This window comes from Kitasatospora sp. NPDC058032 (assembly GCF_042885845.1).
Lineage (GTDB): Bacteria > Actinomycetota > Actinomycetes > Streptomycetales > Streptomycetaceae > Kitasatospora.
Map to the genome: position 1 here is coordinate 129,080 of NZ_JBHVRK010000014.1, position 57,671 is coordinate 186,750.

The 57,671-nt window shown below is 74.5% G+C and carries 42 protein-coding genes (1 of these 42 cut by a window edge); 18 read left to right on the top strand and 24 right to left on the bottom strand.

What is annotated here, in order from left to right; all coding sequences use genetic code 11:
• Positions 1–275: 275 nt before the first annotated feature.
• The gene (locus tag ACFVUH_RS22760; protein WP_355368846.1) at positions 276–1,586 is read right to left on the bottom strand and encodes an extracellular solute-binding protein; all 1,311 of its coding nucleotides are present in this window, start codon (positions 1,584–1,586) and stop codon (positions 276–278) included.
• Between the two features lie 341 nt (positions 1,587–1,927).
• Between ACFVUH_RS22760 and ACFVUH_RS22765 the strand changes: the two genes are divergently transcribed.
• Together ACFVUH_RS22765 and ACFVUH_RS22770 are read left to right on the top strand one after the other, a co-directional pair.
• Entirely contained in the window at positions 1,928–2,764 is an 837-nt protein-coding gene (locus ACFVUH_RS22765) for an IclR family transcriptional regulator (RefSeq protein ID WP_355368848.1), read from the top strand.
• A 290-nt stretch (positions 2,765–3,054) separates the two neighbouring features.
• On the top strand, positions 3,055–4,713 hold the full coding sequence (locus ACFVUH_RS22770; RefSeq protein WP_387915107.1) for an alpha/beta hydrolase: 1,659 nt from the start codon (positions 3,055–3,057) through the stop codon (positions 4,711–4,713).
• 181 nt (positions 4,714–4,894) lie between these two features.
• On the opposite strand, the gene ACFVUH_RS22775 is transcribed toward ACFVUH_RS22770, so the two are convergent.
• From ACFVUH_RS22775 to ACFVUH_RS22795, 5 genes are all read right to left on the bottom strand, one after another.
• Entirely contained in the window at positions 4,895–9,706 is a 4,812-nt protein-coding gene (locus ACFVUH_RS22775) for a caspase family protein (RefSeq protein WP_387915108.1), read from the bottom strand.
• Between the two features lie 23 nt (positions 9,707–9,729).
• Complete coding sequence (locus ACFVUH_RS22780) at positions 9,730–10,110, bottom strand: hypothetical protein (RefSeq protein WP_387915109.1); 381 nt, start codon at positions 10,108–10,110, stop codon at positions 9,730–9,732.
• Positions 10,111–10,150: 40 nt separating this feature from the next.
• Positions 10,151–10,558 (bottom strand): hypothetical protein, encoded by a 408-nt coding sequence (locus ACFVUH_RS22785; protein ID WP_387915110.1) that lies wholly within the window; start codon positions 10,556–10,558, stop codon positions 10,151–10,153.
• Complete coding sequence (locus ACFVUH_RS22790; protein ID WP_355368860.1) at positions 10,555–11,127, bottom strand: universal stress protein; 573 nt, start codon at positions 11,125–11,127, stop codon at positions 10,555–10,557. The genes ACFVUH_RS22785 and ACFVUH_RS22790 overlap by 4 nt, the downstream gene beginning before the upstream one ends.
• 124 nt (positions 11,128–11,251) lie before the next feature.
• On the bottom strand, positions 11,252–11,980 hold the full coding sequence (locus tag ACFVUH_RS22795) for a helix-turn-helix domain-containing protein (protein ID WP_355368862.1): 729 nt from the start codon (positions 11,978–11,980) through the stop codon (positions 11,252–11,254).
• A gap of 277 nt (positions 11,981–12,257) precedes the next feature.
• Between ACFVUH_RS22795 and ACFVUH_RS22800 the strand changes: the two genes are divergently transcribed.
• Entirely contained in the window at positions 12,258–13,304 is a 1,047-nt protein-coding gene (locus tag ACFVUH_RS22800; protein ID WP_387915111.1) for a substrate-binding domain-containing protein, read from the top strand.
• 57 nt (positions 13,305–13,361) lie between these two features.
• Here the strand turns inward: ACFVUH_RS22800 and ACFVUH_RS22805 are convergent, their stop codons facing one another.
• Genes ACFVUH_RS22805 through ACFVUH_RS22825 form a run of 5 tightly spaced genes read right to left on the bottom strand, consistent with a single transcriptional unit; the run spans position 13,362 to position 21,113 of the window.
• Positions 13,362–14,702: a nitrate/nitrite transporter gene (locus ACFVUH_RS22805; RefSeq protein WP_387915112.1), complete on the bottom strand. Its 1,341-nt coding sequence runs from the start codon at positions 14,700–14,702 to the stop codon at positions 13,362–13,364.
• Positions 14,699–15,064, bottom strand: a complete 366-nt coding sequence (gene nirD / locus ACFVUH_RS22810) for a nitrite reductase small subunit NirD (protein ID WP_387915113.1) — start codon at positions 15,062–15,064, stop codon at positions 14,699–14,701. Before nirD ends, ACFVUH_RS22805 begins: the two co-directional genes overlap by 4 nt.
• Complete coding sequence (gene nirB, locus ACFVUH_RS22815; protein WP_387915114.1) at positions 15,061–17,685, bottom strand: nitrite reductase large subunit NirB; 2,625 nt, start codon at positions 17,683–17,685, stop codon at positions 15,061–15,063. Before nirB ends, nirD begins: the two co-directional genes overlap by 4 nt.
• A 42-nt stretch (positions 17,686–17,727) precedes the next feature.
• On the bottom strand, positions 17,728–18,972 hold the full coding sequence (locus ACFVUH_RS22820) for an NAD(P)/FAD-dependent oxidoreductase (protein WP_387915115.1): 1,245 nt from the start codon (positions 18,970–18,972) through the stop codon (positions 17,728–17,730).
• Positions 18,972–21,113 (bottom strand): molybdopterin oxidoreductase family protein, encoded by a 2,142-nt coding sequence (locus tag ACFVUH_RS22825; protein ID WP_387915168.1) that lies wholly within the window; start codon positions 21,111–21,113, stop codon positions 18,972–18,974. The genes ACFVUH_RS22820 and ACFVUH_RS22825 overlap by 1 nt, the downstream gene beginning before the upstream one ends.
• 424 nt (positions 21,114–21,537) lie before the next feature.
• Between ACFVUH_RS22825 and ACFVUH_RS22830 the strand changes: the two genes are divergently transcribed.
• From ACFVUH_RS22830 to ACFVUH_RS22865, 8 genes are all read left to right on the top strand, one after another.
• Positions 21,538–22,683, top strand: a complete 1,146-nt coding sequence (locus ACFVUH_RS22830; RefSeq protein ID WP_387915116.1) for a uroporphyrinogen-III synthase — start codon at positions 21,538–21,540, stop codon at positions 22,681–22,683.
• Positions 22,683–23,426 (top strand): sirohydrochlorin chelatase, encoded by a 744-nt coding sequence (locus ACFVUH_RS22835; protein WP_387915117.1) that lies wholly within the window; start codon positions 22,683–22,685, stop codon positions 23,424–23,426. Before ACFVUH_RS22830 ends, ACFVUH_RS22835 begins: the two co-directional genes overlap by 1 nt.
• Before the next feature lie 181 nt (positions 23,427–23,607).
• A complete protein-coding gene (locus tag ACFVUH_RS22840; RefSeq protein ID WP_387915118.1) occupies positions 23,608–25,107 on the top strand; it encodes a carboxyl transferase domain-containing protein in 1,500 nt (499 codons plus the stop codon).
• Between the two features lie 709 nt (positions 25,108–25,816).
• The gene (locus tag ACFVUH_RS22845) at positions 25,817–30,271 is read left to right on the top strand and encodes a hypothetical protein (protein WP_387915119.1); all 4,455 of its coding nucleotides are present in this window, start codon (positions 25,817–25,819) and stop codon (positions 30,269–30,271) included.
• Between the two features lie 599 nt (positions 30,272–30,870).
• Positions 30,871–31,245, top strand: coding sequence for a transglycosylase SLT domain-containing protein (locus tag ACFVUH_RS22850; protein ID WP_387915120.1), 375 nt, complete (start codon positions 30,871–30,873; stop codon positions 31,243–31,245).
• A gap of 269 nt (positions 31,246–31,514) precedes the next feature.
• Positions 31,515–32,735, top strand: coding sequence for an ROK family transcriptional regulator (locus ACFVUH_RS22855; protein ID WP_387915121.1), 1,221 nt, complete (start codon positions 31,515–31,517; stop codon positions 32,733–32,735).
• Between the two features lie 97 nt (positions 32,736–32,832).
• Positions 32,833–33,831, top strand: a complete 999-nt coding sequence (locus ACFVUH_RS22860) for a hydroxyacid dehydrogenase (RefSeq protein ID WP_387915169.1) — start codon at positions 32,833–32,835, stop codon at positions 33,829–33,831.
• 3 nt (positions 33,832–33,834) lie between these two features.
• The gene (locus ACFVUH_RS22865; protein ID WP_387915122.1) at positions 33,835–35,127 is read left to right on the top strand and encodes a sulfatase; all 1,293 of its coding nucleotides are present in this window, start codon (positions 33,835–33,837) and stop codon (positions 35,125–35,127) included.
• Between the two features lie 7 nt (positions 35,128–35,134).
• Here the strand turns inward: ACFVUH_RS22865 and ACFVUH_RS22870 are convergent, their stop codons facing one another.
• Positions 35,135–35,590 carry an HD domain-containing protein gene (locus ACFVUH_RS22870; RefSeq protein WP_355368892.1) on the bottom strand — a complete coding sequence of 152 codons (456 nt, stop codon included), beginning with the start codon at positions 35,588–35,590 and terminating at the stop codon, positions 35,135–35,137.
• A 136-nt stretch (positions 35,591–35,726) separates the two neighbouring features.
• Here ACFVUH_RS22870 and ACFVUH_RS22875 point away from each other — a divergent pair, with 136 nt between their 5' ends.
• Complete coding sequence (locus ACFVUH_RS22875) at positions 35,727–36,653, top strand: AEC family transporter (RefSeq protein WP_387915123.1); 927 nt, start codon at positions 35,727–35,729, stop codon at positions 36,651–36,653.
• 133 nt (positions 36,654–36,786) lie between these two features.
• The gene (locus ACFVUH_RS22880) at positions 36,787–38,040 is read left to right on the top strand and encodes a GNAT family N-acetyltransferase (RefSeq protein WP_387915124.1); all 1,254 of its coding nucleotides are present in this window, start codon (positions 36,787–36,789) and stop codon (positions 38,038–38,040) included.
• A 49-nt stretch (positions 38,041–38,089) separates the two neighbouring features.
• Here ACFVUH_RS22880 and ACFVUH_RS22885 read toward each other — a convergent pair whose 3' ends face one another.
• The 7 genes from ACFVUH_RS22885 to ACFVUH_RS22915 form a co-directional block, all read right to left on the bottom strand.
• A complete protein-coding gene (locus tag ACFVUH_RS22885) occupies positions 38,090–40,111 on the bottom strand; it encodes a hypothetical protein (protein WP_387915125.1) in 2,022 nt (673 codons plus the stop codon).
• Positions 40,112–40,139: 28 nt separating this feature from the next.
• The gene (locus ACFVUH_RS22890; RefSeq protein ID WP_387915126.1) at positions 40,140–42,035 is read right to left on the bottom strand and encodes a dipeptide ABC transporter ATP-binding protein; all 1,896 of its coding nucleotides are present in this window, start codon (positions 42,033–42,035) and stop codon (positions 40,140–40,142) included.
• Entirely contained in the window at positions 42,032–42,886 is an 855-nt protein-coding gene (locus ACFVUH_RS22895; RefSeq protein ID WP_355368902.1) for an ABC transporter permease subunit, read from the bottom strand. The genes ACFVUH_RS22890 and ACFVUH_RS22895 overlap by 4 nt, the downstream gene beginning before the upstream one ends.
• Positions 42,883–43,842, bottom strand: coding sequence for an ABC transporter permease (locus tag ACFVUH_RS22900; protein WP_387915127.1), 960 nt, complete (start codon positions 43,840–43,842; stop codon positions 42,883–42,885). The genes ACFVUH_RS22895 and ACFVUH_RS22900 overlap by 4 nt, the downstream gene beginning before the upstream one ends.
• Before the next feature lie 114 nt (positions 43,843–43,956).
• Positions 43,957–45,522, bottom strand: coding sequence for an ABC transporter substrate-binding protein (locus tag ACFVUH_RS22905; RefSeq protein WP_355368906.1), 1,566 nt, complete (start codon positions 45,520–45,522; stop codon positions 43,957–43,959).
• A 57-nt stretch (positions 45,523–45,579) separates the two neighbouring features.
• Positions 45,580–46,383: a polysaccharide lyase gene (locus tag ACFVUH_RS22910; RefSeq protein ID WP_387915128.1), complete on the bottom strand. Its 804-nt coding sequence runs from the start codon at positions 46,381–46,383 to the stop codon at positions 45,580–45,582.
• A gap of 79 nt (positions 46,384–46,462) precedes the next feature.
• Positions 46,463–48,049 carry a DUF3604 domain-containing protein gene (locus tag ACFVUH_RS22915; protein ID WP_387915129.1) on the bottom strand — a complete coding sequence of 529 codons (1,587 nt, stop codon included), beginning with the start codon at positions 48,047–48,049 and terminating at the stop codon, positions 46,463–46,465.
• A 263-nt stretch (positions 48,050–48,312) separates the two neighbouring features.
• Here ACFVUH_RS22915 and ACFVUH_RS22920 point away from each other — a divergent pair, with 263 nt between their 5' ends.
• On the top strand, positions 48,313–49,341 hold the full coding sequence (locus ACFVUH_RS22920; RefSeq protein WP_387915130.1) for a hypothetical protein: 1,029 nt from the start codon (positions 48,313–48,315) through the stop codon (positions 49,339–49,341).
• Between the two features lie 19 nt (positions 49,342–49,360).
• Here the strand turns inward: ACFVUH_RS22920 and ACFVUH_RS22925 are convergent, their stop codons facing one another.
• Together ACFVUH_RS22925 and ACFVUH_RS22930 are read right to left on the bottom strand one after the other, a co-directional pair.
• Positions 49,361–50,194, bottom strand: coding sequence for an SDR family NAD(P)-dependent oxidoreductase (locus ACFVUH_RS22925; RefSeq protein ID WP_387915131.1), 834 nt, complete (start codon positions 50,192–50,194; stop codon positions 49,361–49,363).
• A 132-nt stretch (positions 50,195–50,326) separates the two neighbouring features.
• Positions 50,327–50,761, bottom strand: coding sequence for a MarR family transcriptional regulator (locus ACFVUH_RS22930; RefSeq protein ID WP_355369023.1), 435 nt, complete (start codon positions 50,759–50,761; stop codon positions 50,327–50,329).
• 132 nt (positions 50,762–50,893) lie between these two features.
• Between ACFVUH_RS22930 and ACFVUH_RS22935 the strand changes: the two genes are divergently transcribed.
• A complete protein-coding gene (locus ACFVUH_RS22935) occupies positions 50,894–51,805 on the top strand; it encodes an alpha/beta fold hydrolase (protein WP_387915132.1) in 912 nt (303 codons plus the stop codon).
• A 290-nt stretch (positions 51,806–52,095) separates the two neighbouring features.
• Here ACFVUH_RS22935 and ACFVUH_RS22940 read toward each other — a convergent pair whose 3' ends face one another.
• Positions 52,096–52,842 carry a TetR/AcrR family transcriptional regulator gene (locus ACFVUH_RS22940; RefSeq protein ID WP_387915133.1) on the bottom strand — a complete coding sequence of 249 codons (747 nt, stop codon included), beginning with the start codon at positions 52,840–52,842 and terminating at the stop codon, positions 52,096–52,098.
• 107 nt (positions 52,843–52,949) lie between these two features.
• On the opposite strand from ACFVUH_RS22940, the gene ACFVUH_RS22945 reads away from it, so the two are divergent.
• Positions 52,950–54,440 carry an MFS transporter gene (locus ACFVUH_RS22945; protein ID WP_387915134.1) on the top strand — a complete coding sequence of 497 codons (1,491 nt, stop codon included), beginning with the start codon at positions 52,950–52,952 and terminating at the stop codon, positions 54,438–54,440.
• On the opposite strand, the gene ACFVUH_RS22950 is transcribed toward ACFVUH_RS22945, so the two are convergent.
• On the bottom strand, positions 54,434–54,697 hold the full coding sequence (locus tag ACFVUH_RS22950) for a dsRBD fold-containing protein (protein WP_355368922.1): 264 nt from the start codon (positions 54,695–54,697) through the stop codon (positions 54,434–54,436). The genes ACFVUH_RS22945 and ACFVUH_RS22950 overlap by 7 nt on opposite strands.
• 384 nt (positions 54,698–55,081) lie before the next feature.
• Here ACFVUH_RS22950 and ACFVUH_RS22955 point away from each other — a divergent pair, with 384 nt between their 5' ends.
• Together ACFVUH_RS22955 and ACFVUH_RS22960 are read left to right on the top strand one after the other, a co-directional pair.
• Positions 55,082–56,059, top strand: a complete 978-nt coding sequence (locus tag ACFVUH_RS22955; RefSeq protein ID WP_387915135.1) for a DMT family transporter — start codon at positions 55,082–55,084, stop codon at positions 56,057–56,059.
• Positions 56,060–56,077: 18 nt separating this feature from the next.
• On the top strand, positions 56,078–56,782 hold the full coding sequence (locus ACFVUH_RS22960) for a DUF6629 family protein (protein ID WP_387915136.1): 705 nt from the start codon (positions 56,078–56,080) through the stop codon (positions 56,780–56,782).
• A 152-nt stretch (positions 56,783–56,934) separates the two neighbouring features.
• Here ACFVUH_RS22960 and ACFVUH_RS22965 read toward each other — a convergent pair whose 3' ends face one another.
• Positions 56,935–57,671, bottom strand: the 3' portion of a protein-coding gene (locus ACFVUH_RS22965) for an MFS transporter (protein WP_387915137.1). It continues 670 nt past the right edge of the window; only the last 737 of its 1,407 coding nucleotides appear in the window; its start codon lies off the right edge, out of view; its stop codon occupies positions 56,935–56,937.

Below are 57,671 nucleotides of genomic sequence, written 5' to 3' on the forward strand. Positions count from 1 at the left end.
TGGGGGTCCCCCCCCGGGGGTATATTGCGGCCGGCGGCGGCCCCCTGCCCCGGGGGGGGGGGGGGGGGGCCGCGGGGGGGGGGGCCCCCCCCCGCCCTGCCCCGGCGCCACCCGCTCGGGGAAGGCGGCGCCGCCGGGGCGGTCGTGGTGGATGCGGACACGTACGGGACCTGCTCTCTGGATGCCCGGCGGGCCCGGGTCCGGCGGCGGGGAGCCACCGCCGGACCCGGGTTCAGCCGGCCTGGGCTGTCGACCTGGACCTGCTGGGCCTTCGCTCAGTGGGCGGCGAAGGCCGAGGTGATCTGGGTGGCGGCGTCGCCCGAGGCCTTCGCGACGTCCGCCTTGCCCGTGACGACCTGCTGGAGCATCGTCGGGATCACGGCCTGCGCGTCGATCTGCGCCCAGGCCTGGTCCAGCGGCACGAACTTGGTGCCGGCCGCGATGGTGTCGGTGAAGGGCTTCAGGAACGCGTCCTTGGCGGCGACCTTGGTGTTGACCGACTTCAGCGTCGGCAGGTTGCCCATGGCGTCGTACATCTGCTCCTGGTACGCCGGGCTCGCCAGGAGCTCGGCGAACTCCACGGCCAGGGTGCGGTGCTTGGCCGCCTTCATCACGCCGAGGTTGTTGCCGCCGGCGAACGCCGGGGCGATCGAGCCGGCCTTCTCGCCGGGCAGCGGGACGACCGCGTACTTGTCCTTGGCCGCGCCCGCGTCCACCTTGCTGCGGCTGGAGTTCGGCAGGATCGCCATCGCCGCCTTGCCGGCCGCGAAGAGGTCGACGGTCTTGCCGCCGGTGAGGTCGGCGCACTGCTGGACCGGGCAGCCGTTCTCGTTGAACAGGTCCGTGTAGCGCTTGAGGCCGGCCTGCGAGGCGGGCGAGCTGATCGCCGCCTTGTACTTGTCGCCCTCCTTGACGGCGATGTCGCCGCCCGCGTCCCAGACGAAGGGCAGCGCGCCGAAGGTGTACTTGCCGCCGACGGCGATGCCGAAGGTGTCCGGGTGCGCGGAGTGGATCTTCTCGGTGGCGGCGACCAGGTCGGCGTAGGAGGTCGGCGCGGCCAGGCCCGCCTCGGTGAACATGTCGGTGCGGTAGTACAGCGCGCGCACGCCGACCCACCACGGCAGGCCGTAGGTCTTGCCGTCGAGCACGGCGGTCGCGGCGATCGCCGGGTCGAGGTCGCCCTTGTCCTTCCACTTGTCGAGGTCGGCGCCGATCTCGGCGAGACCGCCGGCCGCGACGTAGCCGGGCAGGTCGGTGTTGCCGAACTCGACCAGGTCCGGGGCGCTGTTCGGGTCGTTGAACGCGCCCTTCATCTTGGCCGCACGGGCCGAGGCGTCGGTGTCGATGTAGCTGACGTTGACGGTGACGCCCTGGTGGGAGGCCTGGAACTCGGTGACCGCCTTGCTGATCACCGCCTCCTTCGCGGCGTTGCCGGCCTCGTTGTACAGCCAGACCTGCAGCGTGCCGGTCTTGTCGTCGGCGGCCTTGTCGCCGGCCGGCACGGCGGTGCCGGGCGAGCAGGCGGCGGCAGCGAGGCAGGTGGCGGCGAGAACGGCGGCCGCGGTGGTCCGTCTGACGATGCGCATGGGTGTGGAGCCTCCCCTCCCGACAGCTGCCGCCGAGACGTGCGCCGCTGGGGACGGGCACGTCGAAGCAGGCCCTGACCGGGGCCGGTGATGGGTGCGTACGTGAACGCGTGGATGTGGGGGTGGTGCTACGCGGGTACGGCAGAGCGACCGCTCGGGTGGGCTGCGTCGCCTGCTCGATGCCAGGGACGTTAGGCGCGGGCGCTCGCGCCCAACAAGACCCGGTTCGCGAAGTTTTGCACTGCACAACGCTGTATCGAAAAAGCGGCGGCCACCCCCGAACGGGGTACGGTTCGACAACCGCTGCCGTCCGGCGGCGGAACGAGAGGGGAACCGGACCGATGACGGAGCAGGAGGCCAGCTCGGCCACCTCCACCACCGCGAAACCGAAGAAGGCGGCGGGCGAGCGCAACCAGTCCTCCTCGCTGCGCCGGGCGCTGTCCGTCCTCGGCTACGTCCGCGACCACGGCGACGGGCGCGGCGTCCCGCTCGCCCAGCTCGCCGAGGCGCTCGACCTCAACAAGTCGACCGTGCTGCGGCTGACCGGCCCGCTGCTGGACGAGCACCTGCTCGACCGCGACCGGGAGACCGGCTGGTTCCGGCTCGGCCACGGCTCGCTGCGGCTCGGCCAGGCCTACCTCACCACCCTCGACCTGCGCAGCGTCGCCGCCGAGCACCTGCGCCGCCTCCAGCGCGAGGCCGGCGAGACCGTCCACCTCACCGTCTGGCAGGCGCCGGGCATCGTCTACCTGGACAAGGTCGAGGACGAGACCAACGTCCGGATGGCCTCCCGGGTCGGCAGCCGGGCCCCGGCCTATTGCACCGCGACGGGGAAGGCGATCCTCGCCTGGCTCCCCGAGGAGGCGGTCACCGAGGTCGTCGCCGCCGGCCTGCGCCCGGTCACCGCGTGGACCATCTCCGACGAGACCCACCTGCGTGCCGACCTCGCCCGCATCCGCGCCCGCGGCTACTCCATCGACGACCGCGAGAACGAGCCCGAGGTCCGCTGCGTCGCCGCCCCGATCTTCGACCACACCGGCGAGGTGACCGCCGCGCTCTCGGTCTCCGGCCTCACCTCCCGGATGACCGCCGCCCGCGTCCGCGCCCTCGGCCCGATCGTCGCCCAGGTCGGCCTGCGCATCTCCCGCGAACTCGGCTCCGACCGCCCGGTCCCGTAATACGCGGAAGGGTCCGGCACCTGAACGAACAGGTACCGGACCCTTCCGACCTTGGAGCGCCAGGCCCGGGTCGCACGGACTCTCCCCACTGAAAGTGGGACGTGCTCTGGTAGCACCACTGACGCCTGACGAGGAATCATCTCCCTCGCGACAGGAGGAACACTACCAGGCCGGAGCGGGTGCGCCGGACCACGAACGGTCACCGCCGCCGAACCCCGCTGTCGTCACAGCTTCATAACGTCACGTCAGTTGAATGGCTGTGACATTGCACATATCACATCATGCTTCCCATGAGAAAAATCATCACCTTACTGTCCACCGCCACCGCCATCGCCGTGCTCGGCGGCGCCGTCGCCGTCGGGGCCGAGCCCGGGACCGGAGGGATCGACGCCGAGAGCGTGCTGGCCGACACCGGGCAGGGAACGCTGGCCTGGAGCTCCTGCGAGGATCCGGCCACACCCGCGCTCCAGTGCGCGATGCTCGACGTGCCGGTGGACTACTCCGACCCGCGCGGGCGCAAGATCAAGATCAAGCTGAACCGCCTCCCGGCCACCGCGCCGAAGGAGAAGCGCCAGGGGCCGATCCTGCTCAACCCCGGCGGCCCCGGGGGCTCCGGACTCTGGATGCCCGTCTCCATCGCCGGGCAGATCCCGGCCGACGTCGCCTCGACCTACGACTGGATCGGCTTCGACCCGCGCGGCACCAACGGCAGCGAGCCCCATGTCCTCTGCGACGCCCACTACTTCGAGGCCGAGCGCCCCGACTACCAGCTGAGCCAGGGCACCGCGAAGGCCTGGCTGAAGAAGGCCGCCGGCTACGCCTCCGACTGCGCCGCGGAGTGGTCCTGGCTGCTCCCGCACATGACCACCGTCGACAGCGCGCGCGACATGGACAGCATCCGGCGGGCACTCGGCGAGCCGAAGATCAACTTCTACGGCGCCTCCTGGGGCACCACGCTCGGCTCGACCTACGGGCAGCTGTTCCCCTCGCGGGTGCGCCGGATGGTCTACGACAGCATCGTCGGGCCCACCATCTCCTGGTACGAGCACAACAAGCTCCAGGACAAGGAGCACCAGCGCCGCTTCGACGCCTTCGCGGCCTGGACCGCCAAGGCCGACTCCGTCTACCACCTCGGCACCGACCCGGCCGATGTGAAGCGCGCCTACGACCAGGTCGAGGCCGCCCTGCGGACCGACCCGCTGGACGCCGCCCCGGCCCCCGGGAAGATCGGGCCGGCCGAGTTCGAGGACACCTTCTACGGCGGCGGCTACAACTTCCTGCGCTGGCCCCGGATGGCCACGGTGATCTCCGCGTACGTGACCCGGCAGGACACCCGGCCGCTCGCCATCGCCTACAACCGCTACGCGGCGCCCAGCGGGAACGACGGCTCCTTCCCCGCGTACAACGCCGTCCAGTGCAACGAGAACGCCTGGCCCCGCGACTGGGAGTACTGGAAGAAGGACCAGGCCGAGGTCAACGCCGTCGCGCCCTTCTACACGTACAACAACATGTGGTACAACGCCGCCTGCATGTTCTGGCCGCACGAGGGCAACCGGGCCGGCCGGCTGAAGATCACCGGGAAGGGCCTGCCGCCCGCCCTGCTCTTCCAGTCCACCGAGGACGGCGCCACCCCGTACGAGGGCGGGCTCGCCATGCGCGACGCACTGCCCAACGCCAAGCTCGTCGTCCAGGACGGCGGCAGCTTCCACGGGATCCTGTTCCGCGGCAACGCCTGTCTGGACGACACCTTCACCGCCTACCTCCGCGACGGCAGCCTGCCGAGCGGCAAGGGCCGGATCGCCAAGACCTGCGCCGCCGGCGCCGAACCCGACCCGGTCTACGTGACCCCGCCGCCGACCGCCAAGGCCGCCACCGGAGCCGCCGGCTCACCCGACGCCGCCCCGCTGTCGCCCACCGACCCGGAGGCCGTCCTCGGCGCGCTCCGCTGACGGAGGGAAGGAAAAGCGGAGGGGCCCGGCACCTGAACGAACAGGTGCCGGGCCCCTCCGGCTCGGAGCGCCAGGCCCGGGTCGCACGGACTCTCCCCACTGAAAGTGGGACGTGCTCTGGTAGCACCACTGACGCCTGACGAGGAATCATCTCCCTCGCGACAGGAAGAACACTACCAGGTCAGAGCACCTGCCCCGACCGCGCGGGCTCGTCGGGACGCCGGCCCTCCCGCGCACCGTCGGGCCTCGTGTAGCGGACCCCGGTGGCGAGGGTGAAACCGAGCGCCTCCAGCCGCGCGGCGACGACGGCCGGGCTCGTCTTCCCGCCGCTGGCCTGCAGGACGTGCGGCAGCCCGACCGGCACCCGGGGGTCCAGCCAATCGGCCTCCAGACGCCGGTCCCGTCGAATCATCTCGACGTCCTCGGCCGTGATCGTCTCGGGAAGCGCCCCGTCCACCTCCACGCTGAAACCGAAGTCCTCCAACCGCGCCTGAACCGCCGCCGGCGAACACTTCGCCCGGTGGGCCGCGAAGAGCACCTGCCCGTGCGACGCGACCCCGCCGGATTCCGGCCGGTCCGCCCGTTGGTCGATCTCCTCCGCGAGGACGGACAGGCTGAACGGATCGGCCGAGGCCGGCACCTTGACCACGGCGGGCAGTCGATGCCCGAGTCCTGCCAGGCGGGCCGCCACACTTCGAGGCTCCCTGCGCAGTCGCAGAGCGGCATCCATGACGTGTTTCAGCTGAAGCGGCTCCCCGGGGTTCAGCCAAGGCCCGTCGAAGTTGAGTCCGCGGCTGAGGAGGATCAGGTCCTCGGGCTCGACGGGATCCGGAACGACCGCGCCGTCCGGCAGGGTGAACCCGAGCTCCGTCAGACGTGCCGCGACCACCCGCGGCGACCAACCCAGCCGCGCGGCAGCCGCCAGAACATGGGCGACCGGCACCGGTTCCGAGTAGCTCAGCCATGGCCCGAGCCCGTCGGCGTCCCGGCTCACCAGCACCAGGTCGTCGGCTCTGACGGCCTCGGGAACCGTCGCACCGTCCGGCAGCGCCAACCCGAATCCGGCCAACCGGGCCACTACCGCACTCGGCGTCCACCCCAACCGGACGGCCGCCATCAGCGCCTGCCCCAGCCGCAGCAGGCCGCCGGGCGTGGGCGTGTGCCAGCCGTCCTCCTCGGTCCGGAGGATCACCCGGTCCTCGGGCTCCACGGCCTCCGGGAGAACCGCGCCCTCGGGCAAGGAGAATCCCAGCTCGGACAGGCGCGTCACCACCGCCGCCGGCGGCCGTCCGAGGTACTCGGCAGCCTTGAGGACATGGCCGGGGGCAACCACGGTGCCGTTGGTCAGCCACGGAGGCACCCCGTCGAGGTCCCGGCTCAGCAGCACCAGGTCCGAGCTCTCGACGGTCTCCGGAACCGCCACACCGTCCGGCAGTGCCAGGCCGAACCCCGCCAGCCGCGCCACCACCGCCGCCGGAGCCCATCCCAACCGTTCGGCGCACCGCAGCACATGCTGCACGGGCACCGGCCGAGCGTGTTTCAACCACGGCCAGGCGCGGTCGAGCCGCTCACTGAGGATCAGCAGGTCGTCGGGGCCCGCCTCCTCCGGCAGAGCAACCCCAGCGGCTCCCTGCAGGCCGAACTCCGCGAGCCTCGCCAGCACGGCCGAGGTCGGACACCCCAGCCAAGCCGCCACGTCGAGCACGTGCCCGGCCGGGACGGGGACGTCACGCTCCAGCCAGCGGTCCCGGCGCTCGGGGTCGTCCGCCGAACTCCCGGCGGTGCGATCCACACGGGCTGCCTGCTTGAGCAGGTAGAAGTCGGACGGACGGGAGACGATGACGAGTCCGTCGCCGGTCACCGCGACGTCACCGAACGTTCCGGCCGCGACCCAGGCCAGCGCCCGCCATTCGACGAGGTGGGCGGGTATGTCCCGAGGGGCTCGGAAGGCGGGCAGACCCGACTCGTCCGTCCGGAGGAGGTCCGTGTCCGGGGGGAAGCAGCCGACCACGGCGCTGTCCCCCGAAGGCCCGTTCGAGGACCGCAGGGCGAAGCTCCCGACCGCCGCCGCCGCGGCCACGGCATCGGCCAGCTGCGGCAGGTGGTGCACCAGTTCGGACAGCCACGCGTGGTCCAGCACCTCGGCGTCGGGCCGCAGCAGCGCCGGGATCTGCCGGCGCAGGAGCTCCGACACCCACCCGGTGTCGCAGGACAGCGTCTGCCGCCGGTCGACGGTGAGCCGGGGCGTCTTCTTCCCGCTGAGATCGACGACGGCTCCGTAGAGGGGCAGACCGACCCAGAGACCGTCCGCCAGCACGCCGCCGCCGCTTCCCACCCACCAGACGTCGGTCCGGTCCGTGGCATCGACCCGGACCTTCGCTTCGCGCTCCGCGTCCCGCCGGTAGGGATCCGGCGCGCCCAACGGCGCCGCAGGGGAGAGCTCGTCCGGCTTCCAGTGCAGGTCGGTCTCGCCGTCCTGCGCCGTCACGGTGTACTGGGAGCGCCAGAGCAGCCGCCGCAGCAGGTCGGTGCAGGACGGCGCGGTGCCGGGATTGCGGAGGTAGAGGCGCACGGTGGTTCCGGCGTCGTAGTCGCGCCCGAGGTCATGGATCCGGAACAGCGAACCCGGGCCCGCGATGTGCACCTCCAGCCGGTTCCCCGGATGGCCCTCGCGGTCGAGCCGGCAGGTGGTCACCCGGATGTCGTCGGCGATCATGAAGTAGCTCAGCACCCCGATGCCGAAGCGGCTGTTGGGGTGGAACTCGATGCCCGCCGCGCGCCACGCCGCCTGCTCGTCGATGAACTCGGGGAGCTCGGCGAAACGCACGCCGGCGTGCGAGAACACCTCGCGCAGCTCACGCGTGCCCATGCCGATGCCGTTGTCGCGGCATTCGATGTACGCGCGCCCGTCCTCGTCCACCCCCTGCACGAAGCCGATCCGCCCCGACCACTTCCGGAGGTTCGGGCGCTGCTTGCGCAGGTACTGGGTCCGGGCGTCCCGGTAGCGGCAGGCGTCGAGCGCGTTCTGGTACAGCTCCCGGATCGCCAGTGCCGGGTCCCCGTAGAGCTGCTCGCCCATGAGGAGCTCCTGGATCCGGTCGTCGGCGAGCCGGAACCGCAGGTCGGTCGCCTCGTAGACCGGCATGCCGCGTGCGTCGACGGCGGCGCGGACGCGGTCGGCGGTCGCGTGCGTCGGCAGGAGCTGGAGCGGGGCGAGCTGAGGGTCGTCGGCCGCCTGGGTGTCGATCGTCCGCAACAGGGCGTCCAGCGCGGCGGCCTGTTCCCGCAGGGCCAGCCCCACCGCCGGGTGGTGGCAGGCGGCGGAGAGCACCCGGGTCCGGCCGCGCTCCTCCCAGCCGGCCCCCTGGACGGTCAGGTGCAGCTCGGCCAGGTCGACCGCGTCGAGGCGGATGCCGAGGTGGTCCACCACCACGTCCGGCAGTCGCAGGGGGTCGATGGCGAGGTGGTGCGCCACCGCCAGCAGCGCGATCAGCAGTTGCTCGCGCAGCTGCTGTTCCGCCGTGGTGGATCCGACCAGTTGACGCACCGGCCGGACCGCGTTCGGGTCGTAGGCGGTCCGGAGCGCCCGCAACAGGGTCGTGAGGGTGTCGAGTCCGAACAGCTCGTGCACCAGGCGGCGGTCGACCTCGGCCTCGACCCCCTCGGTCAGCCGGTCGACCGGCCCGCACAGTTCGGCCAGGATCTCCTCGTAGTGCCCGCCCGGCTTGTGGGCCAGCCATTGGCGGAACACCCACCAGCCGATGCCGGCCGCCGCGGCGCGGTCACCGTCCCGGACGGCCTGGGCCGCCCGGCGGACCTGTCGCGACCGGCCGACGGCGAACTGCTCGTAGGCCGACCGCAGTTCGGAGGGATTCCCGGCCGGCGCGAGGTCGCCCGGCACGACCGGCAGGGCGCGGACCGCCGCCCGGTTCGCGCAGGCCACGTACAGGAAGGGCACGACCACCAGGAGCAGCGCCTCGGCCGGTGAGAGTGCCGGCTTGTCCCGGCCGAGCACCTTCGACAGCAGCCAGCCCAGCCGGACGGTCATCCGCTCCGCCAGGTCGGTGCGGAACCAGGGGTCCTCGCTCAGGGCCCGCCCGTCGCGATCCGCCTCCCGGGCCAGTCCCGCGACCAGCACGGCGGCCGTCCCGCTCATCGCCTCGGCTCCCTGGCCGCCGCCGGCCAGCGTCCAGGCGGGGTGCTCCCTGGCCAGCTTGACCCACGGGTGCACACCGTCCGGGCCGGTGCTCCCGCGGTCCGGGCGCTCGAACAGCACGAAGTCGTCGAGACCGGTCTCGGTCCTGATCCGGATCCGCTGCGGCGCGGCCGTGTGCGCGACGGTCAGCCGGTCCAGCTCGCGCTGGAGGGGGCCGGACAGCTCGGCCAGGGTGCGCGGGCCGTCCTCGTCCGCCACCACCGCGCTGAGGGCCCGCGAGAAGAAGCTGAACGCCGTGCCCTCGTCCGAGAAGAACTGCGCCGACTCCCCCTTCGAGCAGGCGTAGACGTAGCCGTAGTGCCGCTCGCCGATCCGCTTCACGTCCGTTTCGGACCAGCGGTGGGCGTTGGTGACGGACATCTCCTTGAGCGTGATGCCCTCCCGGCAGGCGTCGACGAAGACCACGACGTCGCCGGCGAGGCTCCGCTCGACGTAGGGGCCGAAGTCGAGGGACAGGCACTTGCCGGGGAAGTCGTGGGCGCTCGTGCGGGCTCCCTTGGGCACGAGGTAGTCCACGTCGCCGTGGTGGACTCCGTGTCCGCTCAGGCACAGCAGGAGGGTGTCCCCCTCCGCCGCGCTCTGGAAGAAGCCCTCGATCGCCGCGTCGATGCTCTCCCGGTCCGTCTCGCCGGGCTCGTGGACGGCCACGTCGTAGCCGGCCGAGGTCAGTACGCCCGCCAGTTCGGCCATGTCGTCGGTGACGAAGGGCAGATCGGGGATCGCCGCGTCGCGGTACTCGGGCACGCCGATCAGCAGGGCCCGGAAGGATCCGTTCATCGTGTGCGCAGCGGGCCGCCCGGTCAGGAACCGAAGGTCAGCGTGATGGCGCCCTTCGCCGCCACCTGGGCCGAGGTGCCGACCAGGGTGACGCCCCCGCTCGCGGTGACCTCGAACGCGATCTGGGCCTGCTTGAGCGGCATGCCGCCGTCCGGGACCCGGATCTCGCCGAGCACGGCCTGGAGACCGTCGACGGTGCGCTGGAGGTTGGCCCGGAGGACCTCGACCGGGATGCTGCGGACCGAGGCCTCGCCCGCCGTGCCGTCCCGACGGCCGAACAGGCCCTTCTCGCCGACCGTGGACGACTGCCCGGTGTCGTCGATCGAGATCAGGAAGTCGAGGGTGTGAACACCCTCCCCCGCCGCACCGACGGTCGTGTCCGCGTCCTTGCGCTGCTCGAACACCGAGTCCCCATCCTCATGTGAGCGTCGTCGAGTTGACACATCATAGGGGAACCCGCCCGGGCTTCGGATCGACCGTCACCCGCCCGTGGCGCCGGGGAACCGAGCGGTCGCGGCGAGGTCCGCGCCGGGCTGCGGCGCCCAGCGCGAGGGCGAGGGCGGCGGTGGTGAGGAGCAGGAGGTGGGCGGCTTCGGCGGCGGGTTCGGTGAGGGTGAGGGTGCCGTGGCGGTGTTCGACGAAGCCGTTGTGGAAGAGCCAGCCGGCGAGGCCGATCAGCGGGGCAGCCGACGGGTGGGAGTGGCGGCCGACGGCGGCGGCGAGGGCGGTGTAGGCGGTGAGGGCCACCCAGGTGGGGCGGAGTTCGCCGAGGACGGCGAGGACGGGGAGCAGCGCGGCGGAGGCGGTGAGGGCGACGGCGAGCGCCGCCGGAGGGGTGAGGCGGGCGGTCACGCCGTCACCGTCAGGCGGGTAGCGGGGTGGCGCCGCAGGGCCTCCAGTTCGCGCTGGAGCGGCGGTTTGGGGACGGCGAGGACCGGGCAGGTGGCGTGCCTCGTGCAGTAGGCGGTGATCGACGGGTGCAGGACGCGGGCGAGGGCGCCCCGCCCGCCCGCGCCGAGCACGAGCAGGTCGTCCGGCCGGTCGGCGCAGCGGACCAGGGCCTGCCCGGTCTCGCCGCGGACGGCGACGGCCCGCAGTCGGACGCCCGTCCCGGCGCCGGCGAAGGCCTGGTCGAGGGCGTCGTGCAGCCGGGTGGCGGCGGCGTCGCGGCAGGCGGTCAGCAGCGGCGGGCAGGGTGAGCGGCGGTAGCCGAACTCGCCGCCGACCGGGGTCCAGCAGTGCACGGCGAGGACCTCGGCGTCGAGGCGGCGGGCCTCGGCGACGGCGCGGTGCAGGGCGGCGAGGCTGCCGAGCGAGCCGCTGACGCCGACGACGACGCGGCCTCGGCCGTCGTCCTCGGGGCAACGGGGTGTGCCGGGGAGGTCTGTCGGCTCGTCCGCCATGGTGCTGTCCGTCCTCACGGGTGGTGGCTGGTGTCGTCGGGTCCAGCCAAGCCGTGGCGGAGGGGGGCGGGCGGTTCGTTGACGGAGCTCTGACGCGCACGGGCCCGGTCCGTACGGGTTCCTGACGCGCGGTGGACCCCGGTCAGGCGGTGCCCGGCCCGGTGCCCGGCCCGCCGGCCGGCCCGTCGGCCTCCCAGAGGTCGGCGAACATCCGGTCCAGGTGCTCCTCGCCGATCGGCGGGACGGGCAGCGGGTGGGTGGCGCGGGTGCGGAAGCCGTCGAGCAGCAGGGCGAGGTAGCGGCGCCACAGGTCGGGGCGCAGGTCGGCGGCGGCGGGCAGGGCGCGGCAGAGCGGGCCGAGCATGAACAGCAGGTCCATGGTGACGACGTCGGTGCGCATGGTGCCCTGCTCCTGCGCGCGGGCGACCAGCGCGCCGACCGTCACGGCGTTGCGGCGGCTGATCTCGATCATCCCGGGGACGGCCGGGATGGCCTGGGTGACCAAGTCGTTGATGCCGCGGTCGGCGGCGACCAGTTCGAAGATCCGCGCGAAGTAGCGTTCGACGGCGCTCCAGGCGTCCTCGGTGGCGAGCGCCTCGGCCCCGGCCTCGTCGAGCAGGTGGGCGGCGTCCGCGAAGACCTCGCCGATCAGTGCCTCGCGGGTCGGGAAGTGCCGGTAGAGCGTGGCGTTGCCGACGCCCGCCTCCTTGGCGATCTGGTCGAGCGGTACGTCCAGCCCGTGCGCGGCGAAGAGGTCGCGGGCGGTGGCGAGCAGCAGGTCGCGGTTGCGCTGCGCGTCGCGCCGCAACCGCGCCGGGGGGTTCGCCCCGGTGGGGCCGCCGCCGGTGCCGTTCGTCCTGCTCGCTGCCATGCCCCGACCCTAGCAACCTGGGCGTTCGCCGCCGGACGGGCTCGTCGGTGCTCCACCGGCCCGGCCCGGTCCGGTCCGGTCCGGGCGGGCGTGCCCGGCGGGACGGTGGCCGGGGGGCCACCGGTGGAAGAACAGGTGGCGGCGGGGTCCGGACGAGGCTGTGGTGACCTGCGAGGACGCCGGGGATCCCAGGTTGCTGGGGGTTTCACGGCCGGGTGGACGCGCCCGAGGATGCCGGTGCACCCCTCCGCCCGTCCCCTGACCGGGAGTTCGCCTCATGCGCCGCCTCGCCGCCCGGGCCGCCTCGGCCCTCGCCCTCGCCTCCGCGCTCGCTCTCACCACCACCCCCGCCCTCGCCGACCCGCCGCAGCCCGCCGCCACCGACATCGTCGGTGTGGGAGCGCCGGTCACGGAACAGCTGTTCAACCGGTTCTCCGCCGAGTACAACGCCTCGCTCGCCGCCGCCGGGGACACCACCTCGCCCCGCCTCTACAGCTGGGACTCCACCGGCACCTCCACGATCACGACCAAGACCGGGGCGACCCCGATCACCCGCCCGTACGGCACCAACAGCGGGATCACGACGCTGAACAACTTCTCCGCCGCGACCGTCGACTTCGCCCGCAGCAACCGCGGCCCGCAGACCGAGGACCCGACCACCACCCTGTTCGCCGGGATGGCGATCGACGCGGTGAGCTGGGCCGCGCCGGCCGGCGGCAACGCCCCCGCCAACCTCAGCCGCGTCCAGCTGAACGACATCTACGGCTGCTCCGTCACCAACTGGCGGCAGATCGACCCGGCGCTGCCGGACGCGACCATCCTGCCGGTCCTGCCGGCGCCCGGCTCGGACCTGCGGCGGACCTTCCTGCAGTTGCTGGGCCGCTGGGGCCTGCCCGACGCGGCCGGACCGTGCGTGACGAACGTGCAATCGGAGAACCAGGGCACGGACACGATCCTGCACAACCCCAACGCCCTCGTCCCCTACTCCGTCGGCCACTACATCGGCCAGGCCTACGGCGGCCACACCCGCCCGGGCGACGAACCCGGCGCACTGGTCCCCCGCGCGATCAACGGCGTGCGCTCGGTGGACGCGGCCAACCACACCATCGACGCCTCCTTCGCCGCGACGGAGTTCTCCTACGTGCTCTTCAACGCGGTGCGCCAGGCCGACTGGACGGCCGCGGACGCCCACGGCCAGGCGCTGCGCGGCATCTTCGGCCACAACGGGTGGATCTGCCGGAGCAACGGCGGTCAGCTCCTCATCCGCGACTACGGGTTCCTGCCGCTGAGCTCCTTCGCCTGTGGCAGCACGCTCCACTCCTGAACCGGCCTGCCGGCCCCGGACGCCTGCCGCGTCCGGGGCCGACGGTGTTCGGGACGGTCAGCGGCGGACGCCCGGGCGCAGCCAGACGGCCCAGGTGAGGACGGCGCAGCAGACGTAGGCGGCGAGGAAGACCAGGTAGGCGGTGTCGCCGTTGCCACCGGCGGCGAAGGACTCGCGGAAGGCCAGGTTGACCAGGACGCCGCCGAAGGCGCCGATGGTGCCGGCCAGGCCGATCAGGGCCGAGGTGCGGCGGCGGGCGGCGGCCGCGGCGGCGGCCGGGTCGGTGCCTGCGGCGACGGCGGCGCGGGCGCGTGCCTCGTAGTGGGCGGGGATCATCTTGTACGTCGATCCGTTGCCGAGGCCGCTGAGGACGAACAGGGCGATGAAGCCGGCCAGGAAGAGCGGCAGCGAGCCGGCCCGGGAGGCGGCCAGGACGGTGGCGGCGCCGGCGCCCATCGCGGCGAACGCGGCCAGGGTGACCCGGGGGCCGCCGAAGCGGTCGGCGAGCCGGCCGCCGACGGGGCGCAGCAGGGAGCCGAGCAGCGGGCCGAGGAAGGTGAGCGCGGCGGCCTTGACGGGGGTGTCGAAGCGGTCGTGGAACTGCGTCTGGAGGACCTGCCCGAAGGCGAAGCCGAAGCCGATGAACGAGCCGAAGGTGCCGATGTAGAGGGCGGAGACGGCCCAGCCGTACGGGTCGCGGGCGACTTCGCGCAGCGAGCTTCCGGCGACGGACCCCCGGGCGGCGGGCGGCAGGTCGTCCATCCGGCGCCGGGCAAGGGTCGCGGCGGCGAGCACGAGCGGCAGGTAGAGCAGCGGCAGCAGCCGGGGGTGCTCGGCGCCGGCGGTGGCGAGCACGAGCAGGCCGAGGAGTTGCACGCCGGGGACGCCGAGGTTGCCGCCGCCCGCGTTGACGCCGAGCGCCCAGCCCTTGAGGCGGTGCGGGTAGAAGGCGTTGATGTTGGCCATCGAGGAGGCGAAGCCGCCACCGCCGACGCCGGCGGCGCAGGCGACCGCGAGCAGGGTCCCGTAGGAGACACCGGGGGTCAGGACGAGGGCGGCGAGCGCGGTCGGGACCAGCAGGAGCAGCACGCTGACGACCGTCCAGGTGCGCCCGCCGAAGCGGGTGAGGGCGAAGGCGTACGGGAGGCGGAGCAGGGCGCCGAGGGCGGTGGGCAGGGCGGTGAGGGTGAACTTCCCGGCCGGGTCGACGTGGTAGCCGGGGCCGAGGAACAGCACCAGGACGGACCACAGGCTCCACACCGAGAAGCCGAGGTGCTCGCAGACCACGGACATGGTGAGGTTGCGGCGGGCGGTCCGGGCGCCGGTGCGCTCCCAGAAGGCGCGGTCCTCCGGGTCCCAGTGGTCGGCCCCGGTGGGCGCCGGACCGGTGACGGTCATGCGGGTTCCTCCGACGGGGCGGGCGCGGTGGTGCGCACCGGCCAGAGGCGGAGCACGGCGGGGCTGCCGTCAGGGGCGGTGTCCTCGTCCAGGCAGCGGCCGTCGGTGAGGTCGAAGACCTGCTTGTACATCGGTGAGGCGAGTGTCGGCCGGTCGCCGCGGCTGCCGAGCAGGCCGCGGGAGAGCACGTACGCGCCGCTGAACGGGTCGCGGTTGTCGACGGCGTGCAGGGCGCCGGAGCGGTCGCGGAAGAGGGCGACCTGGTGGTCGGCCAGCAGGACGGCGACGCCGCGGCCGGGCTGCAGGTCGGCGAGGGCGCAGACGGGCTGCCAGTGGGTTCCGTCGTGGATCTCCACGGTCACGGGGCGAGCACCTCCAGTCGGGGGCCGGCCACCAGGACGGGGGCGGCGTCGGGGGCGGTTGCGGTCAGGACGTGGCCGTCCTCGTCGGGGCGGGCCGGGCGGATCTGGCCGCGTTCGGGGACGAAGGTGACGGCCGGGTCGGGGGTGCCGGGGGCGTTGACGAAGGAGGCGAAGCGGCGCAGCCGCTCCGGGTCGGCCAGGGTGGCGGCCCATTCGTCCTGGTAGGAGCCGATGTGACGGCCCATCAGGGCGTCGAGTTCGGCGCCGATGCCGAGGACGTCGTCGAGGACGACGGCGCGCAGGTGGGCGAGGCCGCCGTCGAGCCGCTCCAGCCAGACCGAGGTGCGTTCCAGCCGGTCGGCGGTGCGGATGTAGAACATCAGGTAGCGGTCGATGGTGCGGATCAGCGTCCCGCGGTCCAGGTCGGCGGCGAGCAGGTCGGCGTGACGGGGCGTCATGCCGCCGTTCCCCGCGACGTAGAGGTTCCAGCCGGCCGAGGTGGCGATGACCCCGAAGTCCTTGCTCCGCGCCTCGGCGCACTCGCGGGCGCAGCCGGACACCGCCGACTTGATCTTGTGCGGGGAGCGCAACCCCCGGTAGCGCAGCTCCAGTTCGATGGCGAGGGCGACGGAGTCCTGCATGCCGTAGCGGCACCAGGTCTCGCCGACGCAGGACTTCACGGTGCGCAGCGCCTTGCCGTAGGCGTGCCCGGACTCGAAGCCCGCTTCGACCAGCCGTCCCCAGATGGCGGGGAGCTGGTCGACGCTGGCGCCGAAGAGGTCGATCCGCTGACCTCCGGTGATCTTGGTGTAGAGGCCGAAGTCGCGGGCCACCTCGCCGATCACGATCAGGCCCTCGGGGGTGATCTCGCCGCCGGGCACCCGGGGCACCACCGAGTAGGAGCCGTTGCGCTGGAGGTTGGCCAGGAAGTGGTCGTTGGAGTCCTGCAGGGCGGCCTGTTCGCCGTCCAGGATGTGGCCGTTGGAGAGGCTGGCCAGGATGGAGGCGACGGTCGGCTTGCAGATGTCGCAGCCCTCGCCGGTGCCGTGCCGGTCGACCAGTTCGGAGAAGGTGGTGATGCCGGTGGCCCGGACGATCTCGTACAGCTCGGCGCGGGTCCGGGCGAAGTGCTCGCACAGCCCGGTCCGCACCTCGGCGCCGGTGGCGGCGAGTTCCTCGGTGACGACGGTGGTGAGCTGCTTGAGGCAGCTGCCGCAGCCGGTGCCGGCCCGGGTGCACTTCTTGACCGCGGTGACGCCGTCGCAGCCCTGGTCGCGGACGGCGGCGCGCACGGCGCCCTGGGTCACGTTGTGGCAGGAGCAGAGCACCGCGTCGTCGGGCAGGGCGATCGGCCCGGCGGCGGCGAACCCGGCGGGCAGCACCAGCTGTTCGGGTGGGACGGTGAGCGGGCGGCCGGCCTTCGCCAGCGGGCGCAGGGTGCCGTAGGCGTCGGTGTCGCCGACCAGGACACCGCCGAGCAGGGCGCCGTCGGAGCCGATCACCAGCTTGCGGTAGACGCCGAGCCGGCTGTCGCTGTAGAGCACGTCGAGCGCGCCCTCGGCGCTGCCGTGCGGGTCGCCGAAGCTGGCGACGTCGACGCCGAGCAGCTTGAGCTCGGTGGAGGTGTCGGCGCCGGTGAAGCCGGGGCCGGGGCGGCCGGCGAGTTCGCGGGCGGCGGTCTCGGCCATCTGGTAGCCGGGGGCGACCAGTCCGTAGACCCGGCCGTCGGCGGCCAGGGCGCACTCGCCGACCGCGAGCACGGCGGGGTCCTCGGTGCGGCAGCGCTCGTCGACGACGATGCCGCCGCGCGGTCCGACCGGTAGGCCGCAGTCGCGGGCGAGTTGGTCACGGGGGCGGACTCCGGCCGAGAACACCACCAGGTCGGCGGGGAGTTCACGGCCGTCGGAGAGGGCGAGGCCGCGCACCGCGCCGTCCGCTCCGGTGGCGATGCCGCTCGCGGCGGCGTCGGTGTGGACCCTGACGCCGAGGTCCTCGATCTTGCGCCGGAGCATGGCGCCGCCGCCCTCGTCGACCTGGACGGCCATCAGCCGGGGCGCGAACTCGACCACATGGGTGGCCAGGCCCATCGCCCGCAGCGCGCCGGCCGCCTCCAGGCCGAGCAGGCCGCCGCCGACCACCACGCCGGTGCCGCCGCCGTCGGCCAGCGCGTGCGCGGCGTCGGCCCGGATCGCGTCGAGGTCCTCGACGGTGCGGTAGACGTGGCAGCCGGCGGCGTCCCGGCCCGGGACGGGCGGCACGAACGGGATCGAGCCGGTGGCCAGGACCAGGGCGTCGTAGCCCAGTTCGGCGCCGGAGCGGGTGGTGACGGTGCGGGCGGCGCGGTCGACGGCCGTGACCGGGTCGCCGAGGCGCAGCTCGATGCCGTGCTCGGCGAGGAAGCCGGGCGGGCAGAGCGCGAGGTCCTCGGGGGTGCGGCCGTCGAACAGGGAGCTGAGGTGGACGCGGTCGTAGGCGGGGCGCGGCTCCTCGGCGAGCACGGTGACCCGCCAGTGGCCGGTGCCGGGCTGCTCGGTCCAGGCCTCCAGGAAGCGCTGGCCGACCATGCCGTGGCCGACCAGGACGAGGGCCGGCGGCCGCTCGGGCGTGTGCGACGACGTCATGCGTGACTCCTCGGGTGGGTGGGGAGGTCGGGGCGGCGGCCGTCAGGCCGCGGTGGCGGCGGGGAGGGCCGCCGTCAGCAGGTGGAGGGGGTGGCCGGTGAGCGGGTCGTCCCGCTCCCAGGCGTCGGTGAGGACGTCGAGGCCGGTCAGGTCGCCCAGCAGGATCGCGCCGACCAGCCGGTCCCCGCGCAGTACCAGCTTCTTGTAGCTGCCGCGGGTGGCGTCGGTGAGCCGCAGCACGTCCAGGCCCTCGCCGAGGGTCTCGTCGACGGCGCCGAACGCCGCGTACTCCAGGCCGCCGGTGGAGAGCCGGGACGACGGGCGGGAGCCGGTGTAGCGGGCTCGCGGGGCCGCGCCGGACAGTCGCCGGGCGAGGACGTCGGCCTGGTCCCAGGCGGGGGCGGCCAGGCCGTGCACGGTGCCGCGGTGCTCGGCGCAGTCGCCGATCGCGTGCACGTGCGGGGCCCCGGCGGCGAGCCGGTCGTCGACCAGGACACCGGTGGCGACCGGCAGTCCGGCGGCCTTCGCGAGCGTGGTGCTCGGGCGGGTGCCGCAGGCGAGCACCACCAGGTCGCAGTCGAGCAGTGGGCCGCCGGCCGGCCGTACCCCGATGACCCGGCCGGACTCCGTCGCCAGCGCCGGGGCGGGGCTGCCGCAGCGCACCTCGACGCCGAGTGCGGCCAGCCGCTCGCGCAGCATCTCTCCTGCCCGGGCGTCGAGTTGGCGGCTGACCAGCTGCGCCGACCGGTGCACGACCGCGGTCCGCACGCCGAGCGCGGCCAGCGCGCGGGCGGTGCTGACGCCGAGGACGCCGCCGCCGACCACCACGGCCCGGCGGGCGGTGCGGGCCTGCTCGGCGAGCCGGGCGCAGTCGTCCAGCGAGCGCAGGGTGTGCACGCCCCCGGTGAGGTCGCCGCCGTCCCCGGACCGGTACAGGCCGGGGATCGCCGGCAGCACCGGCTCGGCGCCGGTCGCCAGGACGAGCTCGTCCCAGGCCTCCACCGTCCCGTCGGCCAGGACGAGTTTGCGGGCCGCCGGATCGACGGCCACCGCCTCGCAGCCTGTGCGCAGCCGGGCGGAGCCGAGCGGCAGGGCGATCGCCTCGGCGGCGTACCGGCCGATGAGCACGTCGGCGAGCAGCACCCGGTTGTAGGGGGCGTGTGCCTCGGCGGCGTAGACGGTGACGGTGCCGGGGCCGCCCAGCGCGGTGTACCGCTCGACGAACCGGGCGGCCGCCATGCCGCCGCCGACCACCGCGATCCGGCGGTCCGCTCCCGCGCCGGCCATCAGCCCGCCGCCCGCTCGTCGGCGGCGTGGCCGGGGGCGGCGGCCCGTTCGGCCCGCTCCGCCCGATGGGCGCGCTCGGCCAGGTCGGCCGGCTCCCCCGCCACGGCCCGCTCGACCCGTACCGCGCAGGTCTTGAACTCCGGCATCCGGGAGACCGGGTCCAGCGCCGGATTGGTGAGGCTGTTGGCCCGCCCGGCGCCGGGCCAGTGGAACGGCATGAAGACCGTGTCCGACCGGATCGCCGCGCTCACCCTGGCCGGTGCCACCGCCCGGCCGCGCCGGCTCACCACGGCGACCGGGTCGCCGTCGGCGACACCGAGCCGCTCGGCCAGCCGGGGGTGCAGTTCGACGAACGGCCCGGGAGCCGCCGCGTTCAGCTCGGCCACCCGGCGGGTCTGCGCACCGCTCTGGTACTGGGCGAGCACCCGGCCGGTGGTCAGGTACAGCGGGTACTCCCGGTCCGGCTCCTCGCCCGCCGGCCGGTGGGTCACCGCGGCGAAGCGGGCGCGGCCGTCCGGGGTGGCGAAGCGGTCCAGGAACAGCCGCGGCGTGCCCGGGTGGGCCGGGTCCGGGCAGGGCCAGAACACCCCGTCCTCGGCCGCGATCCGCCGGTAGCTGATGCCGGAGTAGTCGGCCGCGCCGCCCGCCGAGGCCCGTCGCAGCTCGTCGAAGACCTGCTCGGCGTCGGCCGGGAAGCCGCGCTCCACGCCCAGCCGGCGGGCGAGTTCGCCCAGCAGCCACAGCTCGCCGCGCACGCCCTCCGGCGGGTCGACGGCGCGCCGGCGCAGGATCACCCGGCCCTCCAGATTGGTGGTGGTGCCGTCCTCCTCGGCCCACTGGGTGACCGGCAGCACGACGTCGGCCAGCCGGGCCGTCTCGGAGAGCACCAGATCGGCGACGACCAGCAGGTCCAGGGCGCGCAGCCGGGCGGTGACATGGGCGGCGTTCGGCGCGGAGACCACCGGGTTGGAGCCCATCACCAGCAGCGCGCGGGCACCATCCGGACCGCCGAGGCCGTCAAGCAGCTCGTAGGCGGAGCGGCCGGCCCGGGGCAGCGCGTCCGGGTCCACGCCCCAGACGGTGGCGACGTGCGCGCGGGCGGCCGGGTCCTCGATCGAGCGGTAGCCGGGCAGTTGGTCGGCCTTCTGGCCGTGCTCCCGGCCGCCCTGGCCGTTGCCCTGCCCGGTCAGGCAGCCGTAACCCGCGTACGGGCGGCCCGCGTTGCCGGTGGCGAGGCAGAGGTCGATCCAGGCGCCGACGGTGTCGGTGCCCTTGCTCTGCTGCTCCGGGCCGCGCGCGGTGAGCACCATGCCGGTCGCGGCGCGGCCGAACAGCTCGGCGGCACGCCGGAGCTGGGAGACCTGGATGCCGGTGATCCGCTCCACCCGGTCCGGCCAGTGCGCCATCGCGGCGGCCCGGGCGCGCTCGTAGCCGGTGGTCCGGGCGGCGACGAACGCCTCGTCCACCAGGCCGTCGGCGATCACCAGGTGGAGCAGTCCCAGGGCGAGCGCGAGATCGGTGCCGGGGCGCGGCTGGAGGTGCAGGTCGGCCTGCTCGGCGGTCCGCGTGCGGCGCGGGTCGACGACGATCAACGTGCCGCCGTTATCCCGCAGTTCGCGGAAGTAGCGGAGCGCGGGCGGCATCGTGTCGGCCGGGTTGGCGCCGACCAGGATCAGACAGCCGGTGTGCGGGACGTCCGCCAGCGGGAACGGCAGCCCGCGGTCCAGGCCGAACGCCCGGCGGTGCGCGGCGGCGGCCGAGGACATGCAGAACCGGCCGTTGTAGTCGATGTTCGCGGTGCCGAGCACCACCCGGGCGAACTTGCCGAGCTGGTAGGCCTTCTCGTTGGTGAGCCCGCCGCCGCCGAACACCCCGACCGCGTCCGCGCCGTGCCGCTCGCGCACCGTCCGCACCCCGGCGGCCACCCGGTCCAGCGCCTCGTCCCAGCCGGCCGCGCGCAGCGGGCCGCCCGGGCGGTCGCGCACCAGCGGCCCGGTCAGCCGCACGTCCCTGGCCAGCAGCGCGGGCGCCGAGCGGCCCTTGCCGCAGAGCGCGCCCCGGTTCACCGGGAAGTCCGGGCGCTCCGTCACCTCGACCGGCACCGCGCCGGGGCCGGAGGCCTCCGTCGGGCGCAGCCGCATGCCGCACTGGAGGGCGCAGTACGGGCAGTGGGTGGCGGTCTCCGCACCGGGGCCGCTCGTCGGGGCGGCGCCGCTGGTCGAGCCGGTGCCGCTCGCTGGGCCGGGGCCGCCGGTCGGGCCGGGTTCACTCGTTGGTACGGGCCCACTCACCGGGACGGGCCCACCGGCTGGGGCGGGGTCGCACGTAGGAGCGGGGTCGCTCGCTGGGACGGGGTCGGTCGCTGGGACGATGGGGCGCATGGCCAGAATCTCACTCCGGCCCGTTACGGCGCCGGGTCCGCCGTGTTGCGCGCACGGTACGGTTCGCTCACACGCTCCGTCACGCTGTGTGCGACACACCGCCCTTGACCTGGATGACGGTTCGATGACTCGCACTTGACCGGCAGGCAATCCCCCCGTAACGAACCCGTCGCATGCTGCCGACATGCCCACACCAACCGCCACCGGGCCGGGTCCCACCCCGCAGCCCGGTCCACTCACCGGCTTCACCATCGGGGTGACCGCCGTCCGCCGCCGCGACGAGCTGACCGCTCTGCTCGCCCGGTACGGCGCCCAGGTCGTCGAGGCACCCGCACTGCGGATCATGCCGCTCGCCGACGACCTCGCCCTGCGCGAGGCCACCGGGGCCTGCCTGGCCGCCCCGCTCGACTACGTCGTCGCCACCACCGGCGTCGGCTGGCGCGGCTGGATGAGCGCCGCCGACGGCTGGGGCCTGGGCGCGGCCCTCGCCGAGACGTGCCGACGGGCCGTCGTCCTGTCCCGGGGTCCCAAGGCCACCGGCGCCGTCCGGGCCAGCGGCCTCGGCGAGGGCTTCTCCCCCGACTCCGAGGCCACCGACGAGCTGCTGACCTGGCTGCTCGCCCGCCCGCTGGCCGGCCGGCGGATCGCCGTCCAGGAGCACGGGGTGCCACTGGCCGGCTTCGCGGCGGCGCTGCGCCGACGCGGCGCCGAGGTGATCTCCGTCCCGGTCTACCGCTGGGGCCCTCCGGACGACCCGGCTCCGGTACGGCGGCTGGTCGAGCAGACCGTCCGCCGCCAGGTGCACGCCCTCGCCTTCACCAGCGCGCCCGCCGTGACCGCCTTCGTCGCGATCGCCGAGGCCGACGGGCAGCGCGAACCGCTGCTCGACGCACTGCGGTCCGACGTCCTGGTGGTCTGCGTCGGCGCCCTCTGCGCACGGCCGTTCACCGAGCTCGGCGTGGCGGCGGCGCTCCCCGAGCGCGGGCGGCTCGGCTCCATGGTGCGCCTGCTCGCGCAGACCCTGCCGGGCCGGGGGCGTCGTGAACTCGTCCTGGGGGACGCCACCTTGACCCTCCAGGGCAATGCCGTCCTGGCCGACGGCGAGAGCCGCTGGCTCAGCCCGCGCGGCGCCGCCGTCCTGCGTGCCCTCGCCGAACGCCCCGGCCGGGTGCTCAGCCGCGCCGACCTGCTGCGCACCGCCTGGCCGGACGCGGGCGCCGACGAGCACGCCGTCGAGGCGGCGGTCGGCCGGCTGCGGGTGGCCCTCGGGCCGTACGGGACGCTGATCCGCACCGTGCCCAAGCGCGGCTACCGCCTGGCGGCGGCCTGATGGACGACCACCGACCGGTCCTGCTCGCCGTCGCGCACGGCAGCCGCCTCGCCGCCGGGGTCGCGGCGAACCACGCGCTGCTGCAGCGGGTCCGCGCACTGCGCCCCGGCCTCGACGTCCGCTGCTGCTTCCTCGACCTCGCCCGCCCCGGCCTCCCCGAGGCGCTCGCCGCGCTGAACGGCCGGGCCGCCGTGCTCGTCCCGCTGCTGCTCGGCGGCGGCTACCACCTGCGCGTCGACCTGCCGCGCGCGCTCGCCGCCGCCGGCCTCGCCCACCTCCCGCTCGCCCGCGCGCTCGGCCCGCACCCGCTGCTCGCCGCCGCGCTCGCCGACCGGCTCACCGCCGCCGGCCGGCCGCCGGGCGCGGGCCCGGTGGTCCTCGCCGCCGCGGGCTCCTCCGACCCGGCCGCCAACGCCGACACCGCGCGCGCCGCCGCCCTGCTCGCCGACCGCCTCGACGACGGCCGGCCGGTCGTCCCCGCCTACCTGTCCGCCGCCCGCCCCACCCCCCGGCAGGCGGTCGCCGCCCTGCACGCGGCCGGACAGCGCCGGGTCGCCGTCGCCCCCTACCTGCTGGCCCCCGGCTTCTTCGCCGACCGCGCCGGCGGCGCCGGCGCCCGCTGGACGAGCGCCCCGCTCGGCACCCACGACGCCCTCGCCCGCCTGGTCGCCCTCCGCTACGACGAGGCCCGCGCCGGCGCCCCGGCCCCCGACGGCGGCATACGAAGAGCCCTGCTGACGTAGCGGCGCGGCGGCACGACGGTCCGGCCGTGCGCCCTGCCACCGCGCCGAGCCGGGCCTCGACCTGTCGCCCCGAGGCTGTCGGCCTCCTCACACCCGCCGCCCAATCCGCCTCCGCGCCCCGCCGTCCGCCTAGGGTGATCTTCCTCGGCGCGGACCCGGATCGGGCGATGGGGTGGAGCAGATGAGCGTTTCCCTGACGGCACACCAGCTGATCGGGCTGCTGGTCGACCCCGGCGGCTACCGGAGCTGGGACGAACCGGGCACCGGCGAACCCGTCGACCCCGGCTACCGGGCGAGCCTCGCCCGCGCGCGGGAACGCACCGGCGTGGACGAGGCGGTGCTCACCGGTCTCGGCCGGATCGGCGGGGAGCCGGTGGCCCTGGTCGCCTCCGAGTTCGGCTTCCTCGGCGGGTCCATCGGCGTGGCCACCGCCGAACGGATCACCCGCGCCGTGGAGCGCGCCACCGCCGAACGCCTCCCGCTGGTCGCCCTCCCGGTCTCCGGCGGCACGCGGATGCAGGAGGGGTCCGCCGCCTTCCTCTGCATGCTGCGGATCACCGCCGCCGTGCAGGCCCACCGGGCGGCGGGCCTGCCGTACGTCACCTACCTGCGCAATCCCACCATGGGCGGGGTGTTCGCCTCCTGGGGCACCCTCGGCCAGCTGGTCCTCGCCGAACCGGGCGCGCGGCTCGGCTTCCTCGGCCCACGGGTGTACGAGGAGCTGCGGGGCGTCTCCCTGTCTCCCGAGGTCCAGCGCGCCGAGACGCTCGCCGAACGCGGTCTGGTCGACGCGGTGGTGGCACCGGAGGAACTGCGCGAGGTGCTGCGCCGCGCCCTGTCCGTCCTGACCCGTCAACCGCTGCCCGCCCCCTCCCCCGCCTCTCCCCTCACGGAGCCCGCCGAGCGTCCCGACGCCTGGCAGGCCGTCCTCCGCACCCGCCGCCCCGACCGCCCGGGCACCCGCGAACTGCTGCGCCGCACCACCGAGGAGCTGGTGCTGCTCGACTCCCCCGGCGGCCGGGACGGCGCCCTCGTCCGCGCGCTCGCCGTACTGGGCGGGCAGCCCGCCGTGGTCGTCGGCCAGGAACGCCGGGCCGGCACCCGGGAACGTCCCTTCACCGCCGCCGACCTGCGCGCCGTACGCCGCACCGCCCGCCTCGCCGAGCAGCTCGGCCTGCCCCTCGTCACGGTGGTCGACACGGCGGGCGCCGAGCTCTCCGCCCAGGCCGAACTGGACGGCGTGGCCGTCGAGATCGCCCACTGCCTGACCACCCTGCTCTCGCTGCGCACCCCCGTGCTCGCCGTCCTGCTCGGCCAGGGCTCCGGCGGTGGCGCGCTGGCCCTCCTCCCCGCCGACCACGTCCTCGCCGCCGCCAACGCCTGGCTCGCCCCGCTCCCCCCGGAAGGCGCCTCCGCCATCGTCCACCGCGACGGCACCCACGCCCCCGACCTCGCCCGCTCCCAGGGCATCACCGCCCACGACCTGGCCGCCGTCGGCCTGGTGGACACGGTGATCCCCGAACTCCCCGACGCCGCCGACGAGCCCGCCCCCTTCTGCGCCCGCCTCGGCCACGCCATCGCCACCACCCTCGCCACCCTCACCACCACCCCCGAACCCACCCGCCTCACCGCCCGCACCACCCGCCACCGCCGCCTGGGCGACACCCTCGACCTGCCCTGACGGCGACTGGGGGAGTGGGAAGTCGGCCGATCCGAACTCCCACTCCCCCAGCCCGCAGCGCCGACGCCCCCACCCGGTACCGCTCTCCCGCTCGCGGGCGCCAACCCCTCCACTCCGAGGAGGGCATCCACAGCCTCACCGAATCGCCACCGCTGCGCGTGCGCCCGGCCGAGGTCGATCAGGAGCCGGGATCTGCGCTCCGCCGAGAGCCGACCCGACGGCGGCCCCCGCGAGACGGACACGCCAAGTTGCTTCGCATCCACACCGCTTCGCTCCGCCAAGCACAGCTTGAACAGAGCGAAGTGACGTGGAGTGACGAGCGGGGGCCCGGCGCGGACGACCGTTGCGGCGGCGGGCCAATGCCGGATCAACCTCTCAAAACAGACACGTGGATAACTTGTGCGCATATACGACAAGTTTCGATGATTCGGTGCTTTACTCCCGTCTCAAGATCAGGCCCCCACGGCCCTGATCCCGGTGCGTACACGGAGGTCTGACGCCGTGCGTGCCGAAGCTTCCGACCTGGAGGGATGTCCGGAGTGAACTGGTCAAAGCGGGAGCCAACATCCGCCGACGGGCGCGGGCGCGTGTCCGCGCCCCGGCCCGGTGCGGGCGGGACAAGCCGGCCGGGGCCGCTCGGCGCGGCGCCACCGCTTCGAGCGCGGATCGCGCTCCGCGGCATATCGCCGCAGACGCCGGGGGGTGCTGAATGACCGCCATGATGCCGGGCTCGGGACGGCACCGGGCACGGCGGCTCCGATCGGGAGCGGTGGTCGGCGCGCTGGCGCTGACGGCGTCGACGCTCGGCCTCGCGGTCACCGCGTTGACTCCGGCGCCCGCGCAGGCGGCCGTGCCGACAATCACGTGCACGACGAACCCGAACATCTTCAACACCGGGTACAACGCGGCGACCGGTGGCGTCCTCGCCGACAACTCCAAAGATGCGAACTGGCAGGTCGCCGGGCCCTTCCCGGCGACGGCCGCGGTCTCCCCACCGCCGGGAGGTGCGGTGTTCGCCGCAGCCAACGTGGGCAGCCTCGCCCCGACCGTCTGGGCCACCAGCCCCTACAACAACGCGCAGTGGATCTCCCAGCAGACCAAGGCGGCTCCGGACCAAGGCCCGACGAACGGTGACTGGTACTACCGCTACCAGTTCGACCTCTCCCCGTCCGTCAGTCCGTCCGCCTTCGCGCTGTCGATGAACTTCCTCGCCGACAATGCCGTGGCCGAGGTGTACGTCAACGGTGTCGCCCAGTCCACCAAGACGACCGGGCTCCCGCAGACCACGCTGACCGCTCCGCCGCCGGCCGGGCAGATGACCGGCATCTACTACTACGCGGGCTTCACGACGGCGAACGCCGCGCAGACGACACTGAAGAACAACTGGCAGACCGGCCTGAACACGATCGACGTGCAGATCAAGTCCGGTGCGAACGCGGAGGGTTTCGACGCGCAGGTCCGGCCGAGCGTCCTGTGCCCGGCCCCCTCGGTGTCGCTGAAGAAGACCGCGACGGTCACCCCGGCCGCCGACCAGACGGGCGCGAAGGCCGGTGACACGATCACCTACTCGTTCGCGGTCACCAACACCGGTTCGACACCGCTCGTGTCGGTGGCGGTCAACGACCCGGCCCTCGGTGTCGTGACCTGCCCGAAGCCGCCGGCGTCGGGCCTGGCTCCCGGCGCCTCGATCACCTGCACGTCCACGACGACCCACACCGTGACCCAGGCCGACGTGGACACCGGGTCGGTGACGAACACCGCGACCGCGACCGGCACCAACGACGTCGGCATGGTCAGTCCGCCCGCCACCTCCACCGCCACCGTGCCCACCCAGGCACCGGCACCGGCGCTGTCGGTCAGGAAGTCCGCCGTCACCGGCCAGCCGGACAAGCTGGTCCTCGGTGAGCAGATCGCGTACAGCTTCGTGGTCACCAACACCGGCAACGTCACGCTGAAGGACGTCAAGGTCACCGAGGGCGCGTTCACCGGCACCGGTACCCCGCCGGTCGCCACCTGCCCGACCGCCGAGGCCGCCTCGCTGGCGCCCGGTGCTTCGACGACCTGCACCGCCACCTACACGGTGACGCAGGCCGACGTGGACGCCGGCTCGATCAAGAACTCCGCCACCGCCACCGGCAACCCGCCGACCGGACCGCCGCCGGTCTCCCCGCCCAGCGAGGTGACCGTCCCGGCACCGTCCGACCCGGCGCTGACCGTGGTCAAGTCCGCCTCCACCGGCAAGCTGGTCGCCGGTGAGAAGATCACGTACAGCTTCCGCGTCACCAACACCGGCAACGTCACGCTGAAGGACGTCAAGGTCACCGAGGGCGCGTTCACCGGCACCGGCACGCTCGACCCGGTCAGCTGCCCGAGCGGTGCCGCTTCGCTCGCTCCGGGCGCCTCCGTCGTCTGCACCGCCGGCTACACCGTGACGCAGGCCGACGTGGACGCGGGCTCGGTGAAGAACAGCGCCACCGGCACCGGCACGCCGCCGACCGGACCGCCGCCGGTCTCCCCGCCCAGCGAGGTGACCGTCCCGGCACCGTCCGACCCGAAGCTCACGGTGGTGAAGTCGGCTTCGACCGGCAAGCTCGTCGCCGGTGAGGCGATCACCTACACGTTCGAGGTGAAGAACACCGGCAACGTCACATTGAACGACGTGAAGGTCACCGAGGGCACGTTCACCGGCAGCGGCACCCTGTCGCCGGTCACCTGCCCGGCCGCCGAGGCCGCCTCCCTGGCCCCCGGCGCGACGATGATCTGCACCGCCACCTACACCGTCACCCAGGCCGACGTGGATGCCGGCTCGATCAAGAACACCGCCACCGCCACCGGCACCCCGCCGACCGGACCGCCGCCGGTGTCGCCTCCGTCCGAGGTCACCATCACCGAACCCCCAGCTCCGGCACTGGCGGTGGCCAAGACCTCCTCCACCGAGAAGCTGGTGGCCGGCGAGAAGATCACCTACAGCTTCCGCGTCACCAACACCGGCAACGTCACCCTCAAGGACGTCAAGGTCACCGACGGCCCGTTCACCGGCACCGGCACGCTCGACCCGGTCGTCTGCCCGGCGGAGGCCGCCTCGCTCGCGCCCGGCGCCACCGTCACCTGCACCGCCGGCTACACGGTGACGCAGGCGGACGTGGACGCGGGTTCGGTGAAGAACAGCGCCACCGGTACCGGCACCCCGCCGCGCGGCGAGCCGCCGGTCTCCCCGCCCACCGGGACGACCATCACGACGACCGACCAGCCCGGCCTGTCCGTCGTCAAGACCGGCCACAGCAGCAAGCCGGACGAGCTGGTGGTCGGTGAGCAGGTCCGGTACGACTTCACGGTCACCAACACCGGCAACGTCACGCTCAAGGACGTGCAGGTCACCGAGGGCACGTTCACCGGCACCGGCACGCTCTCCCCGGTCACCTGCCCGTCCGCCGAGGCCGCTTCCCTGGCCCCCGGCGCGACGATGACCTGCACCGCCACCTACACCGTCACCCAGGCCGACGTCGACGCCGGCTCGATCAAGAACGCCGCCACCGCCACCGGCACCCCGCCGCGCGGCGAGCCGCCGGTCTCCCCGCCGTCCGAGACGATCGTCCCGGCGCCGGAGAAGCCCGCGCTGGCGGTCGTGAAGACCTCCTCCACCGGCACGCTCGTCGCCGGCGAGCGGATCACCTACAAGTTCGCCGTCACCAACACCGGCAACGTGACGCTCAAGGACGTCAGGATCACCGAGGGCCAGTTCACCGGCAGCGGCAAGCTCGACCCGGTCGTCTGCCCGAAGGAGGCCGCTTCGCTGGCGCCGGGTGCGACGGTGCTCTGCACCGCCGGCTACACCGTGACGCAGGCGGACGTGGACGCCGGCTCGGTGAAGAACACCGCGACCGCCACGGGCACCCCGCCCAAGGGTGAGCCCCCGGTGTCGCCGCCGTCCGGGACGACCATCACGACGACCGACCAGCCCGGCCTGTCCGTGCTCAAGTCCGCCACCAGCGGCAAGGAGGACAAGCTCGTCGCCGGCGAGAAGATCACCTACAGCTTCGCGGTGCGCAACACCGGCAACGTGACGCTCAAGGACATCAAGATCACCGAGGGCGAGTTCACCGGCCACGGCAAGCTCGACCCCCTCACCTGCCCGAAGGAGGCCGCCACCCTCGCCCCCGGCACCACCGTCACCTGCACCGCCGGCTACACGGTGACCCAGGCCGACGTGGACGCCGGCTCGGTGAAGAACACCGCGACGGCGACCGGCACCCCGCCGCGCGGTGAGCCGCCGGTCTCTCCGCCGTCCGAGGTGGAGCTGCCGCAGGCGCCGAAGCCCGCGCTCGCGGTGGTCAAGTCCGCCGAGGCCGAGAAGCCCGGCAAGCTGGTCGCCGGCGAGAAGATCACGTACCGGTTCGCCGTCACCAACACCGGCAACGTCACCGTCAAGGACGTGAAGGTCACCGAGGGCGAGTTCACCGGAACCGGCAAGCTCTCCCCCGTCACCTGCCCGAAGGAGACCACTTCTCTGGCGCCCGGCGCCACCGTCACCTGCACCGCCGGCTACACGGTCACGCAGGCCGACGTCGACGCCGGCACGATCAGGAACACGGCCACGGGTACCGGCACCCCGCCGCGCGGCGAGCCGCCGGTGTCGCCCCCGTCCGAGGTCACCGTCCCGTCCGACGGACACGGCGCGCTCAGCCTCACCAAGAGCGCCGAGGTCACCGACGTCAACGGGAACGGGAAGACCGACACCGGCGACCGCATCGACTGGAAGCTCACCGTCGCCAACCAGGGCACCGCCACCGTCACCGGCATCAAGGTGGACGACCCCACCGCCGGTGCGGTGACCTGCCCCAGGACCAGCCTGGCCCCGGGCGAGACGATGACGTGCACCACCGAGCCGCACACCATCACCGCGCAGGACGCCCAGCACGGCAAGGTCGTCAACACCGCCACCGCCACCGGCGCCGGCGCCACCTCCTCCGAGGCCACCGCCACGGTGAAGGTCGAACCCGAGCCGGTGGCTCCCGGCACGCCCGGCAAGCCCGCCGCGCCCGGACCGACCGGCATCCTCGCCCGTACCGGCACCGCCGTCCTCGCGGTGGCCGGGATCGCGGGCGCGCTGTTGGTCATCGGCGGACTCGCCCTCGGCCTCAGCAGGCGCCGCCGCAACCACTGAACCCGTGATCGGCCGACCGGCTCCCGCCGGTCGACCGACCGGATCGCGTGACCTGTGCCCCGTCGGGCGCCACGGAATCCATCCGCGGCACCCGGCGGGGCACCGGTGCGAGAGGTCTCCGCCACGCGAAGTCCCCGCTCGCGCCGCCCCGTTGTGGTGCCGGTCTCAGATCAACCGCGACTCGATGCGGGGGCGCCGGTGGCGCTGGGTGACGAACGGGGACGCCGGGCGGTGAGTGCGCTCACAAGGAATCCCTCGGCACGACGGGCGGTAGTGCTCGGGCCGATACCCGGGCGGGGGTGAAGGAGCCGCAGGTCAGGGGCGTCGGCGGGGGGCCTTCGAATCGACGGCGCGCGCGACCGCTACGACGGGGCGTCGTAGCGGAGGGGCCTTGGCAGCGGGCAAACCCGTCTGGCAACAATTGGTCTCGTCGCCAGCCGCACCCGGTACCTGTCCCACCGGAGTGCGGCTCTTCACAACGACTGTCCGGCATACGCCCCGCGACCGTTTCGGCCCCTGTCCGGCCACGGTCCGGGCGGGGCGAACGCCGGCCCAACCTGATTGAGGTCTTGTTCTTCATGCCCGCTTTCAAGCTTCGTATGCGTTCCTCTGCCGCCGTTCTCGCCGGTGCCGCCGCCGTGACCGCCCTGGGTGCCGGCCTGGTGCCCGCCGCCGCCTCCGCCGCGACCCCGTCGCCGCAGACCATCGCCGCGCAGATCGTCCCGGCGAACCAGCTCAACTCGTTCAGCCAGATCATCGCCCACGAGTCCAGCTGGAACGTGACCGCGACCAACCCGTCCTCGGGCGCGTACGGCCTGGCGCAGGCGCTGCCGGGTTCGAAGATGGCCTCGCACGGCTCCGACTGGAAGACCAACGCCACCACCCAGATCCGCTGGGCGCTGGACTACATGAACGAGCGCTACGGCAGCCCGAACAACGCCTGGTCGTTCTGGCAGACCCACCACTGGTACTAAGCCGACCAGTAGCGGTACTCGACTTCACCGGACCATCTGTCCCCCCTCACCCCGGGGTCGGACAGGGATCACCGGGGTGACCCACGGCCCGGCCGCGCGCAATCCGCGCGGCCGGGCCTTCGGGCGTTCCCGGGCCGGTCGGGTCCGGGAGGCTCGGACATTCGGGCCGGGAGGCTCGAAAATCGAGGCCGGAGGCTCGGATATATTCGGGCCGAGACGAAGTCCCGCCACCGTTCGGGCCCCGCCCGGCCCCGCCCGAGGAGCACCCGGTGCCCAAGTCCCCCCGCACCCCGGCGACCGCCACCACCCAGACCGTGGCGCAGGTCAACCAGACCGTGCTGCTGGAGGTGCTGCGCCGGCACGGCTCGCTGTCCCGGCAGCGGCTCGCGGCCGAGAGCGGGTTGTCGACGGCGACCGTGCACCGGCTGGTCGAGGTGCTGCGGGCGGCGGGCCAGGTGGTGGTGGAGGCCGAGCGCGCGCCGTCCAGCGGCGGCCGGCCGCCGCAGCTGATCCGCTACAACGCCGGGGCGCAGACCGTCCTCGCGGTGGCGATGCGTCCGCGCCGGATCGTCGGGGTGGTCGCCGACCTGCACGGCAGCGTGCTGCACGAGGCCGAGCACCACTGGGCGGCGGGCCTCGGACCGGAGCGCGGCGGCGAGCCGTCCGCCGAGGACCTCACCGGACCGCTGCTGGCGCTGGTCGACGGACTGCGGGCGTGGGCCGCCCGGCACGCGGGCGCGCCGCGCGCGCTGGTGGTCGGGGTGCCCGGGGTGGTCCGGGACCGGACCGGGCTGGTGGAGTTCGCCCCGGCGCTGGACTGGCCCGGGCTGCGGCTGCGCGCGCTGCTGCACGAGCGGCTCGGTGTCCCGGTGGCGGTCGAGAGCAACGTGGACCTGGTCGCACTGGCCGTGCAGCACGGCGAGGCGGGTGCCGGGGTGAGCGACCTCGCCGCCGTGGTGGTGGGGATCGAGGTCGGCGCCGGGATCGTCCTGGACGGCCGGCTGCACCGGGGCCGGCTGGGGTCGGCGGGGGCGCTGGGGTACCTGATGGGCGACCGCCGGGCGCTGGACCGCCCGCTGGGCCGCACCGGCGACACCCAGGCGCGGATCGGCGACCACGCCGTCGACCGGCGGATCGCCGAGGCCGGGCTGACCGTCTCGGGGACGTCGGCCGAGCGGGTCGCCGAGCTGTTCCGGCTGGCCCTGGAGGGCGCGCCCGCGGCGGTGCGGCTGGTGGACGAGTTCACCGACGACCTGGCCGTGCTGGTGGCCAATCTGACCAGTGTGCTCGGCCCCGAACTCGTCGCACTCGGCGGGCGCCTCCTCTGGGAGAGCGGCGGCGAGATGCTGCCCGCGATCGAGTCCCGGCTGCAGGGGCGGGTGCCGGTGCTGCCGCGGCTGATGATGGTGCACTCGACCACCACCGAGCTGGTGGGCGCCGCCGCCGCGGCCGTCCGGTTGACCGACGGGGCCACCTTCATCACCCGCTGAGCCGCCCCGGGCTCCCTGCCTCCCGGGCACAGCTCCGCCCGACTATTTCTCAATGTGATAGAAACTCCTCGTGGCCCATCGACCCAAGGAGATCCGGATGTTCGCGGCCGCCTTCGCCATGGACCCGGTCCGCTTCCCCGATGTCTACGGCCCCGAGGCGCGCGCCCGGGTGCTGGCACGGGCGGACGTCGTCGAGGACCGGGCCGAACCGGGCGGGGTCTGGGGCCCCGAGCGGCTCGACGCGGCGCCGGACGCCCTGCGCGAGGTCGAGGTGCTGCTCACCGGGTGGGGCGGCCCCGTGCTCGACGCGGCGGCGCTGCAGCGGATGCCCCGGCTGACCCTGGTGCTGTACGCGGCCGGGTCGGTGCGGCGGATCGCCACCGAGGAGTTCTGGGCGGCCGGCATCCCGATCGTCACCGCCGCCCACGCCAACGCCGTACCGGTCGCCGAGTTCACCGTCGCGCAGATCGTCTACGCGCTCAAGGACGGCTGGCGGCACGTGCTCGCCGCCCGCGCCGCCCGCGCGCCGGTCCGGTCCGGCCGGGCCCCCGGCGCGTACGGGGCCACCGTCGGCGTGCTGTCGCTCGGGGAGACCGGGCGGCTGGTCTGCGAGCGGCTGCGCGGCTACGACCTGCGGGTGATCGCCCACGACCCGTACGCGGCGCCGCCGCCGGGGGTGCGGGCGGTCGGCCTGGACGAACTCTTCGCCACCGCCGACGTGGTGAGCGTCCACACCCCGCTCGTCCCGGAGACCCGGGGGCTGGTCGGCCGGCGCCTGCTCGCCTCGATGAAGCCCGGCGCCACCCTGGTCAACACCGCGCGCGGCGCCGTCCTCGACGAGCCGGCGCTGCTCGACGTGCTCGCCGAACGGCCCGACCTGTTCGCCGTGCTGGACGTCACCGATCCCGAACCACCGCTGCCCGGCTCGCCGTTGTTCACCCTGCCGAACGTCGTGGTCACCCCGCACCTGGCCGGCAGCCAGGGCCTGGAGCGGCGGCGCCTCGGCGACCTGGTGGTCGGCGAGTTCGAGCGGTGGACCCTCGGCGAACCGCTCCGCCACGCCCTGGAGCGCAGCACCTACGAACGGATGGCCTGACCCGTGCCGAGCCAACCACCCGACGTACTGGTCGTCCTGACGGACCAGCAGGCCTCCGACGCGATGGGTGCCGCCGGGAACCCGCACCTGAGCACCCCGCACCTGGACGCGCTGGCCGCCGCCGGCACCCGCTACCGGCAGGCGTACTGCGCCCAGCCGCTGTGCGCGCCCTCCCGGGCCAGCCTGCTCACCGGGCAGCTGCCCAGCGCGCTCGGCGTCACCGGCAACGAGGCCGCCGCGCCCGACGGCACCGCGCCGGAGCCGCTGCTGGGCCGGGTGTTCGCCGAGGCCGGCTACGACTGCGCCTACGGCGGCAAGTGGCACCTGCCGGAACTCGACCTGCCCGAGGGCCGCGGCTTCCGCCGCCTCCACCCGGCCGGCGACGACGCCGGACTCGCCCGCGCCGCCGCCGCCTTCCTCCGACACCCCCGCCCCCGGCCGTTCCTGCTGGTGGCGTCCTTCCTGGAGCCGCACGGCATCTGCGAGGTGGCACGCGGCCAGCACCCGAGGACCGGCCCGCTGCCCGCCCCGCCGCCCGCGGCACAGTGCCCGCCGCTTCCCGCCAACTTCCCGCCCGCGCCGTACGAGGCACGGCTCCCCCGGCTCGCCCAGCGCGCCTGGGCGCACACCCACCCCACCGCCGAGTGGCGCGAGGACGACTGGCGCCGCTACCGGCAGGCCTACTACGCGCTGGTCGAGCGGGTGGACGCGAACCTCGGCACGGTGCTGGACGCCCTGCGCGAGCACGAGCGGACGACCGGCCGGCAGAGCGTCGTGGTGTTCACCTCCGACCACGGCGACGGCGCCGGGGCGCACGGGTGGAACCAGAAGTGGGCGCTGTTCGAGGAGTCGGTGCGGGTACCGTTCCTGGTCGCCGGGCCCGGCAGCGCACCCGGTGCGGTCAGCGACCGGCTGGTGTCGACCGGGCCGGACCTGCTGCCCACGCTGTGCGACCTCGCCGGGATCCCCGCGCCGCCCGGCCTGCCGGGGCGCAGCGTGCGGGCACCGGAGCCCCGGGAGAGCGTGGTGGTCGAGACTCGCTGGGAGCTGCCCGGCTTCAACAACGCGCTCGGCCGGATGATCCGGGACGAGCGGCACAAGTACGTCTGCTACGCCTGGGGGGACCACCGGGAGCAGCTGTTCGACCTCACCGGGGATCCGGGCGAGATGGTCAACCTGGCGGTGGACGCCCGGCATTCGGCGCTGCTGGACCGCTTCCGCGCGCTGCTCGCCGGGCACTGTGCCCGGTCCGGCGACCCGTTCGCGCGCTTCGTGCCGATCGCCGACGGACCTTGACGGTACGTCAGTCGGATTCGGGGTCCAGGCCGAGCAGTTCGCGGGTGCGGCGGTACTTGGCGGCGAGGCGTTCGGCGGTGGCCGGGTCCAGACTCGCCAGCCGGGCCGGCGCGGAGTTGTGCGCGAGGTCGGCCTGCTTGACGACGAGGGCGCCGGGAGTGGCCAGGATGCGCGCGGTGTACTCCTCCAGCGGCTCGCCGGGCCGTTTGGTGAGCGCGTCCACGATGGCCTTGGTGGTGTCACCGAGGGCGGCGCCGGCCAGCCACTCACGCGTCAGCACGTCGTCCTCGACGGCGTCGTGCAGCCAGCCGGCCGCGATCTGCTCCTCGCTGCCGCCGCGCTCGGCGACGCCGTGGGCGACCGCCGCCAGGTGCTCGGTGTAGGGGTGGCCGTTCTTGTCGGTCTGCCCCGCGTGCGCGTTCCGGGCGATCCGCTCGACCTCGGCCAGGCTCAGGTACTCCACTCCGCCATGGTAGGCACAGGGCCCTGCGGGCCGCGCGGGGGCCTGCCGGTGGCGGCCGTGCGCCCGCCTGATTGACTTCCGGCGTCCCGCCCACCAGGCCCCGCCGGGCCCCGCCCGCGACCGCGCCGAGGGAGTCATGCCCAGCCTGCATCCGCTGCTGTCCGGTTTCGCCCCGATCTGGGCGCTGACCGGCGTCGGCTACCTGCTCGGCCGCAGCCGTCTGCTCGGCGAGCACGCGGAGCAGGTGCTGAATCGATTCGTCTTCCACGCGGCCATGCCCGCCGCGCTGTTCCTGATGATCGCCCGCACGCCGCTGGACCGGTTCGCCAATCCGTCGATGGCGGCGTTCGTCGCGGGCACGGTGGCCGCGGGCGGGCTCGGGCTGCTCGCCTCGCACCGGCTGTTCGGGCGCGGGGTGCCGGAGCGGGCGCTCGGCGCGATGGCCGCCGGCTACGTCAACTCGGCCAACCTGGGCATCCCGGTGGCGGTGCAGGTGCTCGGCGACGCCTCCTTCGTGGGCCCGGTGGTCCTGTTCCAGATCCTGGTGGTCACCCCCGTGGTGCTGACCGTCCTCGACTCGCGGCGCGCCGGGCTGCGGGCCGCGCTCACGCTGCCGCTGCGCAACCCGATCCTGCTGGCCGTGGGGCTGGGCGCCGTGGTGTCGGTGACCGGGTGGCATCCGCCCGCCGAGCTGAGCCGTTGCTGCGAACTGCTCGGCGGCGCGGCCGTGCCGACCGCCCTGGTGGCGCTCGGCCTCTCGCTCTGCCACCCGCCCGCCGTCACCGGCGCCTCCCGCTACCTGGAGGTCGGGACGGCGGTCGCGCTCAAGACCGTCGTCCAGCCGCTGACGGCCTGGGCGGTCGGCGCGCTGGTGCTCGACCTGCCGGCGCACCAACTGCTCACCGTGGTGCTGTTCTCCGCCCTGCCGACGGCGCAGAACGCGTTCACCTACGCGCGCGAGTACGGTCACGGAGCCGCCTTCGCCCGGGACGCCGTGCTCGCCTCGACGCTGGTCTCCATGGCCACCCTGTCCCTGGTCGCCTGGGCCCTCGGCCCGGGCTGAGAGAACCGGCCGGAGGAAAGCGGCCGGAGAAAGGCGGCCGGAGAGGACCGGCCGGAGAGGACAGGACCGGTGCGCGGAGACCGGCCCGGGAAAACCGGTCGCGCCCGAACCTCCGCCGGGTTAGAAAAGCCGGATGACCGACGCGCGCACGACCTTCCGCCCGATCATCCGTCCGCTGGAGGCCCACGAGTTCGACAGCTGGGCCCGGGTCCTCACCAACACCTACGGGGAGGACACGGACGAGGCGGAACTCGCCGCCGAGCGCGCCGTCCTCGACCTCGGCCGCTCCCTGGCCGCGTTCGACGGGGACGGCGAACCGGTCGGCGGAGCCGCCGCGCACATCCGCCGGCTCACCGTGCCCGGCGCCGAACTGCCCGTCGCCGGCGTCACCTGGGTCGGCGTCTCGCCCACCCACCGCCGCCGGGGCGTCCTCACCGCCCTGATGCGCCGCCAGCTCGACGACCTGCACGCTCGCGGCACCGAGCCGATCGCCGCCCTGCGCGCCTCCGAGGGCGGCATCTACGGCCGCTTCGGCTACGGCCCGGCCACCCGGGGCGCGCTGTTCCACGCCGACAAGCGCCTCCTGCGGCTGCGCCCCGGCACCGATCTCGGCACCGGCACCGTCCGGCTCCTGGACGCCGGGCGCGCCCGGCCGCTGGTCGCCGCCGTCTACGACCGGGTGCGCCGCGAGCGGGCCGGCTGGCCGGACCGCGCCGAGCTGTTCTGGGATGCCCGGCTCCGGGACGACCCGGGCGCGCGCGGCGGCGCCACCGCCCTGCGTCACGCCGTCCATCGCTCGGCCGACGGCACCCCCGACGGCTATGCGCTGTACCGGCTCAAGGACGACGGCGAGAACAGCGCGGTCCGGGTCGTCGAGGTGACCGCCGCGACGGTCCCGGCGTACGCAGCGCTCTGGGACCACCTCATCGGGATCGACCTGTTCTTCCGGCTGGAGTACGAGGGCGCGCCCGACGAACCGCTGGTGCACCTGCTCACCGACCCACGCGTCGCCCGGGTCAGTACGGTGGACCGGCTCTGGGTCCGGCTGGTGGACGTCGGCCGCGCGCTCGCCGCCCGCCGGTACGGCGCGCCACTGGACGTCGTGCTCGACGTCCGGGACGACTTCTGCCCGTGGAACACCGGGCACCACCGGCTGGTGGCCGACGGCGACACGGTCTCCTGCGAGCCCACCACCGCCCCGGCCGACCTGCGGCTGTCCGCGGCCGAGCTCGGCGCGGCCTACCTCGGCGGCACCACGCTGGTCTCGCTCGCCGCCGCCGGCCGGGTGACGGAGTTGCGCCCGGGGGCGCTGGACGCCTGCAGCACGGCGTTCCGGGGCGCGCGCGAGCCGTTCTGCCCGGCCGGGAAGGCCTTCCCGGCCTACTGAACGTGACAGCGCCCGCCCCGGCCCCCGACCGGGGCGGGCGCGACCGGCCTCAGCGGTCCCGGACGGCGATCAGCTCGCGGCCGCGCAGGGTGTACAGCACGCCGGCGTCGTCGACCGCGACCCTGGCGCCGCTGTACCACTCGGCGTCCACCTGGACGAGGACGGTGGCGGCCAGCGTCACGGGGTCCAGGCGGAAGAGCGTCTTCTCACTGATCCCGTACAGCCGGCCGCGGGCCACCAGCAGCCGCGGGTTGGCCGAGGTGACCGCCCGCAGGTCGGAGCGGACGTCGATCACCGGGGCGCGGCCCGGCCGGGCGGTGCGCAGGTCGGCGGCGAAGGCCTGCCCGTTCACCGTGATGCCGAACAGCCGGTGCCCGTGCACCTCCAGGCTGCTGATGCCCGAGCCGAAGTCGGTGGTGGTGCGCCACAGTTCGCGCCCGGCCACCGGGTCCCAGGCCGCCAGGTCTCCGCGCGGGCCGACGGTCCTGGCGTTGTCGCCGCCGAGGAACGCCTGCCCGTGCCCGGCCGCCACGGCGCGCACCAGCTGCTCCGGGCCGAGCGGGTCGACGTGCACGGTGGGCTGCCCGCTGCCGGGGCGGTAGGTGACGAACGAGCCGCCGCCGGTGGTGTCGGCCTGCACGCCGAGCAGCAGCAGGCGGTGCTCGTCGTCCCAGCGCACGGTCTGCGGGCGGTTCTGCTCCTGCGGCAGCCTCGCTTCCTGGACCGGCACCTCGTCGGCCCACGGCCGGTACCGCCAGATCCCCTGCGAGGAGTAGACGCCCAGGTAGAGCGTGCCGTCGTCGAGGACCACGGTGTCCTTGGCCTCGCCGGGGACGGGGAGCTTCCGCACCGTCCCGGCGTTCAGGTCGTGCAGCGCGAGGGAGCCGTTGCCGCCGACGTACACCCGGCCGTACCGGGCGGCCACCGACATGCCGAGCTGCGCCTCGGCGGGCGCGCCGGCGGCCACCAGGTCGGTGGTGGTGACGGCGGCCGTCGCGGTGGAAAGGGTCCAGGCGGTGCCGCCCTCGGTGACACCGGCCAGGGTGTCACCGATCCGGCCCAGGCCCCAGGAGTTTCCGTCGGGGACGGGCACCGCGAAGGCCTCCGGAGCGTCCGCGCCGAGCCGGTAGCGCCAGACGGTGCCGTGCTCGGTGGAGGTGAACCAGACGGTGTCGCCGAGGCGTTGGAAGTTGGTGACGCTCTTGGTGCCCGGCACCGGGAAGGAGCGCAGCACGGCATGGGTGGCCGGGTCCAGCAGGGCGACGTGGGCGGGCCTGCCCTCGGTGGAGACTGCGAGCAGGTCGTCGCCGAGGGCGGTGATCTGGCGCACGATGGTGTCGGCCGCGAGTTCGGGCGGGGTGATGTCGGTGACCCGGCCGGTGGCCCGCTCGACCGCGAACAGCGAGGCGAGGGTGGCCCCGCCGCCGCCCGCGAGGTTGCTGCCGACGCCCAGGTAGGCGTGGGTGGCGGTGGCCTCGACGGCCCGGCCCTGGGTGGCGCCCGGCGCGGGCGACGCGACCTCGGTGAGCACACCCGTGGCGGGGTCGTAGGCGTACAGCCCGGGGCCGGCCGCCCGGCCCTTCTGCCGGCCGGTGGCGAACAGCACGCCGTCGGGGGCGACCGCGACGTCCCGCACGTCCGCGCCGGGCACGGCGGCGAGGCCGCGCACACGGCCGTCGGCCGGGTCGAAGCGGTAGAGGTTGACGGCCTTCGGCGCGTCCGTCACGCCGAGGTACAGCACGCCGGCGTGGGCGGCCGAGCCCTGCACGAAGTTGCCGGTCGGCAGGACGGCGGTGCCGGTGACCCGGCCGGTCGGCACGTGGTAGCCGACCACCTTGGCCGGGGCCAGGTTGCGCGAGCCGATCCACAGCGTCTCACCGATCAGGGTGGCGCTCATCAGCGGGAAGTCGGCGTTGCCCGGGCCGAGTCCGGTCACCTCGGGGGTGCCGGACGGGCGGCGCGGCGCGGCCTGGGCGGGCCCGGCGCCGAGCGCGCCGGCCGCCGTCAGGGCGGTCACGGAGGCCGCGCCGCGCAGGAGTTGGCGGCGGGACGGTCGAGCGGACGGCGTCATGGGGTTCCTCGGAGGAGTCGGATCGGGCTCAGTGCTGCCCGGCGGCAGCGAGCAGCTCGCGGGTGTACGGATGCTCGGGGGCGGTGAACAGCCGCTCGGCGGGGGCCTGTTCGACCACCCGGCCGTGCCGCATCACCAGCACCTCGTCGCAGAGGTGGCGGACCAGCGCGAGGTCGTGCGAGATGAACACCAGGCCGACGCCGGTGCGGTGGCGCAGGTCGAGCAGCAGGTTGAGGATCTGCGCCTGCACCGAGACGTCCAGCGCCGAGGTGGGCTCGTCGGCCACCAGGACCTCCGGTCCGACGGCGAGCGCCCGGGCGATGGCCACCCGCTGGCGCTGGCCGCCGGACAGCCGGTGCGGCAGGGCGTCCAGCAACTCGGCGGGAAGGCCGACGAGTCCGACCAGTTCCTCGACGCGCCCGAGTGGCAGCCCGTGGGCGAGCAGCGGCTCGGTGAGTGCCTCGCGCACGGTCATCCGCGGGCTGAGCGAGGCGTACGGGTCCTGGAAGACGAACTGGATCCGGCGGCGCAGCGCGCGTTCCTCGGCCGCGGTGGCCCCCTCCCAGGAACGGCCGCCGACCCGGACGGTGCCGGAGCTCGGGCGCAGCAGCCCGAGCAGGGCGCGGGCCAGTGTCGACTTGCCGGAGCCGGACTCGCCGATCACCCCGACGGCCCGGCCCGGCGCGGCGGTCAGACCGACGCCGTCGAGCGCGGGCGCGCCCCGGCGGCGGCGCCCGTAGCGGACGGTGAGGTTCTCGGCGACCAGCACCGGTTCGGCGGCGGGCTCCGGCTCGGCGGCGGGCGCGGCCTTCGCGGACACCGCGGGCTCCGCGGGCTCCTCGGGTTCCTTGGGTTCCTTGGGCTCCTCGGGTTCCTCGGGAGCGGCCGGGGCCGACTCCCCCGGCGCCACCGGCACATGGCAGGCGTACCCGCGCTCCCCGCCCGTCCCCGGCTCCGTCGCCCACTCGGGCGCCTCCTGCCCGCACCGCTCCACCGCGGCGGCGCAGCGCGGCGCGAACGCGCAACCCGGCAGCGGCTCCCCGGCGGCGGGCGGACGGCCGCCGATCACGGCGAGCGGCAGCCCACGCGGGCCGTCCAGCCGGGGCACGGAGGCCAGCAGTCCGGCCGTGTAGCGGTGCCGCGGCGCCGCCAACAGCCGTTCGACCGGGGCACGTTCGGCGATCCGGCCGGCGTACATGACCTGGACGGTGTCGCAGCTGCGGGCGACCACGCCGAGGTCGTGGGTGATCAGCAGGACGGCGGTGCCGGTCTCGTCGCGGAGCCGGACCAGCAGGTCGAGGATGCCGGCCTGGGTGGTCGGGTCGAGGGCGGTGGTGGGTTCGTCGGCGATCAGCAGGTCGGGCCGGTTGGCCATCGCCATGGCGATCAGCACGCGCTGGCGCATGCCGCCGGAGAACTCGTGCGGGCGGTCGCGGTAGCGGCGGGCCGGCTCGGGGATGCCGACCAGGTCGAGGAGTTCGAGCGCGCGGCCACGGGCGTCGGTCCGGCTCGCGCCGTGCACCAGGGCGGCCTCGGCGAGCTGGCGGCCGATCGGCATCCGGGGGTTGAGGTAGGCGAGCGGGTCCTGGAAGACCATGCCGATCCGCCGGCCGCGGACGGCGCGGACGGCGGGTCCGGGGAGGGTGAGCAGGTCGGTGCCGTCCAGGCGGACGGTGCCGGCGGTGGTCCGGCAGCCGGGCGGCAGCATCCGGTTGACGGCGAGCGCGGTGAGCGTCTTGCCGGATCCGGACTCGCCGACCAGGCCGAGGATCTCGCCGGGGCGGATGGTGAAGTCGACGCCGTGGACCACCTGGTGGGGTCCGGCCTCGACGCGCAGCCCGGCCACCTCCAGCAGCGGCGATGCGCTCGTCGGGGCCGTCGGGGCCGTCGCGGCCGTCGGGGTGTTCGTCGTCGGCGCGGTCACCGCAGCTTCTCCCGGTTGAACGAGTCGGCGAGCAGGGTCAGTCCGAAGACCAGCAGGCCCAGCAGCAGCACCGGCGCGAGGGCGTAACCCGGGTGCAGGAAGAGGTACTTGCTGCCGGTGTTGATCATCGTGCCGAGCGAGGGGGTGGGCGGCTGGATACCGAAGCCGAGCACGCTCAGGCCGCCCTCGATCTTGGCGGCGTGCGCCATCGCCACGGCCAGCAGCGCGGTGGCGGCGTCGGTGACGTTGGGCAGCACGTACCGGCGCAGCGTGCGCGCCCTCGGCACGCCGAGCACCCGGGCGGCCACCACGTGGTCGCGGGCGAGCTGGGCGAGCAGGGCGGCGCGGGCCTGCCGGCCGAAGGCGGGCAGCGCGCTGAGCACGACGGTCACCACGACGCTGCCGAGGCCGGGGCGCACGATCAGCGCGATCGCCAGGCCCAGCAGCAGCCCGTGGAAGCCGAGCAGCAGGTCGAACAGGCGCTGGACGACCTCGCCGAGCAGCCGGTTCAGGCCGCCGAGCAGCCCGAGCAGGGTGCCGAGCACGGCGGCGGCGGGGACGGCCAGCAGGCAGACCAGCAGCTCGATCCGGACCCCGTACAGCGCCCGGGCCAGCAGATCACGACCGACCTCGTCGGTGCCGAGCGGGTGGGACCAGGACGGTCCGGCCAGCGCCTCGCGGCCCTGCTGGTAGGGGTCGGCGGGGAGCAGCAGCGGGCCGAGCAGCCCGAGCAGCACCACCAGGGCGACCAGCACCGCGCCGGTCCGCCCGCGCCGGTCGCGCAGCACGGCGGGCACGGCGGAGGGCAGGGCGCGGCGACGGATCGCGGCGAGAACGGTCGTGGTGCTCATCGGGCCTCCCCGGCGCCGGCGCGGGCGATCCGCGGGTCCAGCCGGCCGACCAGCAGCTCGGAGCCGAGCTGCACGGTGACGGCCACCGCGACCGCGAGCATGATCAGGGTCTGCGCGACCGGGTAGTCCCGCTGGTTGATCGCGTCGAGCAGCAGCTGTCCGAGGCCATGCCGGGCGAACAGCTGCTCGGCGACGACGGCGCCGCCGAGCAGCTCCCCCAGGTTGAGCCCGAACTCGACGCAGAACGGCGCGAGACTGTTGGGCAGCACGTGCCGCAACAGGATCCGCCGGGGCGGGGCGCCCTTGGCGATCGCGGTGAGCACGAACTCCTCCTGCCGGGTGCGCCGCAGCTCGGTGGCGAGCAGCCGGGCGAGCACCACCGAGCCGGGCAGGGCGAGGGCGACGGCGGGCAGCGCCAGGTACTGCACGGACAGGTCCGGCGCGGTGAAGAGGTCCCGCTCGCCGCCGGCCGGCAGGACGCGCAGCAGCACGGCGAAGACGAAGACGAACAGCACCGCCGTGACGTACACCGGCAGGGCGAGCACGGCGGTGGTGAGCGGGTCGAGCGCCCGGGCCAGCCGGCCGCGCCGCTCGGCGGCCAGCGCGGCGCCCAGCAACAGGCCGAGCACGAGCATCAGCAGGCCTGCGGCGATGGCGAGTTGGACGGTGGAGCCGAGACTCTGGCCGATCATCCGGGTGACCGGTTCGCGGTAGTGGAAGGAGAGCCCGGGGTCGCCGCGGAGCAGCCCGCCCAGCCAGGTGACGTACTGGACGGGCAGCGGCCGGTCCACGCCGAGCTGGCGGCCGAGGTGGTCGCGCTGCTCCTGGTCGGCCTCGGCGCCGAGCGCGGCGGAGACCGGGTCGCCGGGGGCCAGGCGGAGCAGCAGGAAGACGGCCACCGAGGCGAGCCAGAGGGTGGCCAGGGCTCCGGCGGCCTTTCTGGTCCAGTACGGCACGGGGTTCTCCGGGGGTGGGCGGGGCGGCGTGCGGGGGGGTCACCGTCCCCGGGCGGTGGGGGTCGTCCGGGGACGGCGGTCGGCGGTCGGCGCCGGCAGCGGGTCGGCCGGCGCTCAGGCGTCCCGGCGGGTGTCGGTCAGCTTCAGGTAGCCCAGCGCGCTGGTGGACACCTCCCGCACCGAGGAGGCGAAGGCGTAGGTCTCCCAGGCGTGCGCGAGGGTGATGTGGAAGGACTGCGCGAGCAGGTACTCGGACAGCTCGTGGTTGACGTCGGCCCGGGCCCGCTCGTCGGCGGCGGCGAAGGCACGGGCCTGGAGGTCGGCGTAGGCCGGGTCGGTGACGTGCGAGGTGTTCCGGCCGACCTGCAGCGGCCCGGAGACGGTGATGCCGCTGAGCGGGGAGACGCTGACCATGCCGTGGTTGGCCACGAACAGGCCCTCCAGGGTGCCCTGCTGGATCTTCGGCTGGAGGGCGGCGTTGTCCAGCAGCTGCACGTCGACGCCGAAGCCGGCCTGCTCCAGGTCGTACTTCACCAGTTCGACGAGCGAGCTGAACACCGGCGAATTGGCGGCGGTGAGCGGCACCCGGGCGCCCTCCGCGCCGGCCTCGCGCAGCAGCCCGCGCGCCTTCTCCGGGTCGTGCTTGTAGCGGGTGACCTGGTCCGGGGTGACGCCGGGGGTGGCGGACGGCCAGGGCAGGCTGCTCGCCTCGGCGTGGCCGCCGTAGACCTGGTCGACGATCCGCTCGCGGTCCACCGCGTACTGCAGCGCCTGGCGGACCCGGAGGTCGTCGAAGGGCTTGGAGGTGACGACCACGCCGAGGAACGCCTGCTGGTAGGAGGCCTTGGCGGACTGCACCGTGAAGCCGGGGTTGCCCGCCAGCACCTTGAGGTCGCGCCCGGGGACCGCTCCGATCAGGTGCCCCTGCCCGGACTGCAGGGCGGAGAGCGCCGCCTGACTGCTCGTCACCGACCGGACGGTGATCCGCTCGAAGCGCGGGCGCCCGCTCTGCCAGTAGCGTTCGTTGCGCACGAGGTCGAGCTGGTTGCCGCCCTTGAACGACTGCCAGGTGAAGGGTCCGGTGCCGTTGACGGTGTCGCTCGCCCGGCCCTCGACGTACGTCCGCGCGTCCACCACCGGGTTGAAGGCGAGCGCGTCGAACAGGTTGCTGGTGGGCTTGGCGAGGGTGAGGGTGACCTCGTTCCTCGCGCTGGCCTTCACATCGGCGAGGCGCTCCAGCAGCGGCTTGACCTGGGAGGTCTTGGTGGCGCCGACCAGCGAGAAGACGACGTCGTCGGCCTCCAGCGCGCGCCCGTCGTGGAAGGTGACGTCCTCGCGCAGCTTGAGCACCAGCTTCAGCCGGTCGGCGCTCCACTCCCAGGAGGTGGCCAGCCAGGGCACCGGTTGGAGGGTCGCCGGGTCGAGGTCGACCAGCCGGTCCAGGACGAGGTTGACGAACGCCGGGGTGTCCGGGCCGCGGTGGAGCAGCTGGGTGGGGTCCGGCGCGCTGCCGTAGACGATCTGCAGGTCGGGCGCGGACGCCGCGGCGGTGCCGCCGGGGGCGGCGCCCGCGTCCGGGTCGGTGGCCGAGCGGCAGCCCGCCGCCAGCAGGGCCGCTCCGGCGCTCAGGCCGAGGAAGCCTCTTCGGGGCAGGCCGTGGTGACGGGCCGCTTCGCTCATGGTGCTGCTACCTCTTGGTGGTTGGGGGTTCTGCGGGACGCGGGCCGGGCGGCCGGCTCAGTACTGGGTGACGACCACGCTGTCGCTGTAGAGCACCACGTCGGGTCCGCCGGTCGGGTACGGGATGCCCTTGGCCGGGTTCCAGTTCGCCCGGTAGATCCCGGTCTTGAAGTACGGGGCCTGGTTCTGGTGGTAGTTGTTGAGCCCGCTGTGCGCGCCGACCTGCACGCCGTCGCGGTACACCGTGATCGAGCCGGGCGTGCTGTCGGTGGACCAGGTGACGTCGAACGCCCACTGGTTCCAGTGTCCGAACTGGACGCTGCCGAGCGGGATCACCGCCTCGGCGACGGTGGTCGGGTCGGTGAGCCAGTGCACCTTGAGGCGCCAGCTGCCGTCCTTGACGGTGAGGGCGATGGGCGGCTTGGTGTCGCTGCCGTCGGCGAGCGGGTAGCCGTGCCACTGGGCGACGATCGTCTCGGTGGAGGTCTGCACCCAGTCGGCGGGCAGGTAGTCGGCGAGGGCGAAGCGGTAGCTGCCCCAGCCGAGGGCGTTCACGGCCACCTCGGAGCGGTAGGACACGCCGTCGTTGGGGACGCTGAAGCGGGCGGCGAGGCCGGAGCCTCCGGCGGGCGCGCCGGTGACGGTGATGGTGCCGTTGCCGTCGATGCGCTGGCGGGTCCAGTGGGAGACGGTGCCGGACTCGAAGTCGTCGGCGAACACGGTGCCGGCCGCCGTGGTGCCGGCCGTCGTGACGGCGGCGGTGCCGTTCGCGACGGCCGCCGGGGCGGCGAGGGTGCCGGTCAGCAGGGCGGCGGCCAGCACGGTGCCGGCGGCCCGGCGCGCGGAGGTGAGGGCGGACATGGGGTACTCCTCGATCGGTACGGGTCGGTGGAACAGCGGGCGGTGACCGGGGCGGCCGGCCGACGACGGTGGGCAGGCGTCAGCCGGCCCGTCGACAGGAGGCCGCCGGTCCGCCGGCCCCCGCGCGGCCCACCCAGACCGGGCTGGACCAGGCCCACTGGTCGTTCTGCTGCCGGACCCGTACGTGGTAGAAGTCGCCGTCCCCGCCCGGCCGTTCGTCGACCAGGTCGAGGTCGGCGGCGAGCTCGCGGCCGGGCACCGCCCGGTCGAAGCGGTAGGCGCCCGAGACGAAGCCGCCGATGAAGCCGGTCCGCGGCCCCTCTCGCAACTCGCCGACGCTGTAGGAGGTTTCGACGCCGTTGACGAGCGCCGTCAGCCTGGTCCGGTCGTCGCCGGAGACGGCCAGCGAGAAGCCCTGGGTGGCGTCGGTCGCGGTGTTCGGGTTGCCCTCGGTGACGGTCCGCAGCCGCACCTCGCCCGGCCCGGTGCGCCACCAGTCGTGCGGCCGGTAGCTCGCGGGCTCCGCCTCCGCCGGGGCCACCGTCTCCGAGCCGCGCAACCGGGTCTGGACATCGAGCAGTTCACCGCCCTCGACGCGCAGGACGACGTCCCAGCGCACTGCCTCCTCGCGCCGCCCCCAGCCGACGGCGAAGCCGAGCGTGCCGTCGAAGCCCTTCTCCCCGCCCGCGGTGGCGAGGATCTCGGGCCGGGAGAGGCGGTGGATCGGCACGCCGTTGCGGACCACCTCGACGTGGTCGAGGGCGTCCCGGCCGCGCACGGTGACCTGGATCCGGCGGCGGTCGGCGGACGGCGCCTCGCCGCCCATCGGCACGCCGTTGACCGAGGCGGCGAGCAGGATGCGGTCACCGGTGATCGCGTAGGTGCGGCGCGCCTGGAGGGCGTCCCAGACCGCTTCCCGGGTCAACTCGGGCGCCCAGACGGCGAGTCGGCCGTGACCGTGACTGCCGGGAAAGGCGCTGTGGTGGTCGGTGGAACCGATCAGCCCGAACCGGTGGCCGAGCCGCAGCCCGTGCACGGCGGTGCCGGCGGTGTCGCGCGGCCCCATGGTGTGCAGGTAGTTTCGCGGCGCCTCGTCGGACTCGGCGCAGCCGTGCATCGACATCACCTCGACCACCGGGGCGAACTCCTCGGTGTACGCGTCCCAGTTGATGCCGCGCCGCCCGGTGCCGTAGCCGATGTGGTGCGGGAGCGCCCAGGTCCGCACGCCCTCGGCGGCGAGCGCGCGCAGCCGGGCGCGCAGCCCGTCCAGGTCGGCGGCGCGGATGATCTCGCCGCGCGGGCCGTCGAAGTACACGCAGTGGTCGCCGTACGCGAGGCTGTGCCACTCGAAGGACTGGAAGGTGACGAAGCGCCCGTCCTGGTGGGCGGCGGCGGTGACCTCCTGGACGTGCTCCCAGCGGTCGGCGAGGCGGGCGAAGCCCTCGGTGTGGTAGTCGACCAGACCGGCCAGCTCGGGGGTGCGCTCCGGCAGGTCGTGCCACCAGCCGTGGCCGGTGACGCTGGCGAAGTCGAGCTGGAGGCGGGCGTTGGCGTAGGCGTCCTCGATGGAGCCGTGGCCGTAGCTGATCCCGCAGTGGTTGTGGAGGTCGCCGACGTAGAGGCCGAGACCGCCGTAGCCGGGTGCGTCGGTGGTGGGGGCTGTCATCGGTTCGGGGCTTCCTCTGTTTGATCGACTCTGAGAAGAAGTCTTTCCCGATCTTCGAGGGAGGGTCAAGGCCGGGCCGAGCGGCGTCGTCCGATCGCCACATGGGGAAACATGTGATTCACAGAGCCACCCCATGTGACATGCCGCTTGCGGTGCAGGCCGACGCCCTCTCCATCACCCGAAAGAGGCTCCGCCACTTTCTATCGATCTGATAGAAAGTGGCGGACATCCTGCCACCGCCCCGTGAGGACGACAACCCGACGATGCCGATCACCACCCTGCCCACCGCGCCCGACCTCTCCGGCTCCGCCCTGGTCCGCGCGCCCGAACGCCCCGAGCCCGGCTACTGGGCGGGCTGCCCGAGCGTGCGCTACGAGCCCGACCACGACCGCTTCCTGCTCACCTACCGCGAACGCCGCCCGCGCGGCGCGGGCGGTTCGGGCGGTTCGGGCGGTTCGGGCGGAGCAGGCGGGGCCGCCGACCAGGACCGGGGCTGGCGCTGCGCCGTGGCCGAGAGCCGGGACGGCGTGGAGTTCCGCGACCTCTGGTCCGTGGAACGCGCCGACCTCGGCTCGCCCTCGATGGAGCGCTTCGCCCTGCTCCGCCGAGACGACGACTACCTGCTCCACCTCAGCTACGTCGACCCCGTCGACCGGCGCTGGCGGATCGACGCGCTGCGCGCCGACACCCCCGAATCCTTCGACCTCGCCACCCGCACCCCGGTCCTCACCGCCGCCGGCACCGACACCGAGGGCGTCAAGGACCCGTACCTGCTCGAACACGACGGCGGCGTCCGGCTGTTCGCGACCGTCTCGCGGTCCCGCGCCTTCACCGCCGGGGAACGCGCCCGCGCCCACGCCACCGCCGACATCCACACCACCGGCCTGACCGTCCAGCCCACCGCGCTCGCCGACTCCCCCGACGGCCTGCGGTTCACCGCCCCGCCCGGCCGGGCCGCCGAGGTCCTCGACGTCGGCCCGGCCGGCGCCTGGGATGCCTACGAGTCACGGATCACCGCCGTACTGCCCGACGGCTCCGGCGGCTGGCTCGCGCTCTACGACGGCTCGGCCGACGCGGACGGCAACTACGAGGAGCGGTGCGGGCTCGCCGCCTCCGCCGATCTGCGCCACTGGCAGCGCCTGACGCCGGACGGCCCGTGGCTGGACGTCCGCTACGCCGACGTGGTGGCGGCCCGGGGCCGCTGGTACCTGTACTACGAGTGGACCCGCCCGGACGGCGCCCACGAGCTGCGGGTCGCCGTCCTCGACGAGTTCGCCGGCCTGCGTCCCTAGGCCTTGGCCACTCAGCGGGTCACAGGCTGTCGACGAGGCCCCCGTCGACGACGAAGTCGGCGCCCGTGATGTTCGCCGCGCCGGGACCGGCCAGGAAGACCACGAGGTCCGCCACCTCCGACGGACGGGTGAAGCGGCCGGTCACCGACCGGGCCCCGGCGGCGCGGACCACGTCGCCGGGGTCGACGCCACGGGACCGCCCGACCGCGGCGGCGACGCCGTCCTCGCCCTGCCACAGCGCCGTCGCCACCGGGCCGGGGCCGATCGTGTTCACCCGCACGCCGTGCGGCCCCACCTCCTTGGACAGGGCCTTGCAGAAGTTGGTCAGCGCGGCCTTGGCGGCGCCGTAGTCGATGACCAGCGGGTCCGGCAGCCGGGCGTTGACCGAGGAGACGGTGACGATCCGGCCCCCGCCGGAGGCGACCAGGTGCGGCAGCGCGGCCCGGGTGGCGCGGACCGCGGACATCAGGTTGACGGTCAGGGTCCACTCCCAGTCCTGGTCCGTCACGCTCGGGAAGCCGTCCACCCGTGGGCGCACCGCCCCGACGTTGTTCACCAGCACGTCGACACCGCCGTGCCGCGCGACGGCCTCGGCGACCAGCGCGGCCGGGCCGTCGGGTGTCGCGAGGTCGACCTCCACGACGGTGAGGTCAGCACCCCGCCGCACGTGCGCGTCGAGGGCCTCGGTGCGGCTGCGGGACCCCGCGACGACATGGCATCCGGCCGCGAGGAACGCCTCGGTGATCGCGAGCCCGATGCCGCGCCCGGCCCCGGTGACCACGACGGCCTGTCCGGCCAGGCCCAGGACGGCGGCGTCGCCTCCGGCCGGGGGTGGTACGGGTGGTGGGGTCATCGCCGGACCTCCGGGAGTCGTCTGCTGTCGCCGGCCGGGTGCGGACGGCCCGTCCCGGCGGATCCATCAGACCGGAACCCCCGCGGTCCCGCATCAGGAGGCCACCCGCGCGCGGCCTTCCGCCGCTCCCGCTCACTCCGCCCGGGCCGCGGCCACCACCTCGGTCATCGTCGTCAGGAACCGCCGGGCCACCGCGAGCTCCGCATCCCCGAACACCCCCATCGCGGCGACCAGATCGGCGATCAGCCCGCCGAAGAAGCCCTGGCCGAGTTCGATCGCACGCTCTTCCACCAGCAGCCGCACCTTGCGCCGGTCCCCCGGATCGCGCTCGCGCCGGATCAGCCCGAGCCGCTCCAGCCGGTCGACCAGCCCGGTCGTCCCGGCCGAGTTCAGCCCCAGCGCCTCGCCGAGCCGCCCCGGCGTGACCACCGTCCCGGCCCGCGCGGCGTCCAGCAGGTGGATCAGCGCCCGCAGATCGGTCGGGTGCAGGCCGTTCCGCGCGGCGAACTCGGCCCCGAACAGGTCGAGTTCGACGGTCAGCCCGCGCAGCAGATGGACCAGCTGCATCGGCGTCCGCTCCGGCTCCACCGCTTCTCCTTCCCTCCGGGGTTCCCTGGACGTATTCTCTCGCTGAGCGAGATACATGCTCGCCGAGTGAGTACCTCGAACCCCGAGTACCTCGAACCCTGGGGGAAGACTATGTCCGCACACCCTGCCGCCCGCCCCGACCCCTCCCCCGCTGTTCCCCCCGGCACCCGCCTCGCCACCTTCCTCGCCGCCTACGACGAAGCCCTCGCCCGCTGGCCGCTCCCGGTCGAGACGCTCACCGTCCCCACCCCGTACGGCGCCACCCGGGTCAACGCCTGCGGTCCGCGCGAGGGCCACCCGCTCGTCCTGCTGCACGGCGGCGGCGCCACCGCCACCTGCTGGTCCGCCACCGCCGCCGCCCTCGCCGGAGCCGGCCACCGGGTACTCGCCGTCGACCTCGTCGGCGACCCGGGCCGCAGCACCCTCGACCGCCCCCGCCTCGGCGGCCTCCCCGACCTGCTCGGCTGGCTCGACGCCGTGCTCGACGGGCTGGGCGTGCCCGCCGCCGACCTGGCCGGCCACTCGTACGGCGGATGGATCGCCCTGCGGTACGCCCTGCACGCCCCCGCCCGGGTCCGCCGGCTCGCCCTGCTCGACCCGACCCAGTGCTTCACCGGCTTCCGGCCCGGCTACCTGCTGAGCGTCCTGCCGCTCCTCCTGCCGCCGCGCACCGCCGCCAAGGCCCGCGCCTACCTCGACCGGGAGAGCGGTGGCACCGGGCTCGACCCGGCCTGGCGCGAGCTCTACGCCCTCGGCTTCGCGGACTTCCCCGCCGCCCGCCCGGTCACCGGTCCCCGCCCGAGCGCGGCCGAACTGCGCACGCTGACCGCCCCCACCCTCGTCCTGCTCGCCGAACGCAGCCGCACCCACCAGGCCCACACGGTGGCCGCCCACGCCCGCCGGGCCCTGCCCGACGCGACCGTCACCGTCGTGCCCGGCGCCTCCCACCACACCCTGCTGACGGCCCACCCCGACGAGCTGAACCGCCACCTCACCGCCTTCCTGGCCCCCGACCGCCGCTGACCGGGCCCTGGATCACCGCAACCTCTCGGCAGCGCAATCAACCGGATGTGGAACCTGGAGCGGACCCGCACCATCGACGGGCCGCCCCTGGTCCAGTTCGCCACCAAACAAGTGCGGCTACTGCCTCGACCTGCCCCTGACCGTCCACCCCCGCTACGACAGCTCGTGGCACGGCGGCGTCCACGAGGGCTGCGACGACCACGTCCGGCGATTCGCCGACCGGGGCACGCCGACCCGCCGGCCCCGCACACTCCTTCCGGAGGGTGCGGGGCCCCAACCCGGTACGCGACCTAACGCCCCGCCAGCCCGGCGATCAGTGCGCCGAGGGCCACCTCCAGGTCACCGCAGCGCTCGCCCACGCCCACGAAGCCCACCTCCACCAGCACCCGGCCCAGCGCGGGCAGACGCTCGCGGTCCGCGGACTCGATGACGGTCCGCCGCTGACTCGGTTCGCGGGGCGGACTGACGGGGTGTTCGGAGAGCAACTCTCCGAGGACCAGCTGCCAGCAGGCGCGGAACGCGGTCAGCGCCCGCTCGGGCGACAGCCCGGCGGCCATGAGATCGGCGAGACAGGCGTCGTTGAACGCCAGCGCGTTCCGGGCGACCAGCTCGCCCCGGACCAGCACGGTCACCACCCAGGCGTGGCCGGCCAGGTAGTCGTGGGCACCGAGCAGTCGGCGCAGCAGCCGCTCCTGCGGCCCCGCGCCCGGGACGTCGACCGGCATGCCCTCCGCGATCTGCTCCAGGACGGCGATCAGCAGCGCTTCCCGGTCGGTCACGTGCCGGTACAGCGACGCGGGCGCCGTGCCGAGCTCGGTGGCGACGGCCCGCATGGTGAGCACGTCGATGCCGTCGCGCTCGATCACCCGGCGCCCGGCGGCGACCACCCCGGCCGTGGTCAGCCCGGGGCGGGGCCGCTTGCGGCCGTACTTGCCGCGCCCGGCCTCCGGCGGCTCCGGGCCGACCGGCCCGGCCGCCCCGTCCGCCCCGTTCGCCTCGTCCTCGCCGACGCCCGGCCGGCTGCTCCGTTCTGACACGCCGCCATCCTGCCATGCCTGCGCCAATCCGCCTCCGACCTGGACACTTGCACCACTCAATAAGTAAGGCTTACCTTACGCGAACAACGTTCGCACCGGAGGTCGCCATGCCCGAGTCCGCGCCGTCCCGCACCACCACCGCCACCGCCGCCCCACCCGGGTCCAGCACTCCCCGACCCACCGTCCGACCCACCACCGCCCGTGCCGGCCTGGTCCTGGTCACCGTCTCCGTCTGCCAGCTGATGGTCACCCTCGACGCCAGCATCGTGAACATCGCGCTCCCCGCCATGGGCGAGTCCCTGGGCTTCGCCGACAGCGCCCTGCCCTGGGTGGTCAACACCTACGCGCTGGCCTTCGGCGGACTGCTACTGCTCGGCGGCCGGATCGCCGACCTCGTCGGACACCGCCACGCGGTCCTTTCCGGCCTGGTGCTGTTCGGCCTCGCCTCGGTGCTCGGCGGGTTCGCGCAGACCCCCGCCCAGCTGATCGCGGCGCGGGCCGGCCAAGGCGTGGCGGCCGCCGTCCTGGCCCCGATCGGGCTGACGCTGATCATGGTGACCTTCGCCGAGGGTGCCGCCAGGGCGCGGGCCGTCGGCATCTGGTCGATGGTGACGGCGGGCGGCAGCGCGCTGGGCGTCCTGCTCGGCGGAGTGCTGACGGACCTGCTCGACTGGCGCTGGGTGTTCTTCGTCAACGCGCCGATCGTGCTCGCCGGCCTCGTGCTGGCCCTCCGTTCGGTGCCTGCCGTCCGACCGCCGCTCGCCGGCCGCCCGGACGTGCTCGGAGCCGTCCTCGGCACCGGCGCGATGACCGCCCTGGTCTACGGCCTGATGGAGACCGACCGCCACCCGTGGGGTTCGGTCCGGACGCTCGGCACGCTCGCCGCCGCCGTCCTGCTCGGCCTCCTCTTCCTGGTCTGGGAGGCGCGCATCGCCCGGGCGCCGATCGTCCGGCTGGGAGTGCTGCGGGCCCGGACGGCCTGGGTGTCGAGCCTGCTGGTCACACTGCTCGGCGCGGGCATGCTGGTCGGCTTCTACTTCTGCTCGCTGTTCCTGCAGAACGTCCTCGGCTACGGCCCGCTGGCGGCCGGCGCCGCGTTCCTGCCGTTCTGCGCCGGGACGGCGGCGGGCAGCATGGTCGCGGGACGCATCGTCGCCCGCTTCGGCGGCCGGGCCACGCTCACCGGCGCGCTTGTGCTCGCCGCGCTGGGGATCCTCTGGTTCGGCGGACTCGGCCTGGACTCCGACTATCTGACCGGCTTTGTCGGACCGTCCATCGTGACCAGCGTGGGCGTCGGCGTCTGCATGGTCGCCAACACCGCGATGGGCACCTCCGGCGTCGATCCCCGCGAGGCCGGACTGGTCAGCGGGCTGCTCAACGCCGGCCGCCAGTGCGGGGGCAGCATCGGGCTCGCCGTCCTGTCGACCGTCGCGGTCACCGCCACCCGCCGGGCCGCCGCGGACGGGGACGCCGCGCGGGCCGCCCTCGCCGCCGGCTACGACCACGCCTTCGTGGTCACCGCCGGGGTGCTCGGGTCGGCCGCCCTGCTCGCGCTGTTCTTCGTTCCGTCCCGCCCGCAGACGCCGGTCCGTCAGTAGATCAGGTATCCCGGCCGGTGCCCCTCGTCCTCGATCTCACCGTCGGCCTGGGCCTTCAGCTTTCGGGACAGCGCCTCCAGCGCGCGTGAGGCCGCGACCTCCTCGCCGATCCTGGCGAGCGGTCGGTCGTCCACGCTCCGGGTCGACTCCCCGCGCGCGGTGAGGCCCGGGGCCCGGGCGCCGGTCAGCCTCGCCTGGCATCCGGTGTGGACGCCGTCCTCCTCGAAGCTCAGCTCCACATCCCACTGGTTGTGCATGCCACACCTCCTGGCGCCGGTCCCCGTCGCGCCTGCTCGGGCCGGTACGGGCGGTGCCCGCGACGGGCCGCTCACACCAGCGTGCGCCCCCCGGCCCGACAGCGGCAACCGGGCACCGGGCCACCCCGTACGCCGCCACCCCGTACGCCGCCGCTACGGAGCGCGACCCGCCGGACGGCGCGGCTGCGCAGGTCGGCGCCCCACCCCGGCGGTAGGCTGGCCGCAACGCGCGCCGATGCCGCGGGACACCCCGCTCCGGATCGCCGGGCCGCACGGGCGGACCCTTCCGAGCCGCCACCCGTCCGAGGAGCCACCCCGGAGCGGAGCCGCCCCGGAAACCGGGCGGTGGTGCGGTGCGGTCAACAACCCTCGGGTGGTCCCTCCGTGGCGGTCTTCGTCCTGGCTCTGAGCGCCGCCTGCTTCCTGGGCCTCGGATTCGTCCTCCAGCAGCACGCGGCGCAGCGGGCCCCGCGTGCCGATCTGCTGCACTGGCGGCTGCTGCTCGACCTGTTGCGGATGCCGGAGTGGCTGCTCGGCACCGCCTTCATGGTCACCGGGCTGATCCTCTCCGCGCTCGCCCTCAACAAGGGCGAGGTCTCGCTCGTCGAACCGCTGCTCGCCACCAACCTCATCTTCGCGATGGCGCTCGCCCGGGTGCTGACCCGCCAGACGCTCGGGCGCTCCGGCTGGGCCGGGGTGCTGCTGCTCGCGCTCGGCGTGACGGCGTTCATCGTGGCCGGCCGCCCGACCGGCGGCGGCGCCCCGGCGAGCGAACTGCGGCACTGGCTGGTGGTCGGCACGGTGGTCGGGCTGACGCTGCTGCTGATCTCCACGGCCCGCCGGCTGCCGCTGTTCGAGGAGGCGACGGTGCTCGCCCTGGCCGCCGGCCTGCTCTACGGGCTGCAGGACGCGCTCACCCGCACCACCACCCAGCGGCTCGACCACCAGGGGCTGGACGCCGTGCTGCGCAGTTGGCAGCCGTACGCGGTGGTGGCGGCCGGGGTGGTCGGGCTGCTGCTGGTGCAGAGCGCCTTCGAGGCCGCACCGCTGCGGATGTCCCTGCCCGCGCTGACCGCCGCCCAGCCGATCACCGGGATCGCCTGCGCGGTCGGGTTCCTCGGCGACCGGCTCCGGGTCACCCCCGGTGCGCTGGCTTGGCAGGCGGCCGGCCTGGTGGCCATCGTCATCGGCGTGGTGGTCATCGGCCGCCACCCGGCCCTGCCCGGCACCGTCGGCGAGACGCTGGAGTCCATCGGCGAAGTCCCGGACGACGCCGTGGACAACGCCGTGGACGACCCGGCGCAGGCCCCGGACGCCGACCCGACCACCGATCGGCCCACCGACCCGACCGACCCCGATTGACCGACCGCAGGAGCCCCGATGTGCTGGAGTGCCCGGGCGGACCTCGCCGTCGGCGGCGCGGTGACCGCCGTCGGTGTGCTCTGCCTGGTCCGCGTCCGGCGTTCCGGCCGGTCCGAACGCCTGCCGCTCGCCGCGCTCCCGCTGGTGCTCGGCGTGCACCAGCTGATCGAGGCGGCCGTCTGGTTCGGCGCCGACGGTGACCTGCCCGCCGCCCCGGCCACCTGGGCCCGTACCGCCTGGGCGGTGATCGCCCTGCCCCTGCTCCCCCTCCTGGTACCCATCGGCGTCCGCCGCGCGGCGCTCGACGCCGGCCCCTCGCGACGGCGGCTGCTCACGGCGCTGGTCCTGCTCGGTCTGCTGGTCGCCGTGCCGCTGGCCCACGCCGTCGCCACCCATCCGGTCGACGCCACCGCCCACGCCCACACCCTCGACTACCGCATCGGCGTCCCGCATCCCGCCCTCCTCCTGGTCGGCTACCTCCTCGCCACCGTCGGCGCCCTGCTTGTCAGCGGCGACCGCCGACTGCGCCGCCTCGGCGTCGTCACCGGTGCCGGCGCCCTCGTCTGCGCCCTCCTCTGGCGGCTGGCCTTCATCTCCACCTGGTGCGCCCTCGCCGCCCTCGCCTCCGTCCTCCTCCTCCACTGGACGTCCACCCCCCACACCACCCACCCCCGACGGGGAGCCGTCAGCCCACCGGGCGGCGCCGCCACTCCAGGGGAGTGACCCGGGCGAGCCGCTCCGGATCGGTCTCGCCCTCCCCGTCGGCCTGCTCCACGACCCGCTCCCGCCACAACCGGCCAGCGCCTGTGCCTGTGCCTGTGCCGGAACCGAAGCCGGCGACCAGCCTCCCGCACGCGCCTCTCCCGTCGCCTCCGTCACTCCGCCGGGACCGCCACCGCCGCATCCGCCGGGGTGGGTCGCTTCTCTTCCGGGGCGCTGCTCGTGGTGGCGGCCGGGGTGCGGCCACGGGTGCGGTCCATCTCGCGCCACTCCGGTCGGAGGCCGGACAGGGTGGTGATGACGAAGTAGAGGCCGCCGCACACGAGCAGCACGGGTATGAGCCCCATCGTCGTCACGGTGGCGCCGGCCAGCAGGCCGCCGAGCGGGATCCCGGCCCAGGCGAGGGAGTCGCTGAGGGCGTTGACCCGCCCCAGCAGGTGGCGTGGCACCCGCTCGAAGAGGACGGCGCCGAGGATCGGGTTGAGGAATCCGGAGCCGAAACCGCTCACTACGAAGACGGCGACCACCACGCTCATCGGCACGTCCAGGGCCAGGACGACGAACCGCGGGGCCCCGCAGAGCAGAAAGCCGACGAAGAACACGGTGCGGCGTCGGAGCCGGTGGGCGACGGCCGCCGCGATCAAGCTGCCGGCCACCGCCGCGACCCCCCAGGCCGTCCCGGTCAGGCCGATCGCGGCGGGGCCGCCGCCCGACTCCCGGGCCCAGACCGGGACCAGCACCGTCAGGAACGCCGCGTCCAGGAGGTTGGTCAGTGCGATCGTCACGATGATCGTCAGCAGCAGCGGTTCACGCCGCAGGAACGCGAAGCCTTCTCGGAAGAGCTGCCAGTATCCGGCGGCGGGCCCGTCCTCCCCGGCCTCGGCCGGGGCCG

Coding starts and splice junctions, on each gene's coding strand:
- ACFVUH_RS22770 (WP_387915107.1), top strand. CDS start 3,055: ATGAGAAAAATCATCACCTTACTGTCCACCGCCACCGCCATCGCCGTG.
- ACFVUH_RS22880 (WP_387915124.1), top strand. CDS start 36,787: ATGACCGACGCGCGCACGACCTTCCGCCCGATCATCCGTCCGCTGGAG.
- ACFVUH_RS22820 (WP_387915115.1), bottom strand. CDS start 18,972: ATGGCCGGCGCGGGAGCGGACCGCCGGATCGCGGTGGTCGGCGGCGGC.
- ACFVUH_RS22905 (WP_355368906.1), bottom strand. CDS start 45,522: ATGAGCGAAGCGGCCCGTCACCACGGCCTGCCCCGAAGAGGCTTCCTC.
- ACFVUH_RS22910 (WP_387915128.1), bottom strand. CDS start 46,383: ATGTCCGCCCTCACCTCCGCGCGCCGGGCCGCCGGCACCGTGCTGGCC.
- ACFVUH_RS22765 (WP_355368848.1), top strand. CDS start 1,928: ATGACGGAGCAGGAGGCCAGCTCGGCCACCTCCACCACCGCGAAACCG.
- ACFVUH_RS22930 (WP_355369023.1), bottom strand. CDS start 50,761: ATGCAGCTGGTCCATCTGCTGCGCGGGCTGACCGTCGAACTCGACCTG.
- ACFVUH_RS22885 (WP_387915125.1), bottom strand. CDS start 40,111: ATGACGCCGTCCGCTCGACCGTCCCGCCGCCAACTCCTGCGCGGCGCG.
- ACFVUH_RS22805 (WP_387915112.1), bottom strand. CDS start 14,702: ATGACCGTCACCGGTCCGGCGCCCACCGGGGCCGACCACTGGGACCCG.
- ACFVUH_RS22775 (WP_387915108.1), bottom strand. CDS start 9,706: ATGAACGGATCCTTCCGGGCCCTGCTGATCGGCGTGCCCGAGTACCGC.
- ACFVUH_RS22895 (WP_355368902.1), bottom strand. CDS start 42,886: ATGAGCACCACGACCGTTCTCGCCGCGATCCGTCGCCGCGCCCTGCCC.
- ACFVUH_RS22850 (WP_387915120.1), top strand. CDS start 30,871: ATGCGTTCCTCTGCCGCCGTTCTCGCCGGTGCCGCCGCCGTGACCGCC.
- ACFVUH_RS22915 (WP_387915129.1), bottom strand. CDS start 48,049: ATGACAGCCCCCACCACCGACGCACCCGGCTACGGCGGTCTCGGCCTC.
- ACFVUH_RS22945 (WP_387915134.1), top strand. CDS start 52,950: ATGCCCGAGTCCGCGCCGTCCCGCACCACCACCGCCACCGCCGCCCCA.
- ACFVUH_RS22960 (WP_387915136.1), top strand. CDS start 56,078: ATGTGCTGGAGTGCCCGGGCGGACCTCGCCGTCGGCGGCGCGGTGACC.
- ACFVUH_RS22840 (WP_387915118.1), top strand. CDS start 23,608: ATGAGCGTTTCCCTGACGGCACACCAGCTGATCGGGCTGCTGGTCGAC.
- ACFVUH_RS22860 (WP_387915169.1), top strand. CDS start 32,833: ATGTTCGCGGCCGCCTTCGCCATGGACCCGGTCCGCTTCCCCGATGTC.
- ACFVUH_RS22760 (WP_355368846.1), bottom strand. CDS start 1,586: ATGCGCATCGTCAGACGGACCACCGCGGCCGCCGTTCTCGCCGCCACC.
- ACFVUH_RS22800 (WP_387915111.1), top strand. CDS start 12,258: ATGCGCCGCCTCGCCGCCCGGGCCGCCTCGGCCCTCGCCCTCGCCTCC.
- ACFVUH_RS22950 (WP_355368922.1), bottom strand. CDS start 54,697: ATGCACAACCAGTGGGATGTGGAGCTGAGCTTCGAGGAGGACGGCGTC.
- nirB (WP_387915114.1), bottom strand. CDS start 17,685: ATGACGTCGTCGCACACGCCCGAGCGGCCGCCGGCCCTCGTCCTGGTC.
- ACFVUH_RS22845 (WP_387915119.1), top strand. CDS start 25,817: ATGACCGCCATGATGCCGGGCTCGGGACGGCACCGGGCACGGCGGCTC.
- ACFVUH_RS22835 (WP_387915117.1), top strand. CDS start 22,683: ATGGACGACCACCGACCGGTCCTGCTCGCCGTCGCGCACGGCAGCCGC.
- ACFVUH_RS22825 (WP_387915168.1), bottom strand. CDS start 21,113: ATGCGGCTGCGCCCGACGGAGGCCTCCGGCCCCGGCGCGGTGCCGGTC.
- ACFVUH_RS22935 (WP_387915132.1), top strand. CDS start 50,894: ATGTCCGCACACCCTGCCGCCCGCCCCGACCCCTCCCCCGCTGTTCCC.
- ACFVUH_RS22920 (WP_387915130.1), top strand. CDS start 48,313: ATGCCGATCACCACCCTGCCCACCGCGCCCGACCTCTCCGGCTCCGCC.
- ACFVUH_RS22795 (WP_355368862.1), bottom strand. CDS start 11,980: ATGGCAGCGAGCAGGACGAACGGCACCGGCGGCGGCCCCACCGGGGCG.
- ACFVUH_RS22925 (WP_387915131.1), bottom strand. CDS start 50,194: ATGACCCCACCACCCGTACCACCCCCGGCCGGAGGCGACGCCGCCGTC.
- ACFVUH_RS22830 (WP_387915116.1), top strand. CDS start 21,538: ATGCCCACACCAACCGCCACCGGGCCGGGTCCCACCCCGCAGCCCGGT.
- ACFVUH_RS22875 (WP_387915123.1), top strand. CDS start 35,727: ATGCCCAGCCTGCATCCGCTGCTGTCCGGTTTCGCCCCGATCTGGGCG.